Consider the following 44,069-nt stretch of genomic DNA (forward strand, 5'->3'; position numbering starts at 1 on the left):
CGAATGAATATAGTTAATGCGCTGAAATTATTAGGGAAAGAGTACAGTAATATGGTCACAGGCGAATGACCATATTACTGGGGATCCCTCAGCCCAAGGGGAGAGGGAGCAAACACAAAAAGCCTTCTCTGCATGAGAAGGCTTTACTGTTTACCTTCGCAGTTTTATCCTTCCCCGCTATGAAAACCCCACGCCTCCCCATCGCCGTTCAGCAAGCTGTCATGCGCAGCCTGCGGGAAAAACTCGCCCAGGCAAACCTGACACTCGGGCGTGATTATCCGGAGCCAACGCTAAACTGGACCCAGCGGGGAACCTCGGCGGGCACCGCCTGGCTGGAAAGCTATGAAATCCGCCTGAATCCTGTGCTACTGCTGGAAAATCAGCAGGCGTTTATCGATGAAGTCGTGCCGCATGAACTGGCACACCTGCTGGTGTGGAAGCGGTTTGGCCGTGTCGCGCCGCACGGTAAAGAGTGGAAATGGATGATGGAAAGCGTGCTTGGTGTGCCGGCTCGTCGTACGCATCAGTTTGAACTGGAGTCCGTGCGTAAAAATACCTTCCCCTATCGCTGCGGCTGCCAGCAGCACCAGCTTACCGTTCGTCGGCACAATCGCGTTTTGCGCGGTGAAGCTGTCTACCGCTGCGTTCACTGCGGCGATCCTCTGGTGGCTGAAAAGTAACCATCGGAAATAACTGGAAGTTTTCTGATCTGACTGATTGCATCTGACAATCTGTTTCGTTACGTTGCGGGCTCGTTTTGATACGGAGTTCGTGATGTCCCGTAAATTTATTCTGACGCTGGCAGTGATTAGCTCAGCCCTTTCAGGCCATGCACTGGCCGCTGGGATCAGCTCATTTTCTCAGGCAAAAGCGGCGGGCGTGAAAGTCAATGCCGACGCCCCTGGCGATTTTTATTGCGGCTGTAAAATCAATTGGCAGGGGAAAAAAGGCGTTATCGATCTGGAATCGTGCGGCTATAAAGTGCGTAAAAATGAAACCCGCGCCAGCCGTGTCGAATGGGAGCACGTGGTGCCTGCCTGGCAATTCGGCCATCAGCGCCAGTGCTGGCAGGATGGCGGCAGGAAAAACTGCGTGAAAGATCCTGTTTATCGCCAGATGGAAAGCGATATGCACAATCTGCAACCCGCGGTGGGTGAAGTGAATGGCGATCGTAATAACTTCATGTACAGCCAGTGGAATGGCGGCGAAGGCCAGTACGGTCAGTGCACCATGAAGGTGGACTTCAAAGGCAAAGTCGCCGAGCCGCCGGAACGCGCACGCGGTGCCATTGCCCGCACTTACTTCTATATGCGTGACCGCTATAAACTCACGCTTTCGCGCCAGCAATCGCAGCTCTTCACCGCCTGGAATAAGATGTACCCAGTCACAGCCTGGGAGTGCAAGCGCGATGCCCGCATTGCGGAAATTCAGGGGAATCATAACCCTTACGTCCAGCAGGCTTGCCAGGCGCAAAAGAGCTACCCTACACTAGCGTCAAATGTTAACTGATATCCGGAAATTTTGAGCCTATGCGCATTCCCCGCATCTATCACCCTGAGCCTGTTACCGCAGGCCATGAAATTGCCCTCAGCGATGACGCCGCCAATCACGTTGGCCGTGTGCTGCGCATGGGCAAAGGCCAGGCGATTCAGCTGTTTGATGGCAGCAATCAGGTCTTTGAGGCTGAAATTACTCAGGCGGATAAAAAGAGCGTGCGGGTGAATGTGCTCAGTGCTCAACTCGATGACCGCGAATCGCCGCTGCATATTCACCTCGGCCAGGTGATGTCGCGCGGGGAGAAAATGGAATTCACCATCCAGAAATCCATTGAACTGGGTGTAAGCCTCATTACGCCACTTTTTTCCGAGCGCTGCGGCGTTAAACTGGACGCCGAACGCCTGAACAAGAAGCTCCAGCAGTGGCAGAAAATTGCCATCGCCGCCTGCGAACAGTCAGGCCGTAACGTGGTGCCGGAAATTCGTCCGGCCATGGATCTGGAAGCCTGGTGTGCCGAAGAAGAGCGTGGATTGAAACTCAATCTGCATCCTCGCGCCAGCGCCAGTATCAACACGCTGCCGTTGCCGGTAGAACGTGTTCGCCTGCTGATTGGTCCGGAAGGCGGGCTGTCGGCAGAGGAAATTGCCATGACCGCTCGTTACCAGTTTACTGATATTCTGTTGGGACCTCGCGTTCTGCGTACTGAGACCACTGCGCTCACCGCCATCACCGCACTGCAGGTGCGTTTTGGCGATCTGGGCTAATACTCGCGTTACAGGAGAAGAGTAATGATCAAGCTCGGCATCGTGATGGACCCCATCGCGAAGATCAATATCAAGAAAGATTCCAGCTTCGCTATGCTGCTGGAAGCGCAGCGTCGTGGTTACGAACTCCACTATATGGAGATGAACGATCTCTATCTGATTAACGGTGAAGCACGCGCGCAGACTCGCCTGCTCAGCGTTGAGCAGAATTATGACGGCTGGTATAGCTTCAACGGCGAACAGGATCTGGCGCTGGCCGATCTCGACGTCATTCTGATGCGTAAAGATCCTCCGTTCGATACCGAATACATCTATGCAACCTATGTGCTTGAGCGCGCAGAAGAAAAAGGCACGCTGATCGTCAACAAACCGCAGAGCCTGCGCGACTGTAACGAAAAGCTGTTCACCGCCTGGTTCTCTGACCTGACGCCGGAAACACTGGTCACCCGCAACAAAGCCCAGTTGAAAGCCTTCTGGCAGCAGCACGGTGACATCATTATGAAACCGCTGGACGGCATGGGCGGCGCATCGATTTTCCGCGTGAAGCAGGATGACCCAAACATCGGCGTTATCGCCGAAACCCTGACCGAACTTGGCACCCGTTACTGCATGGCGCAGAATTACCTGCCCGCCATTAAAGACGGTGACAAACGCGTGCTGGTCGTCGACGGCGAGCCGGTGCCGTACTGTCTGGCGCGTATTCCACAAGGTGGCGAAACCCGTGGCAACCTGGCCGCCGGTGGCCGTGGCGAGCCGCGTCCGCTGTCTGAAAGCGACTGGGAAATTGCCCGTAAAGTCGCGCCAACGCTGAAAGAGAAAGGGCTGATTTTCGTGGGCCTCGACATCATCGGCGATCGCCTGACAGAAATTAACGTCACCAGCCCGACCTGCATCCGCGAAATCGAAGCGGAATTCCCTGTCTCCATCACCGGTATGTTGATGGACGCTATCGAAAAGCGTCTGGGCAAGTAACCGCCAGGGCGGGAGGGATCCCGCCTTCTCTCGACAGCGCCCCACTTTCCCCGCATACTGGCCGTTGTTGCTTTTTAAACCAGGAAACAGAACCTCTGACAATGAATTTACAGCACCACTTTCTTATTGCCATGCCTGCTCTCCAGGACCCGATGTTTCGCCGCGCTGTGGTCTACATTTGTGAATACAATGACGACGGAGCGATGGGGATCATCATCAATAAACCGATGGAAAATCTGAAGGTTGAAGGGATTCTGGAAAAACTCAAGATTACGCCCGATCCTCGCGATCCCGACATTCGTCTCGATAAGCCCGTCATGCTCGGCGGCCCGCTGGCAGAAGATCGCGGCTTTATTTTGCATACGCCTCCATCAACCTTTTCCTCCAGCATCCGCATTTCAGACAACACGGTGATCACCACTTCCCGTGATGTGCTGGAGACAATCGGCACAGCGGAACAACCGACAGAAGTGCTGGTTGCGCTGGGCTACGCGTCCTGGGAGAAGGGCCAGCTGGAGCAGGAAATTCTCGATAATGCCTGGCTGACCGCGCCAGCGGATATGAACATTCTGTTCAAAACCCCGATAGCCGATCGCTGGCGTGATGCAGCTCGTCTGATTGGGATTGATATCCAGACCATGTCTGGTGTGGCGGGACACGCATAATGAGCGGCACACTGATTGGTTTCGATTTCGGGACACGCAGTATTGGCGTTGCCGTTGGGCAGCGCATCACTGGCACGGCCCGTCCGCTTGGCGCGCTCAAGGCGCAGGATGGCACACCCGACTGGAACGCTATCGAAAAATTGCTTAAAGAGTGGCAGCCTGAAGCGGTGATCGTCGGTTTACCGCTGAACATGGATGGCACCGAACAACCGCTCACCGCACGCGCACGCAACTTTGCCAATAAAATCCATGGCCGTTTTGGTGTGAAAATCATTCTGCATGATGAGCGTCTCAGCACAGTAGAAGCGAAAGCAGGCCTGTTTGAACAAGGCGGCTATCGGGCGCTGAACAAAGGAAAGGTCGACTCCGCTTCCGCGGTCGTCATTCTGGAAAGCTTTTTCGAGCAGGGTTTTTAATCCCCCTCCCCTTTCGGGGAGAGGGAAACTGGCAATAAAATCAGTGGCGTAGATTCTCGTTCGCCCAACTCACTGCCTGTGTTCTGTTTTTCACGCTCAGTTTGCGAAAAACATTGTACAGGTGGGTTCTGACCGTATTCTCACTGATAAACAACGCACGCGCGATATCCATATTCGTTGCGCCACCGCGCAACTCATTGAGAATTTCGCACTCACGCTCTGTCAGTGGAATATTGTCTACATCGCTGGATGTGTGTTCCGCTGCATACATCGCAGGGTGCATCACGCTCAATTCAGCCGTCTGCTCGCCGTGAAGCACAGCTTTGACACCCTCAATTAAGCGCGATTCATCATCGTCATGGCGAAATACACCATACAGCGCTGGCCATTTGGCCATTTCGTAGAGCTCATACTTTTGTGCGCTATTGATAATAAGCAAACGCGGGTTTTCAACCTGCGACTGGATAATATCCCGCCAGATCCCATTCAGTTTCTTATTTGACACCGCAATATCAAAGAGGATGACAGAGCCCCGCATCAGGCGCTGCGTCAACGGCTTATTGATATTATGAACATCAACATAAACAGAAAGAAGATCAGACAGATAGCTGGCAAAAGCATTCGCCTGAACCGAAGGATGAGTGATAAGAAGCAACTGACGTGATTTGCCCGCACTCTCTGATACATCAAGCATTTAAAAACTCTCCATAGTTGAAGCTCACCATCATGGTGATTAAATGAGTCAAATAAAATAAGCCACGCGATTAATATTTAAAAATGTAACTAACAAATCAAAACACTATTTTGTGAGAAAAATCCTATTCCTCACAAATAGAATAGAACGAATGCCTGACAGGTGTCAAAAGATTATCACCCCTTTTTTCCAGCTTTAAGCAACATAATCTCATGCACAGTGCGGGTTTGTCTCATACTTATATTGCAGGAAGAGATGTTGCGACATTATTAATCGCTCACCAGTTTGGAGGGCTTCCCGTACAATTGCATTAGCCGGGCTTAATATCAACAACAATATAACATTAGCCTTAATGAAGTATAAATACCGCTAACACAATCTTTTAATTCCCCCATATTCTCCAAATAAAGATGAATTATTCCCCAAAGAACACACTCTTTCGATGCAGACACGCGATCGCGCTCACAGTTCTTTGCCCTGTTCTTTGCATATCATTAACTGTTTCTATAAAAGAAACAAATTAGCTGTGGGCCATCAGATCCTGGGCCAGGGCGTGAAGAGACTGCAGGCGATGCTCAACGTCATCGGGGTTGGGATGCCATAAGCCCGCAAAAGCGAGCGCGGCGGAATGAGCCCCCAATGGCTGCGCCATCGACACTTCGCCATCGCTGTGATGCCAGACTACATGCCCAAGCTCTCGCTGTTGATGAACATGAGGCGCGAGTTGTTGCCACTGCTCAGCAGAAAAACGCTGCTGAAGCTGCTCATCACTCTCATGGGCGAGCAAAGACATCCCAATGACAGACTGCCAGGCAGGAACCATGTGGAAACCCGCCAGCGCCTGGCTCAGTTGATGACCAGGCTCGGAGTGCCAGATGTAGATAACCTGGTCTTCCCACAGCACGCCAACCGCCACCACGATATCTTTTGGTGCAGAGCGTTCAAGGATGGGAAGCGCGCGCGAAAACAGCGCAGAGCCGCGAATGGCTTGTGCAGCAAGAGCATGAATGCCGGGGCCGGGAAGATAGCGCCGCTGCTCATCCTGCATGGTCAAGCCGATAGAGGCCATGGTCATCAGCAGCCGGTTGACGCGAGTTGTGTTGATGCCCATCAGACGCGCGAGTTCGCGACAGCCAATAGCCCGGCCGCTGGAAACAAGGTATTGCAGACAGCGAATGCCATCGATCAGGCTTTGATTCGGTTGAGATGACATGGGGTATCGTCCGTTAGCAGGCTTATAGAGCAATGATTTTAGCGTCAGTTCAAAAGGATACAAGGTGATGAACATCTACAGTCAGAGTGAAAACCGAAGCTTTCCCCAGCAGCAACTGCACGCCGATTTCGTTGTGGCAGGAGGAGGACTGGCCGGTTTATGCGCCGCGTTCGCTGCCGCACGCGAAGGCCTGAACGTGATATTGATTCAGGACAGACCCGTGCTGGGCGGCAATGCTTCCAGCGAGGTTCGTTTGTGGGCCAATGGCGCGACCTCGCATATGGGCAACAATAACCGCTGGGCACGCGAAGGCGGGATTATGGGCGAGATCCTCGAAGAAAACCTGTGGCGCAATAAGGAAGGTAACCCGGTGATGTTCGATCTGGTGTTACTGGACCTGGCCCGTAGCCAACCTGGGCTCACGCTGCTGTTGAATACAGCGGTGTACGAACTGGAAAAAGAAGGTCAGCGAATTACCCAACTCAAAGCCTTCAATGCTATCAACGAAACGTTTTATCAGATTTCCGCAGCGCAATTTTGCGATGCCACCGGCGACGGTGTGCTGGGTTATCTGGCGGGGGCAGAATTTCGGGAAGGGGCCGAAGATGAGGCAGAACTCGGCGAAAAAATGGCGCCCGGCGACAGCTTTGGTCACAAGCTTGGGCACTCCATTTACTTCTATACCCGGCAAACCAACGCGCCGGTAACGTTCGTTCCCCCTTCCTTCGCCCTGAAAGACATCACCGACATTCCTCGATACAAACGCCTGACGTCCACACTTAACGGCTGCGACCTGTGGTGGCTCGAATGGGGCGGTCGGCTTGATACCGTCTATGAAAGTGAAACCATTAAGTGGGAGCTGTGGAAAATCGTCTGGGGCGTCTGGGATTACATCAAAAACTCTGGCGAGTTTCCTGAAGCGGCCAACATGACTATCGAATGGATCGGCACCATCCCAGGTAAACGCGAAAGCCGTCGATTTATGGGCGATCACCTGCTGAGCCAGCAGGATATTGTCGAACAACGCGATCATTACGATGCCGTAGGCTACGGCGGCTGGTCGATTGATTTACACCCTGCCGATGGCGTGTACAGCACCCACGATGGCTGCCGTCAATTCCACAGCAAAGGCATCTACACCATCCCCTGGCGCAGTCTTTACAGCCGTTCCGTAGAAAACCTGCTGCTCACCGGGCGTTTGATTTCGGCTTCGCACGTCGCCTTCGGCAGTGCACGCGTAATGTGTACCTGCGGTCTGCTCGGTGAAGTGGTCGGCAGAGGCGCGGCGGTTTGTCATGAACAACGCATCTCGCCAAAAGCGCTGGCAAACCAGGAACGCATTGGCGAACTTCAGCAACGCCTCCAGGCGGCTGGCTGTTATATTCCGCGTCAGAGGTTGCACGATCCTTCGCGGGGCGCGCACATCAGCGTCAGCAGTGAGCTTCAGTTATCCGGGCTGCCGGCAAATGGGCAATGGCACCCTTTGACTGAACGCATGGCTATTCTCTTGCCAGTCAAAGCAGGGGAAACGCTGCCTGCCATCAGGCTCCCGCTTCGCAGCACTCAGCCTTCGCGCTTGCACATTGAATTGCTTGGCAGCCAGCGCCCAGGCAACTTTACTCCGGACCAGCACTATGCCAGGTGTGACATCGACGTCCGTGATGAAGGCGATTACCTTTGCCAGTTCAACTGGCGCAGCGACCGTGACCAATACGTCTTCCTGGCTTTTGAAGCACAACCAGAGATCAGCGTGGCCCTAACCGACCTTCAGCTTCCCGGCATAATGACCGTGTTCAACAGCCTCAACGCGCGGGTGGCGAAACACTCACGCCAGGTGGTCGACGGGGATTACGGGGTGGATGAGTTTGATTTCTGGCTTCCCCGTCGCCGCCCTCACACCCTCTTCCCCGCGCTACGCTTCGATACACCGTTTAAGTGCTACGCCGCCGCCCACCTGCTAAACGGACACCTTCGCCCGGAACAACAGACCCATGCCTGGGTGCCAGCCCTCACCGATAAAACCCCTACCGTTCGCTGGCAGTGGGAGCAAGAGCAGAACCTCCACAGTCTGACGCTGGTTCAGGACAACGATTTCGACAACGCGATGGAAACCGTGCAAATGGGTCATGTCAACGCGGTGACACCTCACTGTATTACGCACTATCGGCTATGGGCGGGTGAAACGTTGCTGGCAGAAGTCACCGACAATCACCATTCCGTCTGCACTCACCGCTTTAGCACACCGCTGTGTACCCGCGAAATACGGCTGGAAATCCTCGCCACGGCTGGCGCACTTCCTGCCGTTTATTCACTGAATATCGCCTAGAGCCTTCCGGCGGCTTGACGCTGCTGATAGCTCTGCGCAAACGTCAACATGCCCGCCAGTTGCCCGGTTTGCATCACGCCGGGCAACTGATGCGTTTTCCCTTCGCGGATCAGGCTGCCAACCGCAGGCGTGTTAACCAGCAGCTCATACAGCGCGACTCTGCCCCCCTGTTTATCAGGCAGCAATTTTTGCGCTAACACCGCACATAGGCTGCCTGCCAGCTGGCTGCGTACTTGTTCCTTTTCACCTGCGGGAAAGACATCTACCAGCCTCTCGATAGCTTGCGCCGCGCCGCGTGTGTGTAATGTGGACAGCACCAGATGCCCGGTTTCTGCTGCTGTAAGCGCCAGACGAATGGTTTCGGTATCACGCAGTTCGCCCAACAAAATCACATCGGGATCTTGCCGCAATGCAACGCGTAACGCCGCAGCGAAAGACTCGCAGTGAGCCCCCACTTCTCGCTGATGAATCAGACAGCGCTCGCTGTGGTGAACAAATTCCACCGGATCTTCCAGGGTCAGAATATGCCCGTCGCGGTGGTGATTCAGATGATTAACCATCGCCGCCAGCGTCGTTGATTTTCCACTGCCCGTTGCCCCCGTCACCAGAATCAGCCCACTCTCTTCGTTTAACAGCTCGGTAATGGCAACCGGAGCGTCAAGTTCGGCGAGCTGCGGGCATCTTTCAGGCAGTAAACGCAGCACCAGGGAGACACCTTCGGCATGACGAAAAGCGCTGGCCCGTAACCGCCTGCCGTCACTCGCCTGAACCGCAAAGTCACACTGATTTTCCTGCTGCCACTGAAGCCGTACGGCATCACTGAGCCAGTCCAGCAGCAGAATTTGCGGATCGGGTGCTTCGAAGGGGGCGGGTTCGAGCCTGCCCTGCCGCCGCCAGCGCACAGCGCCGCTGTTGCACAGGTGTAGATCCGAGACATTATGCTTTACACTAAGGGCCACAATTTCCTGCATATCCATATGATCACCCTGAAAATGAACGACATTGCGCATAACCTGGCACAGGTCAGGGAGAAAATCTCAGCCGCTGCTGCCCTTTGCAGCCGTGCTCCAGAAGAAATTACTCTGCTTGCAGTCAGTAAGACCAAACCTGCGAGCGCGATCGAAGAAGCTATCCGTGCAGGCCAGCGAGCGTTTGGTGAAAACTACGTTCAGGAAGGCGTGGAGAAAATCCGCTATTTTCAGGAAATCGGTCAGACTGAACTGGAATGGCACTTTATCGGGCCTTTGCAGTCGAACAAAAGCCGTCAGGTGGCCGAGCATTTTGACTGGTGCCATACCGTTGATCGCCTGCGCATTGCCACGCGCCTGAGCGAGCAGCGCCCGGCGCATCTTTCGCCGTTGAACGTGCTTATCCAGGTCAACATCAGCGACGAATCCAGCAAGTCAGGTATTGCGCCGCAAGACATTGATGCGCTGGCAGAAGCCATTGCCGCGTTGCCTCACCTGCGCCTTCGTGGGCTGATGGCAATCCCGGCTCCAGAGTCAGAATATGTAAGGCAATTTGCGGTAGCCCAACAAATGGCGGTAGCATTTGCCCGGTTGAAAACACGCTACGCTGACGTGGACACGCTTTCGCTTGGCATGTCAGACGACATGGCTGCTGCGATTGCCGCAGGCAGCACGATGGTACGCATCGGGACCGCCATTTTTGGCGCACGCGATTACCCAAAACAATAAATAAGGAAAACTGAGGAACGCCATGAAGACGTTGACTTTCCTGCTTTCGACCGTGATTGAGCTGTACACCATGGTGATGCTGCTCCGCGTCTGGATGCAGTGGGCCCGCTGTGATTTTTACAACCCGTTTTCGCAGTTTGTGGTGAAGGCCACTCAGCCGATTGTCGGGCCGCTGCGCCGCGTTATCCCGGCGATGGGCCCGATTGACAGCTCATCGCTGCTGATAGCCTTTGTGCTCTGTGTACTCAAGGCTATCGTGCTGTTTATGGTCATCACCTTCGAGCCGATCATCTGGATTTCCGCGGTGCTTATCCTGGTGAAAACCATCGGCCTGCTGATTTTCTGGGTACTGATGCTGATGGCCATCATGAGCTGGGTCAGCCGTGGCCGTAGCCCGGTTGAATTCGTGCTGATGCAGCTTGCTGACCCGCTGCTGCGCCCGATTCGCGGCCTGTTGCCTTCAATGGGTGGCATTGATTTCTCGCCGATGATCCTCGTGTTGCTGTTGTATGTCATCAACATGGGCATCACCGAACTGCTTCAGGCCACCGGAAATATGCTGCTGCCGGGGCTGTGGATGGCACTATGAGTGCCGTCGACCTGTGCGACGACGGGCTGGTTTTACGGTTGTATATTCAGCCGAAAGCCAGCCGTGACAGCATTGTCGGGCTGCATGGCGACGAACTGAAAGTCGCCATCACTGCCCCGCCTGTTGATGGTCAGGCCAACGCTCACCTGGTGAAATTTCTCGGCAAACAGTTTCGCGTGGCAAAAAGCCAGGTGATAATTGAGAAAGGTGAGCTTGGCCGCCACAAACAGATAAAAATTCTTCATCCGCAACAACTCCCTTCGGGCGTGGAAGCGCTCATAAAGCAGGACATCCCATGCAAAAAGTAGTTCTGGCTACCGGTAATGCCGGTAAAGTGCGCGAGCTTTCCTCGCTGCTGAGTGATTTCGGGCTCGACGTCGTGGCACAGACTGAGCTGAACGTTGAGTCGGTGGAAGAGACTGGGCTGACGTTTATCGAAAATGCCATTCTGAAAGCGCGCCACGCGGCGAAAGTCACTGGCCTGCCAGCGATTGCCGATGATTCCGGCCTGGCGGTAGATGTGCTTGGCGGCGCGCCTGGCATCTATTCCGCACGCTATGCCGGTGAGGAGGCAACGGATCAGCAGAACCTGGAAAAGCTGCTGGTTGCGCTGAAAGACGTGCCAGAAGACCAACGCCAGGCACAGTTCCACTGCGTGCTGGTCTATATGCGTCATGCTGAAGATCCGACGCCGCTGGTGTGTCATGGCAGCTGGCCGGGTGTGATCACCCGCGAAGCAGCAGGCAACGGCGGCTTTGGCTACGACCCTATCTTCTTCGTGCCAGAAGCGGGTAAAACCGCAGCTGAACTGAGCCGCGAAGAAAAAATTGCCGTGTCCCACCGTGGACAGGCGCTGAAATTGTTACTGGAAGCCCTGCGTTAATGACCGTGTTACCTCCGCTGAGTTTATACATTCATATTCCCTGGTGCGTGCAGAAATGCCCGTACTGCGATTTCAATTCGCACGCCCTGAAAGGCGAAGTGCCGCACGATGATTATGTACAGCATCTGCTCGCTGACCTGGATGCAGACGTGCCTTACGCGCAGGGACGCGAAGTAAAAACGATTTTTATCGGCGGAGGAACGCCAAGCCTGCTTTCTGGCCCGGCCATGCACACGCTGCTTGATGGTGTTCGTGCGCGCCTTAATCTGGCCGCAGATGCAGAAATCACCATGGAAGCCAACCCGGGCACGGTGGAAGCGGATCGCTTTGTTGAGTATCAGCGCGCCGGGGTAAACCGAATCTCTATCGGCGTGCAAAGCTTTAGCGAACCAAAACTCAAGCGCCTCGGGCGCATTCACGATTCAGGCGAAGCTAAACGCGCTGCACATCTGGCAACGGGCCTTGGCCTGCGTAGCTTTAACCTGGATTTGATGCACGGCCTGCCAGACCAAACGCTGGAAGAAGCGCTGGACGATTTGCGTCAGGCTATTGAGCTCAACCCACCGCATTTGTCCTGGTATCAGTTAACCATCGAACCCAACACGCTGTTTGGCTCGCGCCCGCCGAAGCTACCGGACGACGACGCGCTGTGGGATATTTACGAACAAGGCCATCAGTTGCTGACTGGCGCAGGTTATCAGCAGTATGAAACCTCCGCTTACGCCAAACCGGGCTATCAGTGCCAGCACAATCTGAACTACTGGCGCTTTGGCGATTACCTCGGCATTGGCTGCGGCGCACACGGCAAAGTGACTTTCCCGGATGGGCGCATTCTGCGTACGGCAAAAACACGCCATCCGCGTGGTTATATGGAAGGTCGCTATCTGGAACGTCAGCACGATGTGGAAGCTCAGGATAAGCCGTTTGAGTTCTTTATGAACCGCTTCCGCCTGCTGGAGCCTGCACCGCGTGCAGAATTCACCGCATTCACTGGTTTACCAGAATCACTCCTTCGCCCGCAGATTGATCAGGCGCTGGCTGAAGGCTACCTGACGGAAACCGCCACTGAGTGGCAAATTACCGATCACGGAAAATTGTTTTTAAACTCGTTATTGGAAATTTTCCTCAACGAAGAATAATACCTGATGATGAGATCTGCGCCTTGCCGATCTCATCATTTCGTAAAAGCCGAGCATTCACCTCGCTATTTATTGTTAGTCATTCAACTAATAATTACTTCCTGAATAACTCCCTCATTCATATTCGATAAATAAACCCAACATAGCGCACAAAAATAAGTCGCCGTCCGTTTACAGACAAAAAACTGTGAACTCGGCGAGGTCTGCATGTCTGACAACCAGGATAAGATGTCATACAGATTTTTTCTGGATTGCATTATCTGTAAACCACCCTGAGTATTAATGAGCATGGAGCCATCAATGAAAAAGACCTCTTTTACCCGCACTCTGCTGGGCGCTTCTTTGCTTGTCCTGTTTGCCACGGGCGCGCAGGCAGCTGAAAAAGTTACGTTAAAACTGGCACATAACCTCGAACGCAGCCATGTGGTACACCAAACGTTTGAACATATGGCAAAAGAAGTTAAAGAACTTTCTGACGGGAAAATGACGATTCGCATTTATCCCAGCAGCCAAATGGGCAGCGCCCGTGAAACCCTGGAATTATTACAAAATGGCGCGCTGGATATGACCAAAGGGTCTGCCAGCGATTTAGAATCTTTTGATAATGTTTACGCCATTTATAATCTGCCTTATTTATTCAAAGACCAGGATCATTTTAATAAAGTGGTCTTCGGCAACGTCGGCAAAGAAATTATGGATTCCAGCAAAGATAAAGGTTTCTTTGCGCTGTCGGCTTATGTAGCCGGTACCCGTAGTTTTTATGCGAAAAAACCGATCACTAAACCCGAAGATTTAAAAGGGCTGAAAATTCGCGTTCAGGCAAGCCCAACCACCCTGAAAATGATTGAGCTGATGGGTGGCTCACCGACCCCGATTTCTTTCGGTGAAGTCTATACCGCGATGCAACAAGGCGTGGTCGATGGCGCGGAAAATAATGTGCCGTCATGGGTTCAGACTCGCCACATCGAAATTGCCAAAGTCTTCTCTGAGGACGAACACGCCTCCATTCCTGATTTCCTCGTTATCTCCACCAAAACCTGGAACAAGCTGACACCTGAACAACAGCAAATCCTCGCGAAAGCAGCTAAAGATTCCGAAGCCTGGCAGCAACAGGCGTGGAACAAAGTGGAAGAAGAAACCCGTGCTCAGGCCAAAGCAATGGGCGGAGAATTTGTCAGCGTCGATAAAGCCCCGTTCCGTGCTGCCGTACAGCCGCTGTATGACGACTTCAGAAAAGATCCAAAGCAAGCCGAACTGCTGGCGAAATTCGAACAAGCCGCCGAGTAATCTGCCATGGGCCTGCCTCAGGCCCTTTTCAGGAAAATAATCATGATGTTAAACCGCATTAAGCAAGGGGTGGATCGCACCATCGCGGCCTTTTCCGTGGCAGTCATGGTCGCACTCGTCATCTGCGTAGTGTGGCAGGTGTTCAGCCGCTATGTGCTGAACCAGCCCAGCACGATAACGGATGAGCTGGCACGCTTTCTGATGATTTGGGTGGGCCTTCTCGGTGCGGCCTATACCGTAGGTGCGCAACGCCATCTCTCTATCGATCTCTTAGCGATGACCCTGAATGCACAGCGTCAGGCCATCCTCAGCGTGATAGTGAATGTGCTCATTTTCGCGTTTTCTGGGCTGGTCATTGTCACCGGCGGACTCAAGCTGATTGAGAAAACGCTGGCCACCGCGCAGGTTTCTGCGGCAATGCAAATCCCAATGGGTTACGTCTACTTCATTCTGCCGCTGTGTGGCTTCGTGATGATGTTTTACGCCCTGTTCTTTATTTATCAGGGCATTACTCGCCTGACCCATCCGCAGGAGGCCTCGCAATAATGGAAGCGTCAATTGCTCTGACCTTATTCGGTTGTTTCTTCGTGCTGGTCTTTATCGGCGTGCCTATTTCGTTCTCCATTGGCATCGCTACCGTCGCGTCAATGCTGCTGATGTTCCCGTGGGATATCGCGGTCATCACAGTGTCTCAACGTCTGGCAAACGGCCTGGATAACTTTGCGCTGCTGGCTATCCCGTTCTTTATTTTTGCGGGCACGCTGATGAACAGCGGCGGAATAGCCATACGCCTCATCAATCTGGCGCAGGTGATGGTCGGCCGTGTACCCGGTTCGCTCGGGCATGTGAACGTGCTGGCGAATATGATGTTTGGCTCCATTTCAGGTTCTGCGGTAGCAGCGGCAGCGGCTGTTGGCGGCACGCTGAATCCCATTCAGACGAAAAAGGGCTACGACCCGGCGTTTTCAACAGCCGTTAACGTGTCGTCTTGCATCACTGGCTTGCTGATCCCGCCTTCAAACGTGCTGATTGTGTTCTCGCTGACTGCGGGCGGCGTTTCGGTCGCATCGTTGTTTATGGCGGGTTATCTGCCGGGTATTTTGATGGGTCTTGCCATCATGACGGTGTGCGCCATTATCGCTAAACGTCGCGGCTATCCGCTGTCTGAACGCCCAACCTGTGCACAGGCGGCGAAAGCGTTGCTGGATGCACTGCCGAGCCTGCTTCTGGTCGTCATCGTGATGGGCGGCATTCTGGGCGGCATCTTTACTGCCACGGAAGCGTCAGCGATTGCGGTGGTTTACACCTTTATCCTTTCGGTGATGATTTACCGTGAGGTGAAATGGCGTGACCTGCCGAAGCTAATACTGGAATCGGTCGTGACCACGTCTATCGTTCTGCTGCTGATTGGTTTTTCGGTCGGCATGTCCTGGGCGATGACCAACGCCGATATCCCGTACATGATCAGCGACACGCTGATGGGGATCTCTGAGAATCCATTGATCATTCTGCTGCTGATTAACATCGTGCTGCTGATCGTGGGTATCTTTATGGATATGACACCAGCGGTGCTGATCTTCACCCCAATCTTCCTGCCGATTGCACAAGAGCTGGGTATGGACCCGGTTCACTTCGGCATCATGATGGTGGCGAACCTGTGTATCGGCCTGCTGACGCCGCCTGTTGGCAGCGCGCTGTTTGTCGGCTGCTCGATTTCAGGGGTGAAAATCCAGCATTTGATCAAGCCGCTTCTGCCCTTCTACGCCGCCCTGCTGGTCGCGTTGATGCTCATCACCTACATCCCACAGATCTCACTGTTTATCCCGCAAGCATTGGGTCTGATGTAAAAATCCTGGAAGCTGGCTTCCGGTTTCCTCTTCTCACTCTGGCAGTGGTTTGATTTGCTGGCAGAGTGGGGGGATGGAAATCGCAAAACAACTTCGTACTAACCAAACACCAGAAGAACAGCAGCTATGGTATCTGCTGAGAGCAAAACGCTTTCATGGGTATAAGTTTCGACGACAGATGCCAATCGGCCCCTTTTTTGCTGATTTCGTCTGCTATCGCGCCAGGTTGATTGTCGAACTTGATGGAGGACAACACGCTGAAAATACGGACAATGACAGGCAAAGGACGGCGTGGCTAAAAGCCCGAGGCTGGGAAGTTTTACGCTTCTGGAATAATGAGTTAAGGGAGAATGAGGAGGGGGTATTGATGAGAATTCTGGAACACCTCACCGCCTGCTCCCCCTCTCCCTAACCCTCTCCCTAGGGGAGAGGGAACTAAAACAGGCGACTTTTTCTCCCTCTCCCCGCGGGAGAGGGTTGGGGAGAGGGGCTGGCACGGAATTACTTCAAAGACCCCACCAGCGCTTTACGGCTGTCTTCCAGCGACACTACTCGCCCGCACACGTCTTTACCGAACTTCTGGAAATCCGCTTCCTGGTTTTTCCATTCGTTCTGCACTGCGGTTTGCAAACCGCCCATGCTGCCGAGGATGTTTTGCAGCGGGTTACCGCCGCCTTTCAGCACCGCTTTCGAGCCCATTTCATTGATGCTGTCCTGCAACAATCCGCCCATCGCCTGATTCACCAGGTTCTGGCCGTCGGCTCGTACCTGCTCAACACCTTTGTAGTGGAACGTCAGACCATCGGTGCGGTGCTCAATGATGCGGTTCATCTGCTCTTTGAGCTGCGCGTCCAGTTTGGTCAGACGCCCATGCATGCTGCTGCTGGCTCCCACCTGCTCGGTGATGATTTTATCCAGCGCGGCGCGGCTTTTGTCCACGCGTGAGCGGGCGCCTTCGTCAATCCATGGCAGCGCGCTGCGCAGTTCGGCTTGATAATCTTTCGCCTGTTCGCGCTGGGCGGCACTCAGCGTGTACTGTTTGCCGTTGAACATCACGTTGCCGTCTGGGGTGATCACCAGATTGCCGTTTTCGCCTTTCACCTGCACGGTTTGCGGGTTGAGGATCACATCGTCACGCGGGGTGACGCTGCACTGATAATCCGCCTGTGCGGCGAAAGCCGTAACCGAGAGGGCCGCCACCAGCAACGTTTTGCGCATCATAGAAACTCCTGTAAAGACAAAACGGGCCAGCGATTGCTGGCCCTTTATAGCTACTTAGTCCCACCAGACGTCGAAAAGTTCGCTGGTGCGTACCTCTTCGAGCTTCTGCTCTTCCAGCCACTTACGCACGATGGCCTGATGCTCTTCGGTACATTTGCCGGTTTCCTGCAGACAAATCAGACCTTCCCAGGCCAGATAGCCGCTGCCATCAAACGCCAGCTTGTTTGGCTCGATCACTTCATCAATAAAGCGGTCGACGGATTTGTCGATTTGCTCAACGTCAGTCCCTTCCGGGAAACGCCATGCAACAGAGAACCCCACTTCCTGGAATTCGTCGATGTGCATTTTTTTACGCAGACGACGGCTACGGTTTTTCGCCATTATTTCACCCTCTCGAACATTAAGTCCCATACGCCGTGACCAAGACGATGGCCACGTTGTTCAAATTTGGTTACCGGACGCGATTCCGGACGCGGAACATAGTCGTTGCTCTCGGAGACATTTTTATACCCTTCGAGCGAGGACATCACTTCCAGCATATGTTCCGCATAAGGTTCCCAGTCGGTCGCCATGTGGAAAACACCACCCAGCTTCAGCTTGCTTTTCACCAGCTCGGCAAACGGCGCCTGAACGATACGGCGCTTATTATGACGTGCTTTGTGCCATGGGTCAGGGAAAAACAGCTGCACCATGTTCAAAGAATTGTCAGGAATCATTTTGTGCAGCACTTCCACCGCGTCGTGGCACATCACGCGCAGGTTTTCCACGCCCTCTTCGTGCGCAGAAGCGAGGCAAGCGCCAACGCCCGGGGAATGCACTTCGATGCCTAAGAAATTCTGTTCAGGCCTGGCTTTCGCCATGGTGACCAGCGATGCGCCCATGCCGAAACCAATTTCCAGGGTGGTTGGCGCTTCACGGCCAAACAAGGCGACAAAATCGACCGGCGCTTCGCTGAACTCAACGCCCATCACCGGCCAATAGTTATCCAGCGCATGCTGCTGCCCTTTGGTCAGGCGGCCCTGGCGGCGGACAAAGCTGCGAATACGGCGCAACGGGCGGCCGTTTTCATCAAATTCCGGTGAAATGACGTCGTTGTTCATAAAAATTCAGTCTACCTGATGAGTATTTAAGGAAACGGGCATTATCCAAAGTTAATGAGAGGATGCAAGCATGGGAAAGATCCGGTTTACAGCGAGGCTGTCGCTGTGCTGCAATCTGCGTCCCTGATACAGCGAATCGGTAACCATGCAAGCCTCTCAATTTTCAGCCCAGGTGCTGGACTGGTACGACAAATATGGGCGTAAGACCCTGCCCTGGCAAATAGAAAAAACGCCGTACAAAGTATGGCTCTCTGAGGTGATGCTGCAACAGACGCAGGTGGCGACAGTCATTCCCTATTTTGAACGCTTTATGGCGCGCTTTCCGACAGTCACCGATTTAGCCAATGCTCCGCTTGATGAAGTCCTTCATCTGTGGACAGGCCTTGGCTATTACGCTCGTGCGCGCAATCTGCATAAAGCCGCGCAACAGGTTGCCACGCTTCACAAAGGCAAATTCCCTGAAACGTTTGAAGAAGTTGCCGATTTACCGGGCGTTGGCCGCTCTACGGCGGGCGCCATCCTTTCGCTTTCTTTAGGCAAACATTTCCCGATCCTCGACGGTAACGTGAAGCGTGTTTTAGCTCGCTGCTACGCTGTCGACGGTTGGCCGGGCAAGAAAGACGTAGAAAAGCGCCTGTGGTCAATCAGCGAAGATGTGACGCCCGCGAAAGGCGTGGAGCGTTTTAACCAGGCGATGATGGACCTGGGTGCGATGGTCTGTACGCGCTCGAAACCGAAATGCGAACTCTGCCCTTTAAACACCGGTTGTGTGGCCTATGCCCATCACAGCTGGGCGCAGTATCCCGGCAAAAAACCCAAGCAGACGCTGCCTGAACGCGAAGGTTATTTCCTTATCATGCAGCACGATAACGAAGTGCTTTTACTCCAGCGTCCACCAAGTGGCCTGTGGGGCGGCCTGTTCTGTTTTCCACAGTTCGCCTCAGAGGCAGAATTACGTGAATGGCTGGCTGCGCGTCAGATAAAAGCCGGCAAGCTCGAACAGCAAACCGCCTTCCGCCACACCTTCAGCCATTTCCATCTGGATATTGTGCCAATGTGGCTCAGCGTGCAGTCTGTTGGCGCATGCATGGATGAAGGCAACGCTCTCTGGTATAACTTAGCCCAGCCACCGTCCGTGGGGCTTGCCGCTCCCGTTGAACGCCTGTTACAGCAGTTACGCGCCGGCGCTCTGGTTTGAGCGACGGCCTAAAAGAGGAATAGTCATGAGCAGAATCATTTTTTGTACCTTCCTGCAGCGCGACGCTGAAGGCCAGGACTTCCAGCTTTACCCGGGCGAGCTCGGCAAACGCATCTATAACGAAATCTCGAAAGAAGCCTGGGCGCAGTGGCAGCACAAGCAAACCATGCTGATTAACGAGAAAAAACTCAACATGATGAATCCGGAGCACCGCAAGCTGCTGGAGCAGGAGATGATCAACTTCCTGTTCGAAGGCAAAGACGTGCATATCGAAGGCTATACGCCGCCGGAAAAACAGTAAGGCAGGATTGCCCGGCGGCACTTCGTTTGCGCGGGCCTGCGTTATCGCTGTAGGCCGGGTAAGCGTAGCGCCACCCGGCATTGCCGATACATTTATCACAACACCACAAGCACTCCCGGAATGATGAAAAAATATTTAGCGCTAGCCCTGATTGCGCCGTTGCTCATTTCGTGTTCAGGCTCTAAAAAAAACGATACCTATAATGAAGCCTGGGTAAAGGACACCAACGGTTTTGACATCCTGATGGGCCAGTTCGCCCACAACATAGAGAATATCTGGGGGTACAACGAAGTTCTGGTCGCAGGGCCGAAGGACTACGTGAAGTATTCCGATCAGTATTACACCCGTAGCCACATCAACTTTGACGAAGGTACGATCACCTTCGAAACCATCGCCGGAACCGATCCTGCCGGCCGCCTGCGTCAGACGATCATCAAAACGCTGTTGATGGGCGACGATCCGGGCTCGGTCGATCTCTATTCCGATGCCGATGACATCCAGATTTCCAAAGAGCCGTTCCTGTACGGACAGGTGGTGGATAACACCGGACAGCCGATTCGCTGGCAAGGCCGCGCATCGAACTACGCTGACTGGCTGCTGCAAAACCGCCTGAAAAGCCGCAATAACGGGCTGCACATTATCTACAGCGTGACCATTAACCTGGTGCCGAATCACCTCGACAAACGTGCGCATAAATACATCGGCATGGTGCGTCAGGCTTCGCGTAAATATGGCGTGGATGAATCCCTGATTCTGGCCATTATGCAGACTGAATCTTCCTTTAACCCTTACGCCGTCAGCAACGCCGACGCACTGGGCCTGATGCAGGTGGTTCAACATTCTGCCGGGAAGGACGTGTTCAAAGCACAGGGTAAATCAGGCACGCCAAGCCGCAGCTTCCTGTTTGATCCGGCCAGCAACATTGATACCGGCACCGCCTATCTGGCGATGTTGAGCAACGTTTATTTGGGCGGAATTGATAACCCAACCTCACGTCGCTATGCGGTGATCACTGCGTATAACGGCGGGGCGGGTAGCGTGCTTCGCGTCTTCTCAAGCGATAAAGTGCAGGCGGCGACCATCATCAACAGTATGTCTCCGGGCGATGTCTATCAGACGTTAACGACTCGCCATCCATCAGCCGAATCCCGCCGTTATCTCTATAAAGTTAACACTGCGCAAAAGAGCTATCGCCGCAAGTAAAACGCCCTTAACTCAGGCTCGATTCCGGGCCTGAGTCTTCTCCCCTCGCCTCTTCGTCATACGAAAATGTTATTTGCGTCACTAAACTGCTCTGCAAAAGAATAATCATTGCATTTTCTTGCGGCAGCTAACAAAACGTCAGACCTCTCACCGCTAGAATCGCCTCAAATCACTGCCGTGAATGTTTTAATAACAACATAACCCCCAATACCTTTGTGAGGAAATTAACATGAACCTTAAGCTGCAGCTCAAAATCTTGTCGTTCCTGCAGTTCTGTCTGTGGGGGAGCTGGCTGACGACGCTGGGCTCGTATATGTTTGTCACCCTGAAATTCGACGGGGCGGATATCGGTGCCGTATACAGTTCGTTGGGGATTGCAGCCGTCTTGATGCCAACGCTGCTCGGGATCGTGGCCGACAAATGGATCAGCGCCAAATGGGTCTACATGCTGTGCCATTTAGTCGGAGCAGGCACGCTGTTTATGGCGGCAGAAGTCACCACGCCGGGCGCAATGTTTATCATTATTTTGCTCAACTCGCTGGCCTATATGCCAACGCTTGGGCTCATCAACACCATTTCCTACTATCGCCTGAAATCGGAAGGGATGGACATCGTCACCGACTTCCCGCCGATTCGTATCTGGGGCACCATCGGCTTTATCATCGCGATGTGGGCGGTGAGTTTTGCTGGTTTCGAGTTAAGCCACATGCAGCTTTACATCGGCGCGGCGCTGTCCGTGGTACTGGCGCTGTTTACCCTGACGCTGCCGCACATTCCGGTATCGAACCAGCAGGCGAAACAGAGCTGGAGCAGCATGCTGGGTCTGGACGCTTTCGCGCTGTTCAAAAACAAACGCATGGCCATTTTCTTTATTTTCTCGATGATGCTGGGCGCGGAGCTGCAAATCACCAACATGTTCGGCAACACCTTCCTGCACAGCTTCGATAAAGACCCGCTGTTCGCCAGCAGCTTTATTGTGCAGCACGCCTCGGTGATGATGTCGATTTCGCAGATTTCCGAAACGCTGTTCATTCTGACTATCCCGTTCTTCCTGAGCCGTTACGGTATTAAGAACGTGATGCTTATCAGTATCTTCGCGTGGATGTTGCGCTTTGGCCTGTTCGCCTATGGCGACCCAACCCCGTTTGGCACCGTGCTGTTGGTGCTGTCGATGATTGTCTACGGCTGTGCGTTCGACTTCTTCAACATTTCCGGTTCCGTGTTTGTGGAAAAAGAAGTGAAGCCAGAAATTCGTGCCAGCGCACAGGGCATGTTCCTGATGATGACCAACGGTTTCGGCTGTATTCTCGGCGGGATTGCGAGCGGTAAAGTGGTGGAGATGTACACCGTAAACGGCATTACTGACTGGCAGAACGTGTGGCTGATTTTCGCGGCTTACTCACTGGTGCTGGCTTTCGCGTTCGTTGCACTGTTTAAGTACAAACACGTGCGTGTACCTGCGGGTGCGCAAGCGCAGACTGTTGCACACTGATTTCCCCCTCTCCCCAGCCCTCTCCCAAAGGGAGAGGGAGCTTAAAAACTCCCCTCGCCCTGTGGGAGAGGGGCTGGGGGAGAGGGCATCAGGCAACTCAATTCTTCAACACATACCCGAACAACCGCTTAATCCCATCGGCATCCTTTTCGCTATACACGCCCTGTAACTCCGGGGAGAAGCCTGGCAGCAGATTCACGCCCTCTTCCAGCGCGAGGAAATAGCGCTGCACCGCGCCGCCCCAAATTTCCCCCGGCACCACACAGAGCACACCCGGTGGATAAGGCAACGCACCTTCCGCCGCAATGCGCCCTTCTGCTTCACTCAGGCGCACCAGCTCCACATTGCCACGGATAAACTCCATATTGGCGTCCTGAGGATTCATCACCACCGCAGGGAAACTGGCTTTGCGGAACATCGCCTTCTGCAAATCCTTCACGTCGAAGCTGACGTACAGGTCATGCATCTCCTGGCAAAGCTGACGAAGGGTGTAATCGCGATAACGCACCGGATATTTGTTGTAGACGGACGGCAACACGTCGGCCAGCGGCGTGTCATCTTCGATATGCTGTTCGAACTGGCCCAGCATCGCCACCAGTTGCGCCAGCTTCTCTGAGCTTTCTGCCGGGGTCAGCAGGAACAGAATCGAATTGAGATCGCACTTCTCTGGCACGATGCCATTCTCACGCAGGTAATGCGCCAGAATGGTGGCCGGAATGCCAAACTCGCTGTATTCGCCCGTATCGGCGTTGATCCCCGGCGTGGTCAGCAGCAGTTTGCAGGGATCAACAAAGTACTGATCCTGTGCGTACCCTTCAAAACCGTGCCAATGATCGCCCGGCCCGAAGCTGAAAAAGCGCCGCTCGCTGGCGATAGTCTGTGTCGCATGATCCTGCCACGGCCGCCCCGCCACCACCGGCGGAATGAACGGTCTGATCATCTTACAATTGGCGATAATGGCCTTGCGCGCTTCAATCCCGAGCGTCACACAATCCGCCCACAGGCGACGGCCGCTTTCACCTTCGTGGATCTTGGCGTTCACATCAAGGGCCGCAAAAAGCGGATAGAACGGGCTGGTCGAAGCATGCAGCATGTAAGCATTATTCAGACGCTTATAAGGGCAAAAACGCGCCTGGCCGCGAATATGATCGTCCTTTTTGTGGATCTGCGAAGTCTGCGAGAAACCAGCCTGCTGCTTATGGACCGACTGAGTGACGAAGATCCCCGGATCGTTTTCGTTGAGATCGAGCAACAGCGGCGAGCAATCGGCCATCATCGGAATAAATTGCTCATAGCCGACCCATGCGGAATCAAACAAGATGTAGTCACACAGGTGGCCGATTTTGTCGATCACCTGCCGGGCGTTGTAAATCGTGCCGTCGTACGTGCCAAGCTGAATCACCGCTAAACGGAAGGGGCGAGCTTCATTTGCACGCTCAGGCGCAACTTCACGGATCAGCTCGCGCAGGTATTTGTCGTCAAAGCAGTGCTCATCAATGCCGCCGATAAACCCGAAAGGATTACGTGCCGCTTCCAGATAAACAGGCGTAGCCCCCGCCTGAATCAATGCGCCATGGTGATTCGATTTATGGTTGTTACGGTCGAACAACACCAGGTCGCCGCGCGTCAGTAACGCATTCGTCACGACCTTATTTGCCGCAGAAGTTCCGTTCAGCACAAACCAGGTTTTATCGGCGTTAAAGACCTTCGCGGCAAACTTTTGCGCCCGCTTGGCGGCACCTTCGTGAATGAGCAAGTCGCCCAGTTTTACGTCCGCATTGCACATATCGGCGCGGAAAATATTCTCGCCAAAGAAATCATAAAACTGACGGCCCGCCGGGTGCTTTTTGAAGAACTCACCATGCTGATGCCCAGGGCAGGCAAAGGTAGCGTTGCCCATCTCAACATATTGAGTCAGCGTGTCGAAAAACGGCGGCAGAAGATTTTCTTCGTAGCGCACAGCGGCAGCTTCAACTTCCAGCCACTGCTGGACGCTGCCGTTGATCACCGCCTTCACCCCTTCAGGGGTTTCAAGCTCTTCGTCGGAAAAAACAAAAACCGGTAAATGAAAGCCGGTGCGTTTAAGCAAAGCCAGAATGCCGCTGCGGCTGTCGGCGAGGCTGATGACGACTGCCGCCACATCGGTAAAATCAGTCCTGTCCAACGCGACGACACGACGGTGCGTAGAAAGGCGTGAGACAAGTTCGAGGCTTGCGGCAATGTGCAATGATTTCATAAGCGCGACTACCCAAATCGGGAGAGTAAAAGGCCCGGACGCGGTAAACACCACGCCCATAAACTGTCAGGGTCCGACTGGTAACCAGCTCCGACCGCCAGACATCAGTAAAAGCAGAAGCACTCTGATTTTACTGCTGTCCTGCAGTGAGCGTACGTTTACCTCACCGCATGGTGAGCATAGAGGATTCAGCAGAATGACGGGGAAACCGTTGCGGATGAGCAATGCGGTAATGGCAACATTGAGTGAATAAAACCATTCAGGCGCCCCCGAAAGTGGAAGGAGAAAATTCGCGCAATGATTACACCTTTCGCCAGAGCGTGCAACCCGTGACTGGCGCTTCCGACCCTATCCTCGCAGAGATGGCGAGAACATATCGATGCAGACAAATCACATAAAACGTCATAATACCGCGCGCTAAAGAAAAACAAGAATTGACCAGAATGGTGAGAGAATGCGCACTCCGTAGCGAAATTAACAAATTTCGTTGACGAGTCCGGCCGAATTTAGTTTAATGCGGCCCGTTGCCCGGATAGCTCAGTCGGTAGAGCAGGGGATTGAAAATCCCCGTGTCCTTGGTTCGATTCCGAGTCCGGGCACCACTAATTTAAAGAAACCAGCCTTAGGGCTGGTTTTTTGCTTTCTGAGGTTCCGGACTCTTCATCGAAGCGGTTCGATGATTCGCCGCAAGCGACTCACCCCTTCGGGGCCAACGCGACAAGCGCGTTGTTCAAACGCCTTCGGCGTTAGTCCGAGTCCGGGCACCACTAATTTAAAGAAACCAGCCTACGGGCTGGTTTTTTGCTTTCTGGGGTTCCGGACTCTTCATCGAAGCGGTTCGATGATTCGAAGTAACCTCCCCCGCCCAAGCCAAACTTCAAGAATTGCCACCAGGGTTATGGTTATTTTTTATTTTGTCGACCATGCTTTTTGTAATTCTCAAATCGACCCTTGTTACCGGCGCTTCATCCTCAGGATCTGTAAATGCGTAATGCACTTATGCCCGTCCTCGTAGCCGTAGCCATGTTTTTGTTGGGCGTTTTTATTCTGAGTACGCAGCTCTGGTATTCTGCGCGCGCAGACAGCCTTGCGGGTGCTCGCTATGCCATAAAGAACATGAATGTCATTCTGGATGAGGCCCAACGCGCCACTCGATCGGCGATGGATATCGCACAACAAGGCTGTGGTCTGGAAGAACAGTATCGACTCGGTACTGAGGCTGCTTTGCAGCCTCATCTGAGAACGATCATGATCCTTAAACAAGATACGGTTCAGTGCTCTTCTCTGCCTGGCAACCGCGTGCTGCTGGTCAACGTCACAGCTTTACCGAATGAGCCCTTGTTACTCGTCCCTGCTGAGAGCACGGTAAACGGCCTTCCGGTTCTTATCTATCAAACCAATTTTGCGGATAGCCGCATTGTGGTGTCCATGAGCGACCGGCATATACGTGATGCCTTAAATATTCCGCTCAAAGATGTCTCGTATGTCTTAAAAGTGGGAAATAGCGTGATAGGGGAGACTGGCGGGGTTTCGGCGTTAGACGATACACAGCATTTTTCTGGCCGCGCTGTGGCGACAAACTATCCCTACAGTATCGAATACAACATTCCGCCGATGGTTAACCTGCCGAGGCTCATTAACAAAGGCGGCGGTATATTGCTCTTTTTACTGCTGACGTCCTGCATCGCGGGTTGCATCCTTTATAAGTATCTGAACAAAAATACGTTACCGGATGAAGCGCTGCGAAAAGCGATTGCCAGAAATGAGATCGTCCCTTTTTATCAGCCCGTCGTAAACGGCAAAGAAGGAACATTGCGCGGGGTTGAAGTGCTGGCGAGGTGGAAGGTTCCAGACGGGGGATATATTTCTCCGGCGGTCTTTATTCCGGTGGCGGAGAAAACCGGATTGATCGTGCCTTTGACGCAAAACCTGATGGCTCAGGTGGTCAGCAACATGAATGCCATTGCCAGTAAGTTGCCGGAAGGTTTTCATGTGGGCATTAATTTCAGCGCGTCGCATATCACCTCCCCTACCTTCGTGGAGGAATGCCTCAGCTATAAGCGCAGTTTCTGCCGACAAGATTTAAACCTGGTTATCGAAGTCACAGAACGCGAACCTCTGGATGTCGATGAACATCTCGTTAATACCCTAAATGTTTTGCATAACAATGGCTTTACCATCGCCCTGGATGACTTTGGTACCGGTTATTCAGGGCTGTCTTATTTGCAGGATTTGCATATCGACTACATCAAAATTGACCAAAGTTTTGTCGCCCGGGTGAATGCCCACGAGGACTCAACCCGAATTCTCGATTCCGTTTTGGATCTCGCGCGTAAGCTATCAATAAGCATCGTCGCCGAAGGTGTGGAAACAAAAGAGCAACTCGATTATCTCAATAGAAATAACATCACTTTTCTTCAGGGATACTATTTTTTCAAACCCGTTCCGCTTCCTGAGCTGGTCAAAATCCTGCTGTCTAAACCGAAGGTGAAAGTGGTGGTTGAGTAATCATCCGCTCTATCGTGTTGGCAGTGATTGCAGCCAAAAAAATGGCCCCTGTCGGGACCATTCACGAACACTTTTAAAAGAAAATAAATTACTTATCTGACTGCTGCGTTTGATTCGCCCAGGTCTGAGTCAATCCTTTTAAATGCTGTTGTACTTGCTGATGCGTTGCTGCGGCTGTTTCACTGGACTGGCTCTGGAGCACACGGAGCTGCTCCTCAAGAGGAACGGTTTGGCGGAAGCTGTTCATCATTTCGTAAACGCTGGATTTCAGCTCGCTGACGGTGATGTATTTGCCTTTCTGCCCATCCAGCGCATTGAGTTTGTCCACCAGCGTCTGCAACTGCTGCATGCCATTGTGCCAGCCGTTCAAGGTGACCTCTGGCAGTGCATTCACTGCTTGCCTCTGCTGCCATTGCTTCTGCATTTCCGCCACTTCCGGGCTTTCAGGCCAGAGGGTGTTCGCCTGCTTCAGCAAGGCATTGCCATACTGAAAGGCCCAATCGGGTGAAAGCGCAGATAAGGATTCCAGTTGTTGCGTGGCGCTCGCCAGCCATTTTGACTTGTCGACAGTGTTTTCCTTTGCCTGACGCAGCGTTTGCACCTGATCGCCTGTCAGCGCTTGCGGTAATGGCGCAACGGAGGCGCTCAAAGCCAGTGATGCCGTATCGACACGATGCACATATTGCCAGCCCCACAGCGCAATCGCGCCCACAACCAGCGCAGAGCAAACGCCTGCCAGAAATACCGGCCAACGCTTTGGCGGTGGCAGCGTTTCATGCACCACTTCAACGCTCACTTCCGGCTCCGGGCGAATGACGTACACCAGGCGGCTAACTGGCGGTACTGAGTCATCGGCGGGCACAGAAGCCAGGGCCTGAGGCGGAAGCGTTACTGCGGGTGCGCTTGCCTCCTGCGGTGAGCTGTTTTCCAGCCGGGTCAAGGCGCTACGCACTTGTTGCGCCAATGCCGTCGTCGGGCAGGCATGCTTTAACGCCTGACGAGTCAGGATCTCATCCAGCGAAACCAACAGTTTTTCAGCCTGATCCAGCGAGGGCAAATCACTGTGACTGAGAGAAAAAGTCCGGAATATTTTCTGTAGCCGCTGGAACAGACCACTCAGAATTTCAGCCCGGGCATGCACGGTTTGCGGCCAAAGCTGCGCCCACTGATGGCTCAGCAACGCATTCAGAATGGCCAACCCTTCATTCATGCCCTGAACGCGTGCCAGGTGGCCACGCGCGAGGGTATACCACGCCCCGGTCTGAAGCTCGACGCCGTTCAGCTCAAACAGCGAAAGAGAGAGCGTTTCGACGTGCTTCCAGTTCACATCCGGGCGAGCCGGATGCGTCAACTTGCTCATCTCTTCACGCAAGGCAATAAAATCGGCTAACGAACGAGGATCGCTGCCCGTTTTTACGGGACGAGGTTGTACATCATGCATAGTCATGTCCTGGGAATCGGAAAGGAGAGAGTTGGGCATAATATTCTCTGTCGTCGTCATATTTTTTCCAAACATCAATGACGGTATCCTTTTTGTACCATGAAGAATAAAAGCCCCAGCCGATAAAATAGCGAGTATTCCCGCGATATAAGGCTGAAACAGGATCCAGGTCAGCAGAGTGAATAACTACAACAGCAGACCAGCATAAAAGAAGAAAAAAAACCAGGCAGCAAACTTTATTTTTCGACGATAACCCGCCTGTTATGAGAGCAAGCGGTTCATCATGTCAAAAAATACATCCTCGTTAAATTCACAACGTGGCGGCCAGCCGGGGCCTGTCGGGCTCCACGTCCAGCGAGAGCTCTCACTTGAACGCATGTACAAACGATAGGCTGGGGTACTTTTGCCGTCTTCACCAAAGCTGACTTCCATGCAGCCTGTCACGCCCTGCCCGTATAAAAACACCGGTGTAAACTCTGCTGTTTTATTTTCATAACGAAGCAGAATGCCAGGGACATTAAATGCTTTCCCGCCAATCAAATATTCAATTAATGACACCGCTGTACTTTCAATGCGAATCCCGGTACCCGCCAACCAGGCTTCCATATTTTCCTGGAGCTCGCCGATACGCTGGCGAAATTCCGTTATATCTGCCTGGTTACTACCTGTTGATGCTCCTTTGCTGGATTTTTGCTCCTGAAGCTTTTTTAGAAATTGTGCTTTTGCTGTCATGTTTACCTGCATTACCCGCTCTTACGGCTCGAACCTAATTTGTTGTTGGCACGCTTACCAGCGTCCGGAAGCTCCGCCACCGCCGCTGCTGCCACCACCACCACTGAAACCACCCCCGCCGCCACTGCCAAACCCTCCACCGAAGCCACCAAACCCGCCACCGCCACCGCCACGGTGAGAACCGCCTCCCCCGCCACCAGAAAAGAAGCCCCCGAGGAAAGCGATGATAAACAGGTAAACCACCATGCTGGTGAGAAAGACAAATATCACCGCACCGAGAGACGTACCGATGACAAGGGTTAATGTGGCCATCGCCATGCTGCTGAACAGGCAGCGCTTCATCTTGCCGAATTTACGGAAGATGAGTAATGGCAGGATCGGCAATCCAAATAGCCAGCCAAAAAAGCCAAGAGGAGAAGGTTGAGCAAAATCATCGCCCGAAGAAGACTGCGTCTCGACATCTGCCGCAGCAGGGTCGGTTGAGATCTGAATGAGCTTATTAACACCGGCCTGAATGCCGCCTTCAAAGTCTCCATGCTTGAGATAAGGCACGATAGAACGGTTGATGACCTGGCTTGCCTGCAAATCTGTCACCACGCCTTCGAGGCCGTAGCCCACTTCGATTCGCAGCGTGTGATCGGCCTTCGCCAGCACGAGCAGCAAGCCGTCATCGCGCTTTTTATCTCCCAGCTTCCAGCTGTCAAAAACGCGCGTCGAATACTGTTCGATGGTTTCGTCCCCGGTGGTTTCAACCAGCAAAACCGCAAGCTGATGCCCGGTGTCTTTTTCGAACTGAGCCAGCGTTTGGGAAATCGATGAGCTGGCTTGTGCCGAGAGCGTGTGAGTGGTGTCCGTAACCCTTTGCTGTAACGTGGGCACGGCAACCGTTTCAGCACGCGCGGCCAGTGAAACCAGCAGCGTGAACGCTAACAGAATCAAACGCATCGCCATCACCCCTGAGCTGGTTTTGAAAAATCAATCTCAGGCGCAGTACTGACTTTTTTGACGTCGTCCGGCTGGAAGTTCTGTTTTCTTTCGTAACCCAGAATTCGGGCGAGGATCACACCAGGAAACTGGCGGATTTGCAGGTTGTACGTTTGCACAGCCTCGACATAACGGTGACGCGCCACGGCGATGCGATTTTCCGTCCCTTCCAGTTGCACCATCAGGTTGGTGAACATGGTGTCTGCTTTAAGCTCTGGATAGCGTTCGCTGATCACCAACAAACGAGATAGCGCAGAACTCATTGCCTGCTGCGATTGCTGATATGCCTGCATGCTTTGGGCGTTATCCGGCGCGCTCTGGCTCTGCGCCACGCTGCCTATTCTGGCTCGGGCGTCAGCAATCTCTTTGAAGACGCTCTCTTCGTGTGCAGCATATCCTTTCACCGTGGAGACCAGATTCGGGATCAAATCAGCGCGACGCTGATACTGGTTCATCACCTCCGCCCATTTGGCGGAGACATCCTCATCGCTGGACTGAATATCGTTATAGCCACAGCCGGACAAAAACAGAATGCAGGTACAAAGGCTGACCCACTGAACAAATTTACCGATCACAACGCAATTCCTTTTCGCTAAAAATCACTCATCGCTTGACCTCGCCAACGTCAAAGTGACGTCTGCTTATCGAGGTAGTTTTGCTGTTTCAGGTGACGGATAAGCACGCGTCCTTCTGGCATAAAATCTGTGCCGTAGCGCACCAGGCCGATCCCTTTTAATTCAGCATCAATGGCATAACACAGCTCACCGGGGATTTCCTGCTCCAGCAGCACCACCGAGATACTTTTCAGACGCGGCTCATACTTAAGCAGCACCAAAGACAGCGTATTCATCAACTGATGCGCGGTACCCGGCATCCCTTGCAGGATTTTAGTCATGTCCGGCAAACCGTAATCCGGCAGATGCGCCAGCGTGCCCGCGCGACAGTTCAGAATGCGCTGCATGTTATCCAGCACCGACAAAATCACCTGGTTCTGCTCATTGACCTGATGCAGGTCGAGACCACCAGTGAAATTGCCATAGAGGATTTCGTAAAGGGAGGGGGTGTTGTGTCCCTGTGGCATCAGTCGTCCTTAAGAGGCTGTAGCGTCAGATGGTTGTTTCCAGCCTCCAGGATGCGCGGTTTATCAGGATCGAGGTCCTCACGGTGGATAACCATCTTCCAGGTGTTATTCACCATATCCGGATGGCGGAATAAACCGACGACAGCCACAAACTGAGCTTCTGTCTCCATTGGCATATCAAGAGTGGCGTCACCACCTGGTTTCACAACAACATCACGGCTAGCCAGTAAATCCGCTTTAAGGTAGGTCTCACCGTCTTTGAGCAATTGTTGATAGACGGTCTTATCGAAGGTTTTGCGGTCTTTTAATTGATAAACACGCACCACCACCGGCTCGGACAACGAATTACTCTCTCGGGCATCGGTATTCAGTGCTTCACGGGCGGTAAAATCCAGATGAAGCACTTTAATCTTCTTGTAAAAAACAGAATTGAATGCCGATTTGCTCCCGTCGGCAACGCTCTGCGTCAGCCCACAGCCTGCCAGGTTGAGGGTGATGACTGGCAGCAGCCAGCGTGCGGATTTAGTCAAACTTATACGTAACACGTCGGTTTCCTTGTTGTATTTTTGCAGGCTGCAGGCCACTGTAATAGCCCAGTTCCGTTGTAAAAGTCTGTGGAATATCGTCTGAGAAGTTCTCTTCTTCTGCGCCTAACACGCCATTCATGCCCAGCCAAAAAGGCCCCTCTCCCAGAGGAGGCACTGTCAGCAAGCGAGTGCTGAGAGTCAGCGTCATCTTTGCCTTGAATCGCCAACCCAGATAAACCCGAAGCATCACCAGAAAATCCTGGTAGAGCTTACCGTCTGGCTTCCAGCCCTTCGCTTCTTGTTCGTTATCTGTCTTCAAGGCAATGAGCAGTTGGCTATTGGCATCCATCGCTTCATCGCCGAGAGGCGTGTTACCATCCAGAAGAAAATCTTTATCACCGTAGAATCCTAGAGGCTGGCTAATTTCAATGGGCCTCAAACAGTACGGACTCACCTTTACCGTCGTGTCCGGTGCCAGCAAACTGACCAATGCCTGCATCCCTTCCTGGGTTTTACCTGGCTGACGAAGTACGCCCAGCAATGCCAGAAAACGTGATACTGGGGTGGCGATGTGTTCTGCTGTGCCGGGAATACCCAAACCCACCAATCCCAGCAGTGATTGAGAAATACTGTCTGTTCCTCCGGGTTCAAACGTCGCCGGATAAGAGTATTTGCGCCAGATACGGTAAAACTGCGTCAGAATGCGGTGACTGAAGATATCGAGAAAGCCCTGCAGCGCCTCATGGCCTTCCCTACGCTGGGCAATATCATCGAGATAGGCCGTCGGCAGCGGTGAATCAACCCCGTACATTCCCAGAAAAGTGGTACGGATAACCGGCGGTTTGCTGTCATTCTCTTCATCATATTCAACTGCTCTTAGCTCACTGGCCGGAAATCCCATCCCAGGATGCGGGCTGAACCTTACCGGATCGTCGGACGGATGGCTGGTCGAGCCCATCAGCGGCTTACCTGGTTGACGTTTTTCCAGCAGCTGGCAAAAGCGATAAAAATTTATACGATGAAGGTCGGCTTCCAGCCGCGGACTCAGCCGGGAATGCGGCGATTGTGCTTCTCTTCCCATTCCAGGCGTTCTCCGGTTGGTTGCAGAATGATAATCAGGCGATTAAACAGATAGATATCGGTATACAGTGCGAAGAAGCGGCTCAGCATCTCACCAAACAAACAGATATCACCCCGCCCGGCGAAACCGTAGCTATCGAGCGTGACTTCTATCTGCACGCCTCGCACCAGATACCCTTGCTCAAAGCGTTCTGCTTCACTGTGTTTCACATCGATGATGGCTTCCAGACGGCGGCGGTTCATCTCACTGTGCGTCCATTCATACAGTGCCAGCGTACCGCGCAGTACTTCGGCGTTATCCATCATCGACAGGAAACCACTGCCGAGATGACTCAACACTCGCCAGTGAAAACGATCCTGATCGGGTGGATAACAGGGCAACGTTGGAGCGCACAGATTACGTACGGCAATACTGGCTGAGGTGGTTTTCATCACCGTATCAAGCACCGTGCTTTGCAGAGCACGCCGTGGTAGCTGCCCGTTGGTTCCGGTGAGGGTTAGAGAAAGGCTCTCGTCTTCTGGCACTGTATGGTTGTCGAACGCTTCCCCGCCAAGAATCAGCCAGGTGTTATGCAAACCAGACGGGCCACGGCGCACGCGGGTGTGGTAGTAATATTCCGGCGCTTCATGACGCATCATTCCACCTTTGTGGCGGAAACTCGAAAACGGCACGTAGGTGTGCTGGCTCGATGACATCACCGAATCCACCGCGTATATCTCGGTATGGCCATCCTGCACGCGCATCGGGCGCAGCATGTATTCGGTCTGCAGGGAGTTGAGCGTCAGCGGGTCGGATTCCAGCGGGAACAGGTTAATCACCGGCACACAGTTCAGGCGCAGATGCTTTTCGGTAAAGCTGAAGTCATGCTCCCAGCGCTCCGCCAGTACCACGTCGATTTCAAACCAGGGGATCTCCGCAGGGAAGGCTACCGTCTCCAGACCACACAAGCCGGTGAACATGAACTTCTCACGGAAGGTAAAATATTCCAGCAGCAACTGATAGCCACTGAAACTGCTGTTGCCCTTCGGCCACAGCGTATCGTCATCGCCAAAGCCTTGCGCGGTAAAGTGCCCATCAAATGGCCTTCTGTCCACATCCCCCGGCATCCGTAACCACATGCGAGCCACATTCATCGTGAAGGCTTCGTGCATTGCGCAAGCCAATGGGGCATCGGCGTTGAAATACAGAGATATACAACTAAGATCGATACGGCTCCAGTCAGCCAAATCGCTACAGTTGAAGCGAAGCTTTACAACCGAACGACCATCAGAGTCGGTGGTCAAGTGAGCTGAATCCAGCGATAGCGGCTGGAGATGAATCTCTTTGGTGGTGGTGTACCGGCAACGCGTGCCTTTCTCACCGATCGGCCGCGAGTTCACCTCAAAGCCTTTGACGATGCGCATCTGCTCTTTCATCTCACGCCAGTCAGGGGTGAATTCCACCACCGACATAGAAGGAATGGTACGCAGGTAATGCGGCCACAGCAGGCTGACCAGCCCTTCGGTCAGTTCAGGCAGGTCGTCATCAAGCTTCTCACGCAACCGGCCCATCAGGAAGGCAAAGCCCTCGAACAGCCGCTCCACGTAAGGGTCGCGCGCCCCTGCTTTATCGAGATTGAGCATTGCCGCCTGCTCGGGGTGAGCACGGGCAAACTCTTCACCCGCCTCAAGCAGGTAGCGCATTTCAGCGTCGTAATAACGCAGGGTTAAATCATCCATATTTTATAATCTTTATAGTCTGGGAGTTAACTGCACAGCACCGCTGCACGAGCAGGATCCAAAGAGATTAGCCCGGAGAGCAATGAGTCCATTTCAGGTTGCAGGCGGATTTTATCTGCCTCGTTGCGTCCGGCTTTCCCACGCAGCAACTTGAGCCGGCGGGCTTTGACTTCAAACATGAGCTCTGGTACCCATTGCTGAAGCGTCAACGACTGAGCGCTAATGTCGAGTTCTCCCAGCAGATGCAGTGCCATTTCATTCTTGCCATACTGCTCACTGACTCGAGCCATCAGCAGGCGCATCAGCCATTTGTCCCGACAGGAACAGTAGCCCGGTTGAACCTGTAACCAGTTGAGCGCGGCTTCAACCCCTTCGGCGTCGGCTTTAGCCAGCACTTCGGGTTCCAGCGTCAGCACATCATCGCTGCTGGCTGCCGTCGACATAACCGGCTCGTCTTTCCAGCCAGGCATGCCGTCCAGCACGCTTTCGTTAATCCAGTTTGTCGTGACTTCATCAGCAAACGGGGTACCGTCGTTAAAGGCGAGCGCTTCCAGACCCGGAAGACGAGCGAGTAAGCCTTGCAGGTCTCGACAGAGGATGTCAGCGCGAATGCTGTCGTTATCCAATTTAACCAGCGCCTGCCAGGCGTACCACTGCACATCCAGCCACAGATGATTCACGCCCTGCGCCAGCAATGTGTCAGTATGTTCCAGCAGTTCAGACCAGCTTTTTTGCAGGTAAAGCCGTTTGAGATGAGCTTTATTGTCAGGCTTTGGTGGGACGAGTCGGGTGCGCCCTGCTGCATCCAACGGCGGTAACTCCGTCAACGTATCCCAGCGGACGCTTTTCAACAGATGATGCCCCGCCAGCCAGCCACCAGGTTGATCGCGCAGGTATTTAGCCAGCACTTTGGCCTGATCGAGCAAATCACGCCCTGAAGTGACTGCGTTCATCACAGGTGCAGAAGGCGCTGCCGCAGCTGAAGAGCTTTCTTCACGGCTGGTCTGCGGCACCATGCTATTGGCTCCCCCGCTTTGTACCAGCCGATTATCCAGAGCCAGATACAACGCGCCGAGATCCGGACGGGCGTCTTCGCTGAATAACAAAAACGACTGTTCCGCCAGCAGCAGTCCCGCAGCAATACGTTGCATGATGGACATATCGACTTCAGGGTACAGAGACAGGCTGTCTGTGACACGATTGCTGCCAAGCCATTCAAGGGCAGTTTTACGGCTGCGGTCACGCTGAGGGTGCAGTTGGCTACTAAACCGTTCAAGCATGGCCGCGAGAAGCTCAACGCCCTGCGCAAAACCCGTCTCTCCGTCCTGATGAAGACGCGCCCAGACATAAAAAGTGATCACCCGCAGATCCTTGCAGGTGTGGGTCAACAGCTTTTCTGCCAACTGGCAAATCAAGCCAGTATCAATGCCGGAAAGCTTGTTGACCTCCTCACGGATGCGCTGGAAATCATCGTCATAACCAGGATCTTCCCCGGCGGGTTCTTGCCCTGTAATCGGTGCTAGCCAACTTTCCCATTCAGCGCTGCGAATTCGAGCCTGATTCAGTAGGGTTTCTTCATCCGATCCACAGGCGAGAAGCACGCTTTGTAGTGTTGCCATTATTCCATTCCATCCATGGCTAAGTGATCGCCGCCAGCCAGAGCCTGTGCCGTAGCAGAAGCATCGACACTGAATATCTGTGCCGGGAGACTGAAGTTACGTAATTCCAGCAGGGCTAACGGCCCACTACCCAGTTGAGATCGCAGAACCCACTGCAACGTGCGTCCATCAGGGGCGGTAAAACTCATCATCCACTGGCTACGGTCGAGCTGCTGTCGCTTGCCCTGATCCAGCCAGCGAATAAAGCCCCAGGTTCCTCCGTAATCACCAAACAGACGTGCACCTGCGTTGGTCGAGGTCCAGGTCAGCATCGTGCCGGGTTTGTAGGTATCGCCCGGCCAGCGGAAGGACTGCCAGTCCGCCATTTGGTTGAAGTAATGGAGTTGCTGCCCGTCAATCGTGAGTTGCGTTTCCACCACCTGCGGTGCCGGGCGTGCCTGCAGCTCAAAACTGATCCCCTGGCTGCCGTCAGTAAACAAAATGTCCGACAGTTGACTCAGTTGATTAACCGCGCGAAGGAAGGCTGGATTAAACGTCAATCCCTGGCTGTGTGTGTTGTCTGGCACCCACTGACTCCCCTCTTTGTGCAGCACACCGCTCAGTTCAGTCGTCAGGAATCTGTCGATACGGCCCGTATCTTTGCGGATAAACTCGGCCAACATAGGCAATGAAACATCGCTTTTGCTTACAGCAAAGGGGAAGCGGCCATCAAAGGCGGTGCGCCAGTTGGCGACCACCGAACGGCTCCAGCGATCGTTCAGGCTGGCGGCAGACGGCTGCAAAACCGTTTCCCAGGCCTGAGTCAGCGGCTGCACGAACAAAGTGCGGCCAAAACCGCTCCATTCTTCACCGAGGCTCGCCGCAACCAGACTGCCGTACTGCTGGGTATCGGTGAGATCAACGCTTTTCCCCTGAAACACGGTTTGCGCCAGCGTCTGCATCATCTCTTGCGGGTCAGAGGCACTCGCCACCTGCTGCAGGCGCAAACGAACACGGGTAATTCGGGTCAGATACGTCTGCAAACTCAAAGTGCTATCAGCTGACATAACGTTGCTGGCATTGTTTTTGCCCATCAGCGTCAGGATCGGCCCAAATGAATCATCTAGCGGCCCCTGTGGACCTGCAGCGCTCTGATCGATAGCGGGCTTATCTTTATTGCCGATCAGGTTTTTCGCTGACTTGATAAGTGAATCGGAAATGCCTTCGCTTTGCTGGCCGGTCTGGCCTTGCCAGGCGAGCGTATTCATCAAGGCAATGAGCGGCGACTGACGAACATCGCTCATCAATGTCAGTTGGTCCGTCACATCCGCAATGTTGTAAGCCGGGTTCCAGGACAGGCTATTGAGGAAGCTCAGCCAGCTGCCCGCAAAATCAGTAAAGTAACGCTGTGTCAGACGTTCTTTTAGTGCGTCAGGGGAGAGGTCGGCTGACACCGTCTTGCGGCTGTCACTGAGCACCCAGTCAATCTCATCCCGACGTGAGTTCGCCGCTTTATCAATCGCCTGCTGGATGCCGCCTTCCCAGGCCTGACGGGTAAACATACCGGGCACGACTTCGTCGGTATTGAACAGACGCCGGGCATCTGTACCGCCCGTCATGTCTTCCAGTGAGACATCAGCAAAGTTGCGGCGCACGGATTTGAGCATGTTCTCATAGAGGGTGCTTTCCGCGTTACGGCGGCCAATCTGTTGCAAGAGAACCTGTCGACTCTGGCTGACCAGCGACGGGTCAGGGGTAATTTTCCACTGTGGCTGTTGCGGCAGTTCAGAAATAGAGAACGCCCATAAATCTGGTGAAAGACTCTGCCAGAGACCGGTAGAAATCCCCATGCGTGTTGGCTGCACCGTTTTCATGGTTTGGGCATAAAACGCGCCATCCACTTTGTCCGGATGGGCCATCATCAACCAGGCTTTCAACTGGTCGTAACCTGGTTTCGCCAGTTGCGTACGCTGATCGCTGTTCGGGGCTGAATTTGCCAACGCTGTGAGCTTTTGCATCAGAGCTTCACTGGCCGGATCACGAATCAAACGATTATTCGCCACGCCGTACCAGGGCAACATTGCGCTAAGCAATTGCTGATTATGGTCAAGGCCAAAACGCTGATACCACGGAGTCCCTTCCTGGACGTTATGCTGCAAGCGACCCGCGGCGTTTCGCAGTTCATGCAACGCCGTAAGCTGGTAGTCAGAAACGGACGGGTGATTCACCAGGGCGCGAGCTTTACCCGCCACCGAAGAAATCTGGCCGTAATTCAGAGCAAAAGAGAGCAGCAGACCAGCGCCCCACAACCCCACTACAGCCATGATGCACCAGGCCAAAATCTGTTCCCACGCCATGCCAACACGGCGGCCACGAACACGAGTGCAATCTTCAGTAACCCCAAGCCAGGTGGCCGGCAAAGTCAGTGCGTGTTTGTGTAAAGGCTGAACATACGCAAGACCTGCTTCCTTTTCACTCTCACCGCTGAACAGTTCAGGCTTATTGACCTGACTGAACATCAGCCCCCGCAGCGGGACGCGCTGCTGAGAACCGTATAACCATGGCACCAGGCGGGATGCCCAGAGCTTGCTTTCCCCCTGCTCAAGTTGCTGAGCGAGACGCAACAGAAAATCGAACTGACGTTGCTCAGCAATCTGAGAAATCCCCTGTTCCCGTAGTTGCGGGAGTAGCTTACTGAGCTGTGTTGACACGTAATCCGGCATCGCTCGTAAAGGCAGAGTGATACCCACAGACTGTGCTTCACGCCCAGACTGAGACCACTCACTGCCACACAGTTGCCACAGCCAGACGGGCGCAGAGTAACGTAATGCTTCGCTGATTTTCTCCAGCCCGCGCAAATCGTTGTCGCTCACCTGAGGCGTGAGATTCTGCTCTTCGCTGATCACCCGGACAATGCCGTCCAGCGGGCGTCCACGCCGCAATTTACGCAGCGCAGAGTATTTTTCCTTCTCGGGCTCAACAGTCAGACTGCCGCCGTAAATCAATACCGTACGGTCACCTTCCAGCCATTGACTGCTTTGCAAGCCAGGAACCAGCTGTTCAATAGCTGCCTCCTCGCCGGTGACCAGCAGCAGGCGGGTTTTGTTGCGCCAGAAGATGCCGTAGCGGCGGCGGAGGTGGTTACGGATTTGTCTGACACCATAGAGATCCGCCTTACCCGATCGTTTCTCATGAAGTTGTGCCTTTGCATTACTTTTTGCTGCGGCCATATCTTTTGCTCTGAGATAGGCTTTTCCCCCCGCAATTCTGTTGGATAACATAACGATAAGCAGCCACGATAAAACGCCAAAAGTGATGAAAATATCGATGACTATAAACACACGCTGATGCGCAGAATTGGGTGCTACCCCTATCCAATCAGGACGAAATTCCAGCACCAGATAAATGCCTGCCCCCAGTACAAGAATGATCACACAAATGAGCCAGAGCTGGAATTTAGCGCTTTTTGACATTAACTTAACTCGCTTCACTGCGATTTACCCCTGGAGGCTGGAGAATAAAAAATCAATTAACTGGAAATAATCACGTAATATTACTTGCCCAATAACACAGCTATCCGGCACAAGAAGAAATAACAACAAACCAAGGCAAAGGTTGATTTTTTGGTATATTCATCACTAGCTGCGGAGCATTGATACTTCTTGCATTTTCTGCTGCAACTGCAATTGACAACCATGGAGAAACATTCTCTGTATCTCCAGCATGTAGATCAATATCGCAAGGCGGGCTGGTTGAGGGGAACTGTATTTCTGTCTGGGAAAATATATTTTCTGCTTTATGAGTCTTACCTGTACCAGAAAACCAAATCTGTCGAATATCTTCGGCATTGGTTTTTCCCCAAAGCAAGGCCTGCCGCAACGCATAATTCATACCATAAATTTGTTGTGCTTGTTCCGGTCTATGAAGATATGCAATTTCTCCATTGGAGTGAGATCCATCGCTTTGCAGTAACAGAGCCACTGCAGCATCTCCAATACCATCAACTTCTTTTACCGATATATGCATTGCCACGACCAATAAATGTTGGCCGTTGTCATGGTTATCGAGCCAATTATCTATAACCTTTAAACCTTCATCCAGCATAAAAGTCAGGCGTAAAGATGATGCAATAGATCGCTCAGTCATTTTTTGCAATTGCACCAAACTGCCAGGAAATGAGCTAGCATCGAGGTTGGTTTGCAATAAAACCGTTAACTCGCTGCCCGGCGCTAACTGATGAAAAGCCGACTGCAATTGAGCACTTAACAGAAGGGCTTGTAGCTGACTGGCAACACGCTGATCCTGTGACAGGCTGACACGACCAAATCGGGACTGATGAAAGATAGTGTGTGTTGAATTATCTATCTGTACCGGCAAAGAAATTCCATTTGTCATCAGCATCTGAGCTGAAATAGATTCTGTTGCAATCGCATGAGGTAACTGGATAGCCTGAGCGATAACGCCTAAGCGACGCTGCCCCCGCCAAATATCCAGTTCAACATCCTGCTCACGTGTCGCATCCCACCCATCGGCATTGAAGACAGGAGCCAAATAAATAACCCAGCGGACAATAAAAATGGATAGCCAGAAAATGATTGCAGCTCCCGGAAAGCAAAACCAGAATAATGGTGTTTGGCTTGATACTCCCGAAGGCCATAACCATGCGGTAAGCAGACCGCTGACAGACACAAGCACGAGTAAGAAAGCCAGCCAACGTTTCACGGAAGGCGTACTCTGCCGACTCGCTTGTTCAGGTGTACAAGTGAGATCAACTGGCATTATTTACTCGTCGTAGCGTTGCCAAGAGAGGAGATGAGTGAGCATCCACAGGTACATTTATTGTCATGAAATGCCACTGCGATGCCGTTGTCTTTCATCGTGGGATGCCCCTCTGAGATGAACGAAGGACTGTGTCCTAATATTGGGCAACTAACAGGATCGCCTTTACGGGCGACGCCAATACCAGCAAACTTCATGACAGAAGATCCTGATAATACCTGCCCTCCGTGTGAGGTTTTGTCACCAATACGAACAATACCTTTCATTTCAATATCCTTATTTCAGATTGGAAACCAAACAACTCATTGGCATTTAGCTTTTTTATCAGCGACTTCACATTCAAGCGACGCCCCATAATAATTGACATTAATCTTTTTCAAATCAATATCATGAGAATTTCTACCAATGGAAATTATCGATACTCGACCAAATCCATCACACTCATCAGCCCAAATAAGTGGGGAACTACCAGAGGTTATTTTAGCAGACATAAATCCATCAAGTAATTCATTGACACAATAACTTAAATCACTTTGCGCCATATAAAGCTCTTGTCCTTTGGATGCAGCTGAACTGTCTAACAAAATCTGGCGAATAGACCCTTTGCGGCTTAAACCTAACGCGGAGATTCCGTCTTTATTTTTTATATTCACATCCGCTCCGGCAGAGATAAGCGCTGAGACATTGTCTTGTTTATCCGCCGAAACCGCCTGCATCAACGCACTTGCCCCATTTTTAGAAATAAAATTAACATCAGCGCCTGCGTTAACGAGAGCAGTAACCACATCAGGCGTGGAGTATTGCGCGGCAAATTGCAGAGGTGTTTGCCCCGCCTTATTTACACGATTGACATCTTCTGGCTTTTGAGCGAGTGCTTTGACAATATTCAGATCACCATTGGCTGATGCAAGCATAAGAAGAGTTGTACCTTCGCGATCGGTAACATCCGTATCAGATCCAGCCTTCATCAATAAATCAATCAGTTCAGAAGAACGATGTTCTTCCACAGCGATATAAAGTGGGGATTGCCCTTCACTATTATTTATATTAACACTTGCGCCCTGTGACAAAAGTATCTCAGCCAGTTCCTGTGAATTCTTTTTAAGAATACCTGGAGACATTTCCAAGGCCATATCTTGTGTAAGCAATATTGTTCTTGCACCACGTTCAAGGCTTTGTTGAGCGGCCGCTAAGAATATTTTATCCAGAGCATCACCGGTAGGATTCTTTCTGGCAACAGATTCATCTATTTTCATGTTCATAATTATTTTATAATCATCACGAATCTGCCGTCCGTCAGATATTGCTAATGTCAGTGCCGTGTCATTGGCATTTGACATCGTATTAATATCACTTTCTGCAGAAATAAGATCATTAACCAGAGCCGCGTCACTCCCCCTTGCAGTAGCAAACATCAACGCGGTGAAACCTTTATTTGTTTTTTCATCTGTTGACGCCTTATGCTTTAGTAACACATCAACAATATCTCGACGATTTTCAGCAGCGGCTACCATTAGCCCGGTTATCCCAGAAGCATTAGCGCTATCAACATCAATCCCATTATTTAGCATTGACTCAATAGTTTGAGGCTGGCCATACTTACACATCAACAAAAATTTATTGGTATCTTCTTCTGATTGGCATCCTGCAAGTGATATCAATGAAATAATAAGCAACAAATGACAGATTACTCGCATTTTTATTTTATCCAGGTTGTTATAGAGGGGGTCACACCGATTCTGTAATCGTAAATATATAATTATTTCTGATTGATAAAAGTTAGTTGCTCTTATCACGCTGAGTTAACTTTTCTTTGATACGCTCATATGCCGCTTTCTGGCGGGCGTAGCGGGCTTCGTAAACATCACGTTTCTCGTTAGCCAGCACATAGCGCCAAAGATGCTCTGGATTGTTCGCTGCACTGACATTTACCGGGTCATCACCTTCAGGCTGGCAGGCATCCAGCACTTCCTGTGACCACTGCGGGATTTTGCTGGTTTGCATGGCAATATAGCGGGCAAAACTGGCAAGGAGATCCAGCGGAAACATCACGGGCAGAAAAATCCATTCCAGACGGGAGTCCATTTTCATCAGATACTGCAGCCCGAAAATATACCCTTCCTTCTGCTTTTCCACCGGAGGGCACAGCGTGACCAGCTCTGAAAGCTCCTGCACGCAGTCTTCTTCCATATAGCAACGGATAAACTCCCAGTACTCACCCAGCAGCTTTTTACCTGCCGTTAAAGAGACGGCCAGGCTGAAGGTGTCGAGAACTGTTTCCCCATCTTCTGCCAGAATATGCCCATCAATACCCCATTCGCTGGTTCTCCCCAGAGACTTCGCCGGAGTAAAGAAAATGTCCTTCCAGGGCACACTCAGGATTTCACCGCTGACTTTATAAACATACACCCTCTGGTTAATGCGGTTGAACCTAATTGGGTAATGTGTTTTTCTGAACAACTCTTTGTGAATTATCTTAGAGACAAAGAATGCACAAACAATAAAAACAGCCGTCGCTATAGATTCAAAAACAGCATTACCATGCCCATGGTTTATTACAATATTGAAAACAGACCCCCCCCCAATAAAAACACCGACTAATAAAACAATAAAAACAGGCAATAGCATCGATCCTGAGACCCCACTACCAGAATAATATTTACAAACAGTTTCCAGATAAGTTGAGTTCATCCTGATAATGGAAGCCTCATCATTAATGGTGTTGACTCTGCGCCGTTTCCCCTGGCAAAAACGCCCCTCTTTTTCTTTCTCGGTTAAAGGACGTTTCAATTTATAGGCGGTATAAAGCCCCGTATAATTCATCATGCCGTAGCGCCTCCCTGTTGCAACTGTTTATAAAGAAATCCCTTTCCAGCTTAC

The 44,069-nt window shown here is 52.6% G+C and carries 42 protein-coding genes and 1 tRNA gene; 22 read left to right on the forward strand and 21 right to left on the reverse strand.

The features are described from left to right. Nucleotides 1-179 precede the first annotated feature (179 nt). From ACI2I2_RS22230 to ruvX, 6 genes are all read left to right on the forward strand, one after another. The gene (locus ACI2I2_RS22230; RefSeq protein ID WP_404659941.1) at nt 180-680 is read left to right on the forward strand and encodes a SprT family zinc-dependent metalloprotease; all 501 of its coding nucleotides are present in this window, start codon (nt 180-182) and stop codon (nt 678-680) included. Nucleotides 681-774: 94 nt separating this feature from the next. After that, nucleotides 775-1,509 (forward strand): deoxyribonuclease I, encoded by a 735-nt coding sequence (gene endA, locus ACI2I2_RS22235; protein ID WP_404659942.1) that lies wholly within the window; start codon nt 775-777, stop codon nt 1,507-1,509. A 20-nt stretch (nt 1,510-1,529) separates the two neighbouring features. Then, on the forward strand, nt 1,530-2,261 hold the full coding sequence (gene rsmE / locus ACI2I2_RS22240; protein WP_404659943.1) for a 16S rRNA (uracil(1498)-N(3))-methyltransferase: 732 nt from the start codon (nt 1,530-1,532) through the stop codon (nt 2,259-2,261). 24 nt (nt 2,262-2,285) lie between these two features. Continuing rightward, the gene (gene gshB, locus ACI2I2_RS22245) at nt 2,286-3,233 is read left to right on the forward strand and encodes a glutathione synthase (RefSeq protein ID WP_330985474.1); all 948 of its coding nucleotides are present in this window, start codon (nt 2,286-2,288) and stop codon (nt 3,231-3,233) included. A gap of 101 nt (nt 3,234-3,334) precedes the next feature. After that, nucleotides 3,335-3,898 (forward strand): YqgE/AlgH family protein, encoded by a 564-nt coding sequence (locus tag ACI2I2_RS22250; RefSeq protein ID WP_330985475.1) that lies wholly within the window; start codon nt 3,335-3,337, stop codon nt 3,896-3,898. Continuing rightward, complete coding sequence (ruvX, locus tag ACI2I2_RS22255) at nt 3,898-4,314, forward strand: Holliday junction resolvase RuvX (RefSeq protein WP_330985476.1); 417 nt, start codon at nt 3,898-3,900, stop codon at nt 4,312-4,314. The genes ACI2I2_RS22250 and ruvX overlap by 1 nt, the downstream gene beginning before the upstream one ends. A 40-nt stretch (nt 4,315-4,354) precedes the next feature. Here ruvX and ACI2I2_RS22260 read toward each other — a convergent pair whose 3' ends face one another. Both ACI2I2_RS22260 and ACI2I2_RS22265 read right to left on the reverse strand, forming a co-directional pair. Next, nucleotides 4,355-5,008 (reverse strand): LuxR C-terminal-related transcriptional regulator, encoded by a 654-nt coding sequence (locus tag ACI2I2_RS22260; RefSeq protein ID WP_404659944.1) that lies wholly within the window; start codon nt 5,006-5,008, stop codon nt 4,355-4,357. A 520-nt stretch (nt 5,009-5,528) separates the two neighbouring features. Then, nucleotides 5,529-6,221: an IclR family transcriptional regulator gene (locus tag ACI2I2_RS22265; RefSeq protein ID WP_404659945.1), complete on the reverse strand. Its 693-nt coding sequence runs from the start codon at nt 6,219-6,221 to the stop codon at nt 5,529-5,531. A gap of 67 nt (nt 6,222-6,288) precedes the next feature. Here ACI2I2_RS22265 and ACI2I2_RS22270 point away from each other — a divergent pair, with 67 nt between their 5' ends. Continuing rightward, the gene (locus ACI2I2_RS22270) at nt 6,289-8,547 is read left to right on the forward strand and encodes an FAD-dependent oxidoreductase (RefSeq protein ID WP_404659946.1); all 2,259 of its coding nucleotides are present in this window, start codon (nt 6,289-6,291) and stop codon (nt 8,545-8,547) included. On the opposite strand, the gene ACI2I2_RS22275 is transcribed toward ACI2I2_RS22270, so the two are convergent. Continuing rightward, nucleotides 8,544-9,524, reverse strand: coding sequence for a type IV pilus twitching motility protein PilT (locus ACI2I2_RS22275; RefSeq protein WP_404659947.1), 981 nt, complete (start codon nt 9,522-9,524; stop codon nt 8,544-8,546). The two genes, ACI2I2_RS22270 and ACI2I2_RS22275, sit on opposite strands and share 4 nt — an antisense overlap. A gap of 15 nt (nt 9,525-9,539) precedes the next feature. Here ACI2I2_RS22275 and ACI2I2_RS22280 point away from each other — a divergent pair, with 15 nt between their 5' ends. From ACI2I2_RS22280 to ACI2I2_RS22320, 9 genes are all read left to right on the forward strand, one after another. Continuing rightward, nucleotides 9,540-10,244, forward strand: a complete 705-nt coding sequence (locus ACI2I2_RS22280; RefSeq protein ID WP_404659976.1) for a YggS family pyridoxal phosphate-dependent enzyme — start codon at nt 9,540-9,542, stop codon at nt 10,242-10,244. 22 nt (nt 10,245-10,266) lie between these two features. Further along, a complete protein-coding gene (locus ACI2I2_RS22285) occupies nt 10,267-10,833 on the forward strand; it encodes a YggT family protein (RefSeq protein WP_404659948.1) in 567 nt (188 codons plus the stop codon). Then, complete coding sequence (gene yggU, locus ACI2I2_RS22290; RefSeq protein WP_404659949.1) at nt 10,830-11,141, forward strand: DUF167 family protein YggU; 312 nt, start codon at nt 10,830-10,832, stop codon at nt 11,139-11,141. Before ACI2I2_RS22285 ends, yggU begins: the two co-directional genes overlap by 4 nt. Next, on the forward strand, nt 11,129-11,716 hold the full coding sequence (locus ACI2I2_RS22295; RefSeq protein ID WP_404659950.1) for an XTP/dITP diphosphatase: 588 nt from the start codon (nt 11,129-11,131) through the stop codon (nt 11,714-11,716). Before yggU ends, ACI2I2_RS22295 begins: the two co-directional genes overlap by 13 nt. Next, entirely contained in the window at nt 11,716-12,855 is a 1,140-nt protein-coding gene (gene hemW / locus ACI2I2_RS22300) for a radical SAM family heme chaperone HemW (RefSeq protein WP_404659951.1), read from the forward strand. Before ACI2I2_RS22295 ends, hemW begins: the two co-directional genes overlap by 1 nt. A gap of 300 nt (nt 12,856-13,155) precedes the next feature. Beyond that, nucleotides 13,156-14,142: a TRAP transporter substrate-binding protein gene (locus ACI2I2_RS22305; protein WP_404659952.1), complete on the forward strand. Its 987-nt coding sequence runs from the start codon at nt 13,156-13,158 to the stop codon at nt 14,140-14,142. A 42-nt stretch (nt 14,143-14,184) separates the two neighbouring features. Then, the gene (locus ACI2I2_RS22310; protein ID WP_404659953.1) at nt 14,185-14,688 is read left to right on the forward strand and encodes a TRAP transporter small permease; all 504 of its coding nucleotides are present in this window, start codon (nt 14,185-14,187) and stop codon (nt 14,686-14,688) included. After that, on the forward strand, nt 14,688-15,989 hold the full coding sequence (locus ACI2I2_RS22315; RefSeq protein WP_404659954.1) for a TRAP transporter large permease: 1,302 nt from the start codon (nt 14,688-14,690) through the stop codon (nt 15,987-15,989). The genes ACI2I2_RS22310 and ACI2I2_RS22315 overlap by 1 nt, the downstream gene beginning before the upstream one ends. A gap of 73 nt (nt 15,990-16,062) precedes the next feature. Beyond that, nucleotides 16,063-16,401 carry an endonuclease domain-containing protein gene (locus ACI2I2_RS22320; protein WP_404659955.1) on the forward strand — a complete coding sequence of 113 codons (339 nt, stop codon included), beginning with the start codon at nt 16,063-16,065 and terminating at the stop codon, nt 16,399-16,401. A gap of 89 nt (nt 16,402-16,490) precedes the next feature. Here ACI2I2_RS22320 and ACI2I2_RS22325 read toward each other — a convergent pair whose 3' ends face one another. From ACI2I2_RS22325 to trmB, 3 genes are read right to left on the reverse strand one after another with little or no spacing between them, the layout of a single operon-like run. Further along, nucleotides 16,491-17,210, reverse strand: a complete 720-nt coding sequence (locus tag ACI2I2_RS22325; protein ID WP_404659956.1) for a DUF2884 domain-containing protein — start codon at nt 17,208-17,210, stop codon at nt 16,491-16,493. A 54-nt stretch (nt 17,211-17,264) separates the two neighbouring features. Continuing rightward, complete coding sequence (locus tag ACI2I2_RS22330) at nt 17,265-17,591, reverse strand: YggL family protein (RefSeq protein ID WP_404659957.1); 327 nt, start codon at nt 17,589-17,591, stop codon at nt 17,265-17,267. Further along, nucleotides 17,591-18,310, reverse strand: coding sequence for a tRNA (guanosine(46)-N7)-methyltransferase TrmB (gene trmB, locus ACI2I2_RS22335; RefSeq protein WP_404659958.1), 720 nt, complete (start codon nt 18,308-18,310; stop codon nt 17,591-17,593). The genes ACI2I2_RS22330 and trmB overlap by 1 nt, the downstream gene beginning before the upstream one ends. A 145-nt stretch (nt 18,311-18,455) precedes the next feature. Between trmB and mutY the strand changes: the two genes are divergently transcribed. From mutY to ACI2I2_RS22355, 4 genes are all read left to right on the forward strand, one after another. Then, nucleotides 18,456-19,508 carry an A/G-specific adenine glycosylase gene (gene mutY / locus ACI2I2_RS22340; protein ID WP_404659959.1) on the forward strand — a complete coding sequence of 351 codons (1,053 nt, stop codon included), beginning with the start codon at nt 18,456-18,458 and terminating at the stop codon, nt 19,506-19,508. Nucleotides 19,509-19,533: 25 nt separating this feature from the next. Further along, entirely contained in the window at nt 19,534-19,809 is a 276-nt protein-coding gene (locus ACI2I2_RS22345; RefSeq protein ID WP_404659960.1) for an oxidative damage protection protein, read from the forward strand. Between the two features lie 123 nt (nt 19,810-19,932). Further along, a complete protein-coding gene (mltC, locus tag ACI2I2_RS22350; protein WP_404659977.1) occupies nt 19,933-21,012 on the forward strand; it encodes a membrane-bound lytic murein transglycosylase MltC in 1,080 nt (359 codons plus the stop codon). Between the two features lie 229 nt (nt 21,013-21,241). Further along, nucleotides 21,242-22,504, forward strand: coding sequence for a nucleoside permease (locus ACI2I2_RS22355; protein ID WP_404659961.1), 1,263 nt, complete (start codon nt 21,242-21,244; stop codon nt 22,502-22,504). Nucleotides 22,505-22,601: 97 nt separating this feature from the next. Here ACI2I2_RS22355 and ACI2I2_RS22360 read toward each other — a convergent pair whose 3' ends face one another. Continuing rightward, nucleotides 22,602-24,740: an ornithine decarboxylase gene (locus ACI2I2_RS22360; RefSeq protein WP_404659962.1), complete on the reverse strand. Its 2,139-nt coding sequence runs from the start codon at nt 24,738-24,740 to the stop codon at nt 22,602-22,604. Nucleotides 24,741-25,266: 526 nt separating this feature from the next. Here ACI2I2_RS22360 and ACI2I2_RS22365 point away from each other — a divergent pair. Then, nucleotides 25,267-25,342: transfer RNA gene (locus tag ACI2I2_RS22365), tRNA-Phe, on the forward strand. A gap of 382 nt (nt 25,343-25,724) precedes the next feature. Next, the gene (locus ACI2I2_RS22370; RefSeq protein ID WP_404659963.1) at nt 25,725-27,248 is read left to right on the forward strand and encodes an EAL domain-containing protein; all 1,524 of its coding nucleotides are present in this window, start codon (nt 25,725-25,727) and stop codon (nt 27,246-27,248) included. An 88-nt stretch (nt 27,249-27,336) separates the two neighbouring features. Here the strand turns inward: ACI2I2_RS22370 and ACI2I2_RS22375 are convergent, their stop codons facing one another. The 14 genes from ACI2I2_RS22375 to ACI2I2_RS22440 all read right to left on the reverse strand — a co-directional run bounded on the left by ACI2I2_RS22375 (nt 27,337) and on the right by ACI2I2_RS22440 (nt 44,015). Continuing rightward, on the reverse strand, nt 27,337-28,689 hold the full coding sequence (locus tag ACI2I2_RS22375; protein ID WP_404659964.1) for a VasL domain-containing protein: 1,353 nt from the start codon (nt 28,687-28,689) through the stop codon (nt 27,337-27,339). 261 nt (nt 28,690-28,950) lie between these two features. Beyond that, a complete protein-coding gene (locus ACI2I2_RS22380) occupies nt 28,951-29,421 on the reverse strand; it encodes a hypothetical protein (protein ID WP_404659965.1) in 471 nt (156 codons plus the stop codon). A 54-nt stretch (nt 29,422-29,475) separates the two neighbouring features. Then, a complete protein-coding gene (locus ACI2I2_RS22385; protein ID WP_404659966.1) occupies nt 29,476-30,366 on the reverse strand; it encodes a TPM domain-containing protein in 891 nt (296 codons plus the stop codon). Between the two features lie 5 nt (nt 30,367-30,371). Then, on the reverse strand, nt 30,372-30,977 hold the full coding sequence (locus tag ACI2I2_RS22390) for a LemA family protein (RefSeq protein WP_404659978.1): 606 nt from the start codon (nt 30,975-30,977) through the stop codon (nt 30,372-30,374). Between the two features lie 53 nt (nt 30,978-31,030). Further along, nucleotides 31,031-31,486, reverse strand: a complete 456-nt coding sequence (gene tssE / locus ACI2I2_RS22395) for a type VI secretion system baseplate subunit TssE (RefSeq protein WP_330985509.1) — start codon at nt 31,484-31,486, stop codon at nt 31,031-31,033. Next, nucleotides 31,486-32,031 carry a type VI secretion system lipoprotein TssJ gene (tssJ, locus tag ACI2I2_RS22400; protein ID WP_404659967.1) on the reverse strand — a complete coding sequence of 182 codons (546 nt, stop codon included), beginning with the start codon at nt 32,029-32,031 and terminating at the stop codon, nt 31,486-31,488. Before tssJ ends, tssE begins: the two co-directional genes overlap by 1 nt. Further along, the gene (gene tssG, locus ACI2I2_RS22405; protein WP_404659968.1) at nt 32,009-33,094 is read right to left on the reverse strand and encodes a type VI secretion system baseplate subunit TssG; all 1,086 of its coding nucleotides are present in this window, start codon (nt 33,092-33,094) and stop codon (nt 32,009-32,011) included. The genes tssJ and tssG overlap by 23 nt, the downstream gene beginning before the upstream one ends. Continuing rightward, nucleotides 33,058-34,812, reverse strand: coding sequence for a type VI secretion system baseplate subunit TssF (tssF, locus tag ACI2I2_RS22410; protein ID WP_404659969.1), 1,755 nt, complete (start codon nt 34,810-34,812; stop codon nt 33,058-33,060). Before tssF ends, tssG begins: the two co-directional genes overlap by 37 nt. 26 nt (nt 34,813-34,838) lie before the next feature. Beyond that, the gene (tssA, locus tag ACI2I2_RS22415) at nt 34,839-36,431 is read right to left on the reverse strand and encodes a type VI secretion system protein TssA (protein WP_404659970.1); all 1,593 of its coding nucleotides are present in this window, start codon (nt 36,429-36,431) and stop codon (nt 34,839-34,841) included. Further along, complete coding sequence (locus tag ACI2I2_RS22420; RefSeq protein WP_404659971.1) at nt 36,431-39,883, reverse strand: ImcF-related family protein; 3,453 nt, start codon at nt 39,881-39,883, stop codon at nt 36,431-36,433. Before ACI2I2_RS22420 ends, tssA begins: the two co-directional genes overlap by 1 nt. A 100-nt stretch (nt 39,884-39,983) precedes the next feature. After that, the gene (locus ACI2I2_RS22425; RefSeq protein WP_404659972.1) at nt 39,984-41,189 is read right to left on the reverse strand and encodes a hypothetical protein; all 1,206 of its coding nucleotides are present in this window, start codon (nt 41,187-41,189) and stop codon (nt 39,984-39,986) included. Then, nucleotides 41,189-41,455 (reverse strand): PAAR domain-containing protein, encoded by a 267-nt coding sequence (locus ACI2I2_RS22430; RefSeq protein WP_404659973.1) that lies wholly within the window; start codon nt 41,453-41,455, stop codon nt 41,189-41,191. The genes ACI2I2_RS22425 and ACI2I2_RS22430 overlap by 1 nt, the downstream gene beginning before the upstream one ends. 36 nt (nt 41,456-41,491) lie before the next feature. Further along, nucleotides 41,492-42,886, reverse strand: a complete 1,395-nt coding sequence (locus ACI2I2_RS22435; RefSeq protein ID WP_404659974.1) for an ankyrin repeat domain-containing protein — start codon at nt 42,884-42,886, stop codon at nt 41,492-41,494. A gap of 82 nt (nt 42,887-42,968) precedes the next feature. After that, nucleotides 42,969-44,015, reverse strand: a complete 1,047-nt coding sequence (locus ACI2I2_RS22440) for a DUF6708 domain-containing protein (RefSeq protein WP_404659975.1) — start codon at nt 44,013-44,015, stop codon at nt 42,969-42,971. Nucleotides 44,016-44,069: the final 54 nt, after the last annotated feature.

This window comes from Scandinavium sp. NPDC088450, assembly GCF_044900545.1.
Classification (GTDB): domain Bacteria; phylum Pseudomonadota; class Gammaproteobacteria; order Enterobacterales; family Enterobacteriaceae; genus Scandinavium.

What these genes read in the sequence shown, in the direction of transcription:
- ACI2I2_RS22230 (WP_404659941.1), top strand. Translation starts at nt 180, where the DNA reads ATGAAAACCCCACGCCTCCCCATCGCCGTTCAGCAAGCTGTCATGCGC.
- endA (WP_404659942.1), top strand. Translation starts at nt 775, where the DNA reads ATGTCCCGTAAATTTATTCTGACGCTGGCAGTGATTAGCTCAGCCCTT.
- rsmE (WP_404659943.1), top strand. Translation starts at nt 1,530, where the DNA reads ATGCGCATTCCCCGCATCTATCACCCTGAGCCTGTTACCGCAGGCCAT.
- gshB (WP_330985474.1), top strand. Translation starts at nt 2,286, where the DNA reads ATGATCAAGCTCGGCATCGTGATGGACCCCATCGCGAAGATCAATATC.
- ACI2I2_RS22250 (WP_330985475.1), top strand. Translation starts at nt 3,335, where the DNA reads ATGAATTTACAGCACCACTTTCTTATTGCCATGCCTGCTCTCCAGGAC.
- ruvX (WP_330985476.1), top strand. Translation starts at nt 3,898, where the DNA reads ATGAGCGGCACACTGATTGGTTTCGATTTCGGGACACGCAGTATTGGC.
- ACI2I2_RS22260 (WP_404659944.1), bottom strand. Translation starts at nt 5,008, where the DNA reads ATGCTTGATGTATCAGAGAGTGCGGGCAAATCACGTCAGTTGCTTCTT.
- ACI2I2_RS22265 (WP_404659945.1), bottom strand. Translation starts at nt 6,221, where the DNA reads ATGTCATCTCAACCGAATCAAAGCCTGATCGATGGCATTCGCTGTCTG.
- ACI2I2_RS22270 (WP_404659946.1), top strand. Translation starts at nt 6,289, where the DNA reads ATGAACATCTACAGTCAGAGTGAAAACCGAAGCTTTCCCCAGCAGCAA.
- ACI2I2_RS22275 (WP_404659947.1), bottom strand. Translation starts at nt 9,524, where the DNA reads ATGGATATGCAGGAAATTGTGGCCCTTAGTGTAAAGCATAATGTCTCG.
- ACI2I2_RS22280 (WP_404659976.1), top strand. Translation starts at nt 9,540, where the DNA reads ATGAACGACATTGCGCATAACCTGGCACAGGTCAGGGAGAAAATCTCA.
- ACI2I2_RS22285 (WP_404659948.1), top strand. Translation starts at nt 10,267, where the DNA reads ATGAAGACGTTGACTTTCCTGCTTTCGACCGTGATTGAGCTGTACACC.
- yggU (WP_404659949.1), top strand. Translation starts at nt 10,830, where the DNA reads ATGAGTGCCGTCGACCTGTGCGACGACGGGCTGGTTTTACGGTTGTAT.
- ACI2I2_RS22295 (WP_404659950.1), top strand. Translation starts at nt 11,129, where the DNA reads ATGCAAAAAGTAGTTCTGGCTACCGGTAATGCCGGTAAAGTGCGCGAG.
- hemW (WP_404659951.1), top strand. Translation starts at nt 11,716, where the DNA reads ATGACCGTGTTACCTCCGCTGAGTTTATACATTCATATTCCCTGGTGC.
- ACI2I2_RS22305 (WP_404659952.1), top strand. Translation starts at nt 13,156, where the DNA reads ATGAAAAAGACCTCTTTTACCCGCACTCTGCTGGGCGCTTCTTTGCTT.
- ACI2I2_RS22310 (WP_404659953.1), top strand. Translation starts at nt 14,185, where the DNA reads ATGATGTTAAACCGCATTAAGCAAGGGGTGGATCGCACCATCGCGGCC.
- ACI2I2_RS22315 (WP_404659954.1), top strand. Translation starts at nt 14,688, where the DNA reads ATGGAAGCGTCAATTGCTCTGACCTTATTCGGTTGTTTCTTCGTGCTG.
- ACI2I2_RS22320 (WP_404659955.1), top strand. Translation starts at nt 16,063, where the DNA reads ATGGAAATCGCAAAACAACTTCGTACTAACCAAACACCAGAAGAACAG.
- ACI2I2_RS22325 (WP_404659956.1), bottom strand. Translation starts at nt 17,210, where the DNA reads ATGATGCGCAAAACGTTGCTGGTGGCGGCCCTCTCGGTTACGGCTTTC.
- ACI2I2_RS22330 (WP_404659957.1), bottom strand. Translation starts at nt 17,591, where the DNA reads ATGGCGAAAAACCGTAGCCGTCGTCTGCGTAAAAAAATGCACATCGAC.
- trmB (WP_404659958.1), bottom strand. Translation starts at nt 18,310, where the DNA reads ATGAACAACGACGTCATTTCACCGGAATTTGATGAAAACGGCCGCCCG.
- mutY (WP_404659959.1), top strand. Translation starts at nt 18,456, where the DNA reads ATGCAAGCCTCTCAATTTTCAGCCCAGGTGCTGGACTGGTACGACAAA.
- ACI2I2_RS22345 (WP_404659960.1), top strand. Translation starts at nt 19,534, where the DNA reads ATGAGCAGAATCATTTTTTGTACCTTCCTGCAGCGCGACGCTGAAGGC.
- mltC (WP_404659977.1), top strand. Translation starts at nt 19,933, where the DNA reads ATGAAAAAATATTTAGCGCTAGCCCTGATTGCGCCGTTGCTCATTTCG.
- ACI2I2_RS22355 (WP_404659961.1), top strand. Translation starts at nt 21,242, where the DNA reads ATGAACCTTAAGCTGCAGCTCAAAATCTTGTCGTTCCTGCAGTTCTGT.
- ACI2I2_RS22360 (WP_404659962.1), bottom strand. Translation starts at nt 24,740, where the DNA reads ATGAAATCATTGCACATTGCCGCAAGCCTCGAACTTGTCTCACGCCTT.
- ACI2I2_RS22370 (WP_404659963.1), top strand. Translation starts at nt 25,725, where the DNA reads ATGCGTAATGCACTTATGCCCGTCCTCGTAGCCGTAGCCATGTTTTTG.
- ACI2I2_RS22375 (WP_404659964.1), bottom strand. Translation starts at nt 28,689, where the DNA reads ATGCATGATGTACAACCTCGTCCCGTAAAAACGGGCAGCGATCCTCGT.
- ACI2I2_RS22380 (WP_404659965.1), bottom strand. Translation starts at nt 29,421, where the DNA reads ATGACAGCAAAAGCACAATTTCTAAAAAAGCTTCAGGAGCAAAAATCC.
- ACI2I2_RS22385 (WP_404659966.1), bottom strand. Translation starts at nt 30,366, where the DNA reads ATGCGTTTGATTCTGTTAGCGTTCACGCTGCTGGTTTCACTGGCCGCG.
- tssE (WP_330985509.1), bottom strand. Translation starts at nt 31,486, where the DNA reads ATGCCACAGGGACACAACACCCCCTCCCTTTACGAAATCCTCTATGGC.
- tssG (WP_404659968.1), bottom strand. Translation starts at nt 33,094, where the DNA reads ATGGGAAGAGAAGCACAATCGCCGCATTCCCGGCTGAGTCCGCGGCTG.
- tssF (WP_404659969.1), bottom strand. Translation starts at nt 34,812, where the DNA reads ATGGATGATTTAACCCTGCGTTATTACGACGCTGAAATGCGCTACCTG.
- tssA (WP_404659970.1), bottom strand. Translation starts at nt 36,431, where the DNA reads ATGGCAACACTACAAAGCGTGCTTCTCGCCTGTGGATCGGATGAAGAA.
- ACI2I2_RS22420 (WP_404659971.1), bottom strand. Translation starts at nt 39,883, where the DNA reads ATGTCAAAAAGCGCTAAATTCCAGCTCTGGCTCATTTGTGTGATCATT.
- ACI2I2_RS22425 (WP_404659972.1), bottom strand. Translation starts at nt 41,189, where the DNA reads ATGCCAGTTGATCTCACTTGTACACCTGAACAAGCGAGTCGGCAGAGT.
- ACI2I2_RS22430 (WP_404659973.1), bottom strand. Translation starts at nt 41,455, where the DNA reads ATGAAAGGTATTGTTCGTATTGGTGACAAAACCTCACACGGAGGGCAG.
- ACI2I2_RS22435 (WP_404659974.1), bottom strand. Translation starts at nt 42,886, where the DNA reads ATGCGAGTAATCTGTCATTTGTTGCTTATTATTTCATTGATATCACTT.
- ACI2I2_RS22440 (WP_404659975.1), bottom strand. Translation starts at nt 44,015, where the DNA reads ATGATGAATTATACGGGGCTTTATACCGCCTATAAATTGAAACGTCCT.